The sequence below is a fragment of the Microvirga sp. GN3 genome (genome assembly GCF_055792825.1).
Map to the genome: position 1 here is coordinate 1 of NZ_JBVVAK010000006.1, position 57,206 is coordinate 57,206.

Annotated in this window: 50 protein-coding genes and 1 pseudogene (1 of these 51 running past the window's edge); 23 read left to right on the forward strand and 28 right to left on the reverse strand. The window is 63.3% G+C overall.

The features are described 5' to 3' along the window. Nucleotides 1-134 precede the first annotated feature (134 nt). On the forward strand, nucleotides 135-1,592 hold the full coding sequence (gene tnpC / locus ACS5Q1_RS04800) for an IS66 family transposase (RefSeq protein WP_473097225.1): 1,458 nt from the start codon (nucleotides 135-137) through the stop codon (nucleotides 1,590-1,592). Nucleotides 1,593-1,594: 2 nt separating this feature from the next. Here tnpC and ACS5Q1_RS04805 read toward each other — a convergent pair whose 3' ends face one another. Both ACS5Q1_RS04805 and ACS5Q1_RS04810 read right to left on the reverse strand, forming a co-directional pair. After that, a complete protein-coding gene (locus ACS5Q1_RS04805; protein WP_473097125.1) occupies nucleotides 1,595-1,825 on the reverse strand; it encodes a DUF6429 family protein in 231 nt (76 codons plus the stop codon). Nucleotides 1,826-1,921: 96 nt separating this feature from the next. Continuing rightward, complete coding sequence (locus tag ACS5Q1_RS04810) at nucleotides 1,922-3,121, reverse strand: phenylacetate--CoA ligase family protein (RefSeq protein WP_473097126.1); 1,200 nt, start codon at nucleotides 3,119-3,121, stop codon at nucleotides 1,922-1,924. A gap of 792 nt (nucleotides 3,122-3,913) precedes the next feature. Here ACS5Q1_RS04810 and rimO point away from each other — a divergent pair. Next, nucleotides 3,914-5,230, forward strand: coding sequence for a 30S ribosomal protein S12 methylthiotransferase RimO (gene rimO, locus ACS5Q1_RS04815; protein ID WP_473097127.1), 1,317 nt, complete (start codon nucleotides 3,914-3,916; stop codon nucleotides 5,228-5,230). Nucleotides 5,231-5,460: 230 nt separating this feature from the next. Here rimO and pncA read toward each other — a convergent pair whose 3' ends face one another. The 5 genes from pncA to ACS5Q1_RS04840 form a co-directional block, all read right to left on the reverse strand. Further along, a complete protein-coding gene (gene pncA / locus ACS5Q1_RS04820; protein ID WP_473097128.1) occupies nucleotides 5,461-6,111 on the reverse strand; it encodes a bifunctional nicotinamidase/pyrazinamidase in 651 nt (216 codons plus the stop codon). Between the two features lie 100 nt (nucleotides 6,112-6,211). After that, complete coding sequence (locus tag ACS5Q1_RS04825) at nucleotides 6,212-7,294, reverse strand: BMP family ABC transporter substrate-binding protein (RefSeq protein ID WP_473097129.1); 1,083 nt, start codon at nucleotides 7,292-7,294, stop codon at nucleotides 6,212-6,214. 103 nt (nucleotides 7,295-7,397) lie between these two features. Further along, nucleotides 7,398-8,315, reverse strand: a complete 918-nt coding sequence (locus ACS5Q1_RS04830) for an ABC transporter permease (RefSeq protein ID WP_473097130.1) — start codon at nucleotides 8,313-8,315, stop codon at nucleotides 7,398-7,400. Next, entirely contained in the window at nucleotides 8,312-9,388 is a 1,077-nt protein-coding gene (locus tag ACS5Q1_RS04835) for an ABC transporter permease (protein ID WP_473097131.1), read from the reverse strand. Before ACS5Q1_RS04835 ends, ACS5Q1_RS04830 begins: the two co-directional genes overlap by 4 nt. Then, entirely contained in the window at nucleotides 9,378-10,925 is a 1,548-nt protein-coding gene (locus tag ACS5Q1_RS04840) for an ABC transporter ATP-binding protein (RefSeq protein ID WP_473097132.1), read from the reverse strand. The genes ACS5Q1_RS04835 and ACS5Q1_RS04840 overlap by 11 nt, the downstream gene beginning before the upstream one ends. Before the next feature lie 203 nt (nucleotides 10,926-11,128). On the opposite strand from ACS5Q1_RS04840, the gene ACS5Q1_RS04845 reads away from it, so the two are divergent. Both ACS5Q1_RS04845 and ACS5Q1_RS04850 read left to right on the forward strand, forming a co-directional pair. Further along, a complete protein-coding gene (locus ACS5Q1_RS04845) occupies nucleotides 11,129-12,337 on the forward strand; it encodes a UbiH/UbiF family hydroxylase (RefSeq protein WP_473097133.1) in 1,209 nt (402 codons plus the stop codon). Between the two features lie 393 nt (nucleotides 12,338-12,730). Next, entirely contained in the window at nucleotides 12,731-15,130 is a 2,400-nt protein-coding gene (locus ACS5Q1_RS04850; protein ID WP_473097134.1) for a bifunctional diguanylate cyclase/phosphodiesterase, read from the forward strand. 153 nt (nucleotides 15,131-15,283) lie between these two features. Here the strand turns inward: ACS5Q1_RS04850 and der are convergent, their stop codons facing one another. From der to ACS5Q1_RS04865, 3 genes are all read right to left on the reverse strand, one after another. Then, nucleotides 15,284-16,630: a ribosome biogenesis GTPase Der gene (der, locus tag ACS5Q1_RS04855; protein ID WP_473097135.1), complete on the reverse strand. Its 1,347-nt coding sequence runs from the start codon at nucleotides 16,628-16,630 to the stop codon at nucleotides 15,284-15,286. A 13-nt stretch (nucleotides 16,631-16,643) separates the two neighbouring features. Continuing rightward, nucleotides 16,644-17,318 (reverse strand): tetratricopeptide repeat protein, encoded by a 675-nt coding sequence (locus tag ACS5Q1_RS04860; RefSeq protein ID WP_473097226.1) that lies wholly within the window; start codon nucleotides 17,316-17,318, stop codon nucleotides 16,644-16,646. A gap of 83 nt (nucleotides 17,319-17,401) precedes the next feature. Beyond that, nucleotides 17,402-17,992, reverse strand: coding sequence for an NnrU family protein (locus ACS5Q1_RS04865; protein ID WP_473097136.1), 591 nt, complete (start codon nucleotides 17,990-17,992; stop codon nucleotides 17,402-17,404). A 298-nt stretch (nucleotides 17,993-18,290) separates the two neighbouring features. On the opposite strand from ACS5Q1_RS04865, the gene ACS5Q1_RS04870 reads away from it, so the two are divergent. From ACS5Q1_RS04870 to ACS5Q1_RS04880, 3 genes are all read left to right on the forward strand, one after another. Next, the gene (locus ACS5Q1_RS04870) at nucleotides 18,291-18,914 is read left to right on the forward strand and encodes a TRAP transporter small permease subunit (RefSeq protein ID WP_473097137.1); all 624 of its coding nucleotides are present in this window, start codon (nucleotides 18,291-18,293) and stop codon (nucleotides 18,912-18,914) included. A gap of 40 nt (nucleotides 18,915-18,954) precedes the next feature. Beyond that, a complete protein-coding gene (locus ACS5Q1_RS04875; RefSeq protein WP_203439303.1) occupies nucleotides 18,955-20,847 on the forward strand; it encodes a TRAP transporter large permease in 1,893 nt (630 codons plus the stop codon). 187 nt (nucleotides 20,848-21,034) lie between these two features. Continuing rightward, nucleotides 21,035-22,441: a sodium:proton antiporter gene (locus tag ACS5Q1_RS04880; protein ID WP_473097138.1), complete on the forward strand. Its 1,407-nt coding sequence runs from the start codon at nucleotides 21,035-21,037 to the stop codon at nucleotides 22,439-22,441. A gap of 37 nt (nucleotides 22,442-22,478) precedes the next feature. On the opposite strand, the gene ACS5Q1_RS04885 is transcribed toward ACS5Q1_RS04880, so the two are convergent. From ACS5Q1_RS04885 to ACS5Q1_RS04895, 3 genes are read right to left on the reverse strand one after another with little or no spacing between them, the layout of a single operon-like run. After that, nucleotides 22,479-22,826, reverse strand: a complete 348-nt coding sequence (locus ACS5Q1_RS04885) for an ArsC family reductase (protein ID WP_473097139.1) — start codon at nucleotides 22,824-22,826, stop codon at nucleotides 22,479-22,481. A gap of 3 nt (nucleotides 22,827-22,829) precedes the next feature. Next, nucleotides 22,830-24,386, reverse strand: a complete 1,557-nt coding sequence (guaA, locus tag ACS5Q1_RS04890) for a glutamine-hydrolyzing GMP synthase (protein WP_473097140.1) — start codon at nucleotides 24,384-24,386, stop codon at nucleotides 22,830-22,832. A 53-nt stretch (nucleotides 24,387-24,439) separates the two neighbouring features. Further along, entirely contained in the window at nucleotides 24,440-25,738 is a 1,299-nt protein-coding gene (locus ACS5Q1_RS04895; protein WP_473097141.1) for an RsmB/NOP family class I SAM-dependent RNA methyltransferase, read from the reverse strand. 118 nt (nucleotides 25,739-25,856) lie between these two features. Here ACS5Q1_RS04895 and ACS5Q1_RS04900 point away from each other — a divergent pair, with 118 nt between their 5' ends. Next, nucleotides 25,857-26,006: a hypothetical protein gene (locus ACS5Q1_RS04900; RefSeq protein ID WP_473097142.1), complete on the forward strand. Its 150-nt coding sequence runs from the start codon at nucleotides 25,857-25,859 to the stop codon at nucleotides 26,004-26,006. A gap of 40 nt (nucleotides 26,007-26,046) precedes the next feature. Here ACS5Q1_RS04900 and ACS5Q1_RS04905 read toward each other — a convergent pair whose 3' ends face one another. Beyond that, the gene (locus tag ACS5Q1_RS04905) at nucleotides 26,047-26,478 is read right to left on the reverse strand and encodes an MAPEG family protein (protein WP_473097143.1); all 432 of its coding nucleotides are present in this window, start codon (nucleotides 26,476-26,478) and stop codon (nucleotides 26,047-26,049) included. Between the two features lie 21 nt (nucleotides 26,479-26,499). Beyond that, nucleotides 26,500-27,993: an IMP dehydrogenase gene (gene guaB, locus ACS5Q1_RS04910; protein WP_473097144.1), complete on the reverse strand. Its 1,494-nt coding sequence runs from the start codon at nucleotides 27,991-27,993 to the stop codon at nucleotides 26,500-26,502. 174 nt (nucleotides 27,994-28,167) lie between these two features. On the opposite strand from guaB, the gene ACS5Q1_RS04915 reads away from it, so the two are divergent. Together ACS5Q1_RS04915 and ACS5Q1_RS04920 are read left to right on the forward strand one after the other, a co-directional pair. Then, a complete protein-coding gene (locus tag ACS5Q1_RS04915) occupies nucleotides 28,168-29,604 on the forward strand; it encodes a DHA2 family efflux MFS transporter permease subunit (RefSeq protein WP_473097145.1) in 1,437 nt (478 codons plus the stop codon). Between the two features lie 37 nt (nucleotides 29,605-29,641). After that, entirely contained in the window at nucleotides 29,642-30,499 is an 858-nt protein-coding gene (locus ACS5Q1_RS04920; RefSeq protein ID WP_473097146.1) for a dienelactone hydrolase family protein, read from the forward strand. Between the two features lie 248 nt (nucleotides 30,500-30,747). Here the strand turns inward: ACS5Q1_RS04920 and ACS5Q1_RS04925 are convergent, their stop codons facing one another. The 5 genes from ACS5Q1_RS04925 to efp form a co-directional block, all read right to left on the reverse strand. Further along, a complete protein-coding gene (locus tag ACS5Q1_RS04925) occupies nucleotides 30,748-31,683 on the reverse strand; it encodes a Gfo/Idh/MocA family protein (RefSeq protein WP_473097147.1) in 936 nt (311 codons plus the stop codon). A 38-nt stretch (nucleotides 31,684-31,721) separates the two neighbouring features. Beyond that, nucleotides 31,722-32,420, reverse strand: a complete 699-nt coding sequence (locus ACS5Q1_RS04930; protein WP_473097148.1) for an RlmE family RNA methyltransferase — start codon at nucleotides 32,418-32,420, stop codon at nucleotides 31,722-31,724. Continuing rightward, entirely contained in the window at nucleotides 32,417-33,454 is a 1,038-nt protein-coding gene (locus ACS5Q1_RS04935; RefSeq protein ID WP_473097149.1) for a Ppx/GppA phosphatase family protein, read from the reverse strand. The genes ACS5Q1_RS04930 and ACS5Q1_RS04935 overlap by 4 nt, the downstream gene beginning before the upstream one ends. Before the next feature lie 196 nt (nucleotides 33,455-33,650). Continuing rightward, on the reverse strand, nucleotides 33,651-34,835 hold the full coding sequence (locus ACS5Q1_RS04940; RefSeq protein ID WP_473097150.1) for an aminotransferase: 1,185 nt from the start codon (nucleotides 34,833-34,835) through the stop codon (nucleotides 33,651-33,653). A 120-nt stretch (nucleotides 34,836-34,955) separates the two neighbouring features. Then, a complete protein-coding gene (gene efp, locus ACS5Q1_RS04945; RefSeq protein WP_473097151.1) occupies nucleotides 34,956-35,522 on the reverse strand; it encodes an elongation factor P in 567 nt (188 codons plus the stop codon). 154 nt (nucleotides 35,523-35,676) lie between these two features. Between efp and epmA the strand changes: the two genes are divergently transcribed. From epmA to ACS5Q1_RS04960, 3 genes are all read left to right on the forward strand, one after another. Beyond that, nucleotides 35,677-36,729, forward strand: a complete 1,053-nt coding sequence (gene epmA / locus ACS5Q1_RS04950) for an EF-P lysine aminoacylase EpmA (RefSeq protein ID WP_473097152.1) — start codon at nucleotides 35,677-35,679, stop codon at nucleotides 36,727-36,729. Further along, complete coding sequence (locus tag ACS5Q1_RS04955; protein WP_473097153.1) at nucleotides 36,726-37,775, forward strand: lysine-2,3-aminomutase-like protein; 1,050 nt, start codon at nucleotides 36,726-36,728, stop codon at nucleotides 37,773-37,775. The genes epmA and ACS5Q1_RS04955 overlap by 4 nt, the downstream gene beginning before the upstream one ends. An 81-nt stretch (nucleotides 37,776-37,856) precedes the next feature. Continuing rightward, on the forward strand, nucleotides 37,857-38,225 hold the full coding sequence (locus tag ACS5Q1_RS04960) for a hypothetical protein (RefSeq protein ID WP_203439286.1): 369 nt from the start codon (nucleotides 37,857-37,859) through the stop codon (nucleotides 38,223-38,225). A gap of 98 nt (nucleotides 38,226-38,323) precedes the next feature. On the opposite strand, the gene arfB is transcribed toward ACS5Q1_RS04960, so the two are convergent. Then, on the reverse strand, nucleotides 38,324-38,746 hold the full coding sequence (gene arfB / locus ACS5Q1_RS04965) for an alternative ribosome rescue aminoacyl-tRNA hydrolase ArfB (protein ID WP_203439285.1): 423 nt from the start codon (nucleotides 38,744-38,746) through the stop codon (nucleotides 38,324-38,326). 133 nt (nucleotides 38,747-38,879) lie between these two features. Here arfB and ACS5Q1_RS04970 point away from each other — a divergent pair, with 133 nt between their 5' ends. Continuing rightward, nucleotides 38,880-39,830 (forward strand): AEC family transporter, encoded by a 951-nt coding sequence (locus ACS5Q1_RS04970; protein ID WP_473097154.1) that lies wholly within the window; start codon nucleotides 38,880-38,882, stop codon nucleotides 39,828-39,830. A gap of 149 nt (nucleotides 39,831-39,979) precedes the next feature. After that, the gene (locus ACS5Q1_RS04975; protein WP_473097155.1) at nucleotides 39,980-40,171 is read left to right on the forward strand and encodes a hypothetical protein; all 192 of its coding nucleotides are present in this window, start codon (nucleotides 39,980-39,982) and stop codon (nucleotides 40,169-40,171) included. 3 nt (nucleotides 40,172-40,174) lie between these two features. Here ACS5Q1_RS04975 and dprA read toward each other — a convergent pair. The 5 genes and pseudogenes from dprA to ACS5Q1_RS05000 form a co-directional block, all read right to left on the reverse strand. After that, nucleotides 40,175-41,363 (reverse strand): annotated as a pseudogene (dprA, locus tag ACS5Q1_RS04980) (DNA-processing protein DprA). Nucleotides 41,364-41,366: 3 nt separating this feature from the next. After that, the gene (gene plsY / locus ACS5Q1_RS04985; protein WP_473097156.1) at nucleotides 41,367-41,978 is read right to left on the reverse strand and encodes a glycerol-3-phosphate 1-O-acyltransferase PlsY; all 612 of its coding nucleotides are present in this window, start codon (nucleotides 41,976-41,978) and stop codon (nucleotides 41,367-41,369) included. Nucleotides 41,979-41,988: 10 nt separating this feature from the next. Next, a complete protein-coding gene (locus ACS5Q1_RS04990; protein ID WP_473097157.1) occupies nucleotides 41,989-43,284 on the reverse strand; it encodes a dihydroorotase in 1,296 nt (431 codons plus the stop codon). After that, on the reverse strand, nucleotides 43,281-43,724 hold the full coding sequence (locus tag ACS5Q1_RS04995; protein ID WP_203443982.1) for an endonuclease domain-containing protein: 444 nt from the start codon (nucleotides 43,722-43,724) through the stop codon (nucleotides 43,281-43,283). Before ACS5Q1_RS04995 ends, ACS5Q1_RS04990 begins: the two co-directional genes overlap by 4 nt. 55 nt (nucleotides 43,725-43,779) lie before the next feature. Beyond that, entirely contained in the window at nucleotides 43,780-44,727 is a 948-nt protein-coding gene (locus ACS5Q1_RS05000; RefSeq protein ID WP_473097158.1) for an aspartate carbamoyltransferase catalytic subunit, read from the reverse strand. 105 nt (nucleotides 44,728-44,832) lie between these two features. Between ACS5Q1_RS05000 and ACS5Q1_RS05005 the strand changes: the two genes are divergently transcribed. From ACS5Q1_RS05005 to ACS5Q1_RS05015, 3 genes are all read left to right on the forward strand, one after another. Then, entirely contained in the window at nucleotides 44,833-46,473 is a 1,641-nt protein-coding gene (locus tag ACS5Q1_RS05005; protein WP_473097159.1) for an isovaleryl-CoA dehydrogenase, read from the forward strand. A gap of 137 nt (nucleotides 46,474-46,610) precedes the next feature. Next, nucleotides 46,611-49,304, forward strand: coding sequence for a type I DNA topoisomerase (gene topA, locus ACS5Q1_RS05010; RefSeq protein ID WP_473097160.1), 2,694 nt, complete (start codon nucleotides 46,611-46,613; stop codon nucleotides 49,302-49,304). A 5-nt stretch (nucleotides 49,305-49,309) separates the two neighbouring features. Continuing rightward, nucleotides 49,310-49,804 (forward strand): MgtC/SapB family protein, encoded by a 495-nt coding sequence (locus ACS5Q1_RS05015; protein WP_203443978.1) that lies wholly within the window; start codon nucleotides 49,310-49,312, stop codon nucleotides 49,802-49,804. Here the strand turns inward: ACS5Q1_RS05015 and ACS5Q1_RS05020 are convergent, their stop codons facing one another. Beyond that, on the reverse strand, nucleotides 49,805-49,993 hold the full coding sequence (locus ACS5Q1_RS05020; RefSeq protein ID WP_203443977.1) for a hypothetical protein: 189 nt from the start codon (nucleotides 49,991-49,993) through the stop codon (nucleotides 49,805-49,807). 244 nt (nucleotides 49,994-50,237) lie between these two features. Here ACS5Q1_RS05020 and parE point away from each other — a divergent pair, with 244 nt between their 5' ends. From parE to rpmG, 5 genes are all read left to right on the forward strand, one after another. After that, a complete protein-coding gene (parE, locus tag ACS5Q1_RS05025) occupies nucleotides 50,238-52,298 on the forward strand; it encodes a DNA topoisomerase IV subunit B (protein WP_473097161.1) in 2,061 nt (686 codons plus the stop codon). Between the two features lie 393 nt (nucleotides 52,299-52,691). After that, nucleotides 52,692-55,013, forward strand: coding sequence for a ribonuclease R (gene rnr / locus ACS5Q1_RS05030; RefSeq protein ID WP_473097162.1), 2,322 nt, complete (start codon nucleotides 52,692-52,694; stop codon nucleotides 55,011-55,013). Nucleotides 55,014-55,030: 17 nt separating this feature from the next. Continuing rightward, a complete protein-coding gene (locus ACS5Q1_RS05035) occupies nucleotides 55,031-55,516 on the forward strand; it encodes a DUF983 domain-containing protein (RefSeq protein ID WP_473097163.1) in 486 nt (161 codons plus the stop codon). Beyond that, a complete protein-coding gene (locus ACS5Q1_RS05040; RefSeq protein ID WP_473097227.1) occupies nucleotides 55,488-56,213 on the forward strand; it encodes an NUDIX hydrolase in 726 nt (241 codons plus the stop codon). The genes ACS5Q1_RS05035 and ACS5Q1_RS05040 overlap by 29 nt, the downstream gene beginning before the upstream one ends. A 166-nt stretch (nucleotides 56,214-56,379) precedes the next feature. Beyond that, a complete protein-coding gene (gene rpmG / locus ACS5Q1_RS05045) occupies nucleotides 56,380-56,547 on the forward strand; it encodes a 50S ribosomal protein L33 (RefSeq protein WP_009491004.1) in 168 nt (55 codons plus the stop codon). A 102-nt stretch (nucleotides 56,548-56,649) separates the two neighbouring features. Here the strand turns inward: rpmG and ACS5Q1_RS05050 are convergent, their stop codons facing one another. Next, nucleotides 56,650-57,206 carry the 3' portion of a hypothetical protein gene (locus ACS5Q1_RS05050; RefSeq protein ID WP_473097164.1) on the reverse strand. 22 nt of this gene lie beyond the right edge of the window, so the window shows 557 of its 579 coding nt (coding positions 23-579); the start codon falls outside the window, past its right edge; its stop codon occupies nucleotides 56,650-56,652.

Below are 57,206 nucleotides of genomic sequence, written 5' to 3' on the forward strand. Positions count from 1 at the left end.
GAGAAGCATCGAAGTCAGAGCGGAGTGGGATCGGCATGGCAACCCTCCTTGGCTCACCAAGTTGAATCACACCCACCGCAATCCTGGAAATCACGAACGAGTCAGACCTTCAGGGACCTGGTATCAAGCTGCAGATCGCCAAGTTGCGCCGTCAGCACTTTGGCACCTCATCGGAACGCAGTGCCCGTCTCGAGCAGCTGATGCTCGCTCTGGAAGACCTGGAGGAGAGCGCCGCTCACCTGGATGCCGAGGCCGAGGCGAAGGATGCCGGCGCGGCGCCGGAGGCGCCCCGGTGGACAGTCGAGGAGTTGAAGCGGGCCAAGCCCGCTCGCCGGCCCTTGCCCGGACACCTGCCGCGCCGGCGCGTCGTCCTTCCTGGCCCAACTTCGTGCGCCTGCTGTGGCGGAGGCCTGCGCAAACTCAGCGAGGTGGTGACCGAGACCCTGGAGCGCATCCCGGCGCGGTGGGTCGTGGTGGAGACGGTGCGCGAGAAGTTCAGCTGTGCGGCCTGCGAGACGATCACCGAGACGCCCGCACCCTTCCATGCCATTCCGCGCGGCCGCGCCGGTCCCCACCTGCTGGCCGAGATCACGGTCGGCAAGTTCGGACTGCATCTGCCGCTGACCCGCCAGAGCGCGGTGTTCGCCCAGGAAGGGGTCGATCTGGATGTCTCGACCCTGTGCGACTGGATCGGTGCGGTCGCGGTGGCGACCCAGCCTCTGAGCGCGCTGATCACCGAGCATGTCCTCAAAGCCGAGCGGCTGCACGCGGACGACACACCGGTGCCGGTGCTGGCCAAGGGCAAGACGAGGACTGGCCGGCTCTGGACCGTGGTGCGTGATGACCGTCCCTTTGGCGGCAGCGATCCGCCGGCTGCGGTATACTTCTACTCGGCCGATCGCAAGGGTGAGCACCCGCAGTCTTTCCTGAAGAGCTACAGCGGGATCCTGCAGGCGGATGCCTATTCCGGCTTCGGACAACTGTATGAACCGGGTCGTGCGACCGGCCCGGCGACTGAGGCAGCGTGCTGGGCGCATGCGCGCCGCCCATTCTTTGAACTGGCTGAGTTGAAGAAGGCTCCGATCGCGATCGAGGCAGTCAAGCGCATCGATGCGCTGTTTGCGATCGAGCGCGCGATCATCGGCCGGCCGCCTGACGAGCGACGCGCCAGCCGTGCCGTTCAGTCCAAGCCTCTGGTGGATGATCTGGAGACCTGGTTGCGGGCTCAGCGTGGGCGGTTGTCGCCCAAGAGTGAGACGGCCAAAGCCATCAATTACATGCTGCGGCGTTGGTCTTCGTTCGCGCTCTTCCTCGAGGACGGGCGGGTCTGCCTGTCGAACAATGCCGCCGAGCGGGCGATCCGCGGCATTGCAGTCGGGCGCCGGAACTGGACGTTTGCCGGCTCGGATGTGGGTGGCCATCGGGCAGCGGCGCTGTACACGCTGGTCGAGACCTGTAAGCTCAATGAGGTTGACCCGCGCGCTTGGCTGGCGGACGTTCTGACGCGACTGCCCGAGCACCCGGCCAAACGCCTTGCCGAGCTCCTGCCCTGGAACTGGAAGGCGCAGCGGGACGAGCAAGCCGCGGCCTGATCTCAGGGCTTTCGCGTAAACAGCACCTTGAAGAGTTCCTCGGCTTTCTGCAGCCCCTCATCGGTGAGCACGACGGACTTGGTCTTGTTGACCGGGTCGCAGATGAAGCCCTTCTCATAGAGCCTGTTCATCGTTGCCCAGTCAAAACCCTTCCAGGCCCGATCGCCATCATGCAGCGTCAGCCACAGCAGGGCGAGAACCGCCTCATCGATCTTGTCGTGGTCGATCTCCATACGGCCACTTTACCACGCCGCGGCCGAAATTCCGCGGTCCTCGGCGGATGCGTACCGCAAATATGATCGCGTTTGAGTGCATCAAACCTTTGATCATCACGTCATTTCGTGGATGACAAATGGGATCTTTCCTGAGCGCGTGCGGCGAAGCTCATCTGTGAAATTCACCTCGACCCGCATTGATGCAGGCAGTTTGAGGCGTGCTTTGTTCAAGACCAGGAGCTCGTCGGACGGTTGAACCGGCCCATCTTTCTGTACCAGTATCTGAACAAACGTCGCGTCTTTCTGCACGAATTGAAAGCGTCCGAGAGAAGCCAGCCCACGAGGGATATGATCGATTCCGACCAGGATCTCTCCCGATGGCCCGAAGAGCACATCATTGATCCGCCCAGAAATTCCTTTGAATGTTTCACGTCCATTGACGATGTCTAGCAAGGATTGCTGCGAATGCTTCAGCTCGATGAGATCGCCGGTACAGTACCGCGCGAGGATCTGCGCTGAGTTATGAAAAGGCGTTCCAACAATCTCAAATCCCTGATTGATATCCTGCGGAAGTAATTCCGTAAGCGCGTAGGAGGGAAGAAATCTATAATCGTCTGGATCAAGAGAGTAAGCAAAGGAGACCCGCTCAGCCTGACCATAGAAATCGATCACAGGTGCCGCGAAGAACTCTGAGATTCGCTTCCGACTCTCAATTGGCAGCGCCTCGGAGGATGCCAGCACAGCGGCGCATCTCAGCTGGAGTCTCGCGGCTTTAAGGAGGCGAACCAGATGTTCCGCGACCGACGGATAGACGAAGAGGATATCGGGCCTGAATGCAGTCAGAGCCTCATGGAAGGATTTTGCCGTCTTCGAGTTAAGGTGGTTGCTCGAGAAAACAAGGTATCGTCCACCTCGCTCCTGGCGCCAGTAAGGTGGAGCGGTATCGTCAAGCGGCTTGATGTCGGACCCGCGTAGCACCGCGACCCGAGACCGGGCCAAATCAAAGCCTGCCTGCCCCATGATCCAATCGATTGCAGCCTGCTCGAATACAACAGAACGAAGGGAGCGCCTTACAGCCAAGGCAGTACCGCTTGTGCCGCTGGTTTGCTTATTCGACGTCGGAAGAAGGCCACGGCGCAGAAACGCTTGAGGCTTCGACCGCACCTCATCCTTGGTAAGAACGGGAAAATTCTCAAAATCTGCGGGATAATTCTGTTCGGGGAGGTCGCGAGTCCACGTTATCACTTTTTTGATTTGCTGCGCTTGGAATCGTTTCAGTTCTTCCGGCCCCATCTGGGACACGTCATCGATCATGCGACGTGAGCCCGCGTAGATGGAGGGGCACCTTTGCAGAAAATCAGCAACGGAAAACATGGGCTTGCCATAGCGTCTTGCGGAATTGGAATAAGGTGAGCAACGTTTAATGGGAAGTATGCCTCCGTTACCTCCCTGTACAAACTAGTCCATCAGTGTAATCGCGCCCGCTCAATTGAGAGCCGCTTCTGTCTTGCGACTTCTCTCCAAGCCTATGCGGATTCACGGCTCAAAAAGTTCCCGGAAGAAGCTCCCGTCAAATTCCTGAATGCTCTGTGCAGTACGGCTCAACCTGCCCCCTATGCCCAGGAGAGGGAAAGTGACGCACGCGGAACAAGCAGTATAGCGTGCATGTGGGCTACTCCCCTTGAACGATTTTTCAAGCTTGGACGCTGACTCCGATCACCCCACTCGACGGCAACTATCCAAGACGGCAAGGCCGAGCTTCGGCTCCTCGCTGGCCAAGTCGGTTAGGAGGGCCAGTCCAGAAGCTGGACAAGGCCGACCGACGACAGCCGGTACCCGCGGCAACCCGGATGTTGTAAAGGCGGACCCGGTGTTGTAAAGGCACACGCGCGTCAAGTCGCGCGCTCGTGTCCTCCTGGGGCGCCTGCGCGAGGCGCTGGATCGATCCAGGTAACACATCCAGCAGGTCCGGGCGCGGTGCCACCGGGTGTGCCAAGTGTTCCTGCCCTCGATCGACGGGTTTCCCGGCCAGAATTCGCGTCGACGCGGCCTTAGGCGGGTACCTTCCGGATTGTCAGTTTCGATGGAAGATTGGATTTTTTGCGGATGAATGCTCCCGCGCCGAAAGTCTCGTTCGTATCCCTGGGCTGCCCCAAGGCCCTGGTCGATTCCGAGCGCATCATCACCCAGCTTCGCGCCCAAGGTTACCAGTTGACCAAGGAGCATGACGGGGCCGATGTAGTGATCGTCAACACCTGCGGCTTCCTCGACAGCGCCAAGGCCGAGTCGCTCGAGGCCATTGGCGAGGCCATGGCAGAAAACGGCAAGGTCATCGTCACCGGCTGCATGGGCGCCGAACCGGAGCAGATCCGCGACCAGTTCCCCAACGTCCTAGCGATCACCGGTCCCCAGGCTTATGAATCCGTCGTCTCGGCCGTCCATCAGGCCGTGCCACCGGCCCATGACCCGTTCGTGGACCTCGTCCCGCCCCAGGGCGTGAAGCTGACGCCGCGGCACTACGCCTATCTGAAGATTTCCGAGGGCTGCAACAACCGCTGCTCCTTCTGCATCATCCCCAAGCTGCGCGGCGATCTCGTCAGCCGTCCCATCGCCGATGTGCTGCGCGAGGCCGAGAAGCTCGCCAAGGCCGGGGTAAAGGAACTCCTGGTGATCTCGCAGGACACCAGCGCCTACGGCCTCGACATCAAGTACCAGCCGAGCCTGTGGAAGGACCGGGAGGTCTGCACCCGCTTCTTCGAACTCGCCAGGGAGCTGGGCGATCTCGGCATGTGGGTGCGCATGCATTACGTCTACCCCTACCCGCACGTGGACGAGGTCATCCCACTGATGGCCGAAGGCAAGATCCTTCCCTATCTCGACATCCCCTTCCAGCACGCCTCGCCGCGTGTCCTGAAGTCCATGCGCCGCCCTGGCAACCAGGAAAAGACCCTGGAGCGTATCCGCAAGTGGCGGGAGATCTGTCCGGATCTCGCCATCCGCTCGACTTTCATCGTCGGCTTCCCTGGTGAGACGGAAGAGGACGTGGATTTCCTCATGCAATGGCTGAAGGACGCCAAGATCGACCGGGCGGGCTGCTTCCAGTACGAGCCGGTGCAGGGCGCGCCCGCCAATGACATCGATGGTGCGGTTGCGCCGGAGGTCAAGGAAGAGCGCTGGCACCGCTTCATGCAGACCCAGCAGAAGGTCAGTGCCAAGATCCTCAAGGGCAAGGTCGGCAAGACGCTGCCCGTCATCATCGACGAGCAGGGCGCCACGGTCGCCACCGGCCGCACCAAATACGACGCCCCCGAGATCGACGGCTCCGTCTACGTGGCCTCGAAGACGCCGCTGAAGCCAGGCGAGATCCTCAACGTGAAGATCGAGAGCTCGGACGAGTACGACCTCCACGGGACGGCGGTTTAAGTAGTCTGCAAGCGGTTTGCAACTCCCGCCACGTCATCATCGGCCTTGTGCCAGTGATCCTGATGAGCTTGAGCGCCGCAGTGTCATTCCCGGCCGGAGCGAAGGGGATGGAAAGCCACTCGCACGCTTGGCGCTATGGATCCCCTTCCCGGCCCTTTGGGGCGCCGGGGATGACAGCCGAGCAATGCCTCAGATCAAGTCCGGAACAGTCTTAGTGTCAGCGCGAGTGTTCAAGCACCCGCAATCTGATCGCTCTTGATCGTCTGAACGCCGGCAGTCTTCAAATCCTGCCGCGCTTTCTCAAGCGAACCGTTCGTGTCGATGGCCCGGGAGGCATCCTCGATCAGGTAGGTCTCAAACCCAGCCCCCGCGGCATCGAGGGCCGTCCAGGCGACGCAGAAATCGAGCGCCAGCCCCGCGCAGAATACACGGCGGAACCCGCGCTCCTTCAGATAGCCCGCAAGTCCAGTCGAGGTCTGCCGGTCGGCCTCCTTGAATCCCGAATAGCTGTCGATCCCCGCATTGTAGCCTTTGCGGATGACGAGTTGCGCATGCGGGATATCGAGTTCCCGCGCGATCTCGGCGCCGGCAGTTCCCTGCACGCAATGATCCGGCCAGAGCACCTGCGGACCGTAATGCAGGTCGGTCATCTCGAAGGGCTGCCTGGCAGGATGGCTCGAGGCGAAGGAGGCATGCCCTGCCGGATGCCAGTCCTGCGTCAGCACCACATGGCGAAAGGTTTTCGCAAGCCGATTGATGGGCTCGATCACCGCATCGCCGTCAGGCACGGCGAGCGCTCCGCCCGGCAGGAAGTCGACCTGAACATCCACGACGATGAGAATGTCGTTCTCACCCGGTTTGATCGTCGCCCGTTCGACCATTCTTCATCCTCTGCATGTCTGATGATGAATATAGAGATCGCAATGAAAAGGGCAGCCGGTCGCCCGGCCGCCCTCGTTCCAATCCAAGCCTGCTTCCAGCTTATTGCGGGATCTTGTCGTCGATACCCTTTACGTAGAAGTTCATGCCGAGCACCTGCTCGTCGGACAGCGCGCCCTTGCCCTTGCACTCGATCTCCTTGCCGTCCTGGCCGATGACCGGGCACTTGAAGGGGTTGAGCGCTCCGGACTTGATCGCGGCTTCGGTTTCCTCGGCCATCTTCTTCACGTCGTCGGGCATGTTCTTGTAGGGCGACATCACGACCATGTGGGCATTCAGACCGCCCCAGGTATCTTCCGACTTCCAGGTGCCATCGAGAACGGCCTTGGTTCGCGCGACGTAGTAGTCGCTCCAGTTGTCCACGATGGCGGTCAGCTGCCCTTTCGGAGCAAAGCGCGCCATGTCGGAGGCCTGACCGAAGCCGACCTTGCCGCGAGCTTCGGCTGCCTGGAGCGGGGCCGGGCTGTCCGTGTGCTGCGCCATCACGTCGACGCCTTGGTCGAGCAGAGCCTTGGCGGCATCGCCTTCCTTCGCAGGGTCATACCAGGAGTTCGCCCACACGACCTTGATCTTGACGTTCGGGTTTACCGACTGCGCGCCGAGGAAGTAGGAGTTGATACCGGCGATCACTTCCGGGATCGGGAAGGCACCGACATAGCCGATAGTGTTGGTCTTGGTCATCTTGCCGGCAATAACGCCGGTAATGTAGCGGCCCTCGTGGAACTTTGCCGCATAGGTCGAGAGGTTCGGAGCGCGCTTGAAGCCTGTCGCGTGCTCGAACTTGATGTTCGGGTACTTCTTGGCGACACGCACAGTCGGCTCCATGAAGCCGAAGGAGGTCGTGAAGATCAGGTCATGGCCGGTGCGGGCGAGTTGCTCGATGGCACGCTCGGAATCGGCCTCCGGCACGCTCTCCACGAAGGTGGTCGTCACCTTGCCCGGAAAGGCCTTCTCGATCGCTTGGCGACCCTGATCGTGCTGGTAGCTCCAGCCATGGTCGCCCACCGGACCGACATAGATGAAGCCGACCTTGATCTTGTCCTTCGCCTGCGCGAATGCGCCGGTCGCGGACAGAGCCAGGACCGTCGCCCCCGCCACGGCCCCAAAGACTTTCCCTGAAAACATGCTCGTTCCCTCGAGGTTGGATTTCAAACACTCCGTCGCAGGTCTGAAGGCTTCTGGCAAGAATTCCTCTGCCTACACTTTGGTCAGATTAACATCACTTTGCTCACCGGTCAGGCACGAACGGTACACCCAGAGATCCGGGCGCTCCGATAGCTCTGCCGCGGCGTAGGGACAGGAGCAGCAGGGCGATGATTGTCGCCAGATACGGCACCGCTGAGAGCAGCTGAGAGGGCACTCCGAACTGAGCAGCCTGGGCGTGCAGCTGGAGCACCGTGGCGGCTCCGAAGATGTAGGCGCCGACCAGCACCCAACCCGGCCGCCAAGCAGCAAAGACCACGAGGGCAAGGGCAATCCAGCCGCGTCCCGCCGTCATGCCGGGCGACCAGAAACGGGTGTAGACAAGGGCGAGATAGGCCCCCGCCAAACCGGCACATGCGCCGCCGAACAAGATGGCTCGGAAGCGCACGCGCCAGACCGGCAGACCTAGCGCATTGGCCGAGGTATGGTTCTCGCCGATCGAGCGCAGGGTCAGGCCGGAGCGGGTCCGGGTGAGGTAGATGGCCACCAGAATCGTGAGCGCGATCGAGGCGTAGACGAAGAGGTCCTGCTCAAAAAACAGGCGCCCGATCACGGGGATATCGCTCAGGAGCGGAATGTCGATGTGCTGGATAGGATCGCGCCTCGCACCGACGAAGGGAGCGCCGATCAGGCCGGACAAACCGAGGCCGAAGATGGTCAGCGCAAGGCCCGATCCGACCTGGTTCGCGGCGAAGCCCAGCACCACGAGGGCGAACAGGGCGGCCATCAGGGTCCCGGCCAGCATTCCGGCGGCAACGCCGAGCAGCGTCGAGTCGAAGGTAACGGCGGCGGCGAAACTGCAGGCCGCCCCCATAGCCATCATACCCTCGACACCGAGGTTGAGGACGCCGGAGCGTTCCGTCACCAACTCGCCCAGGGCTGCGATCAGGAGAGGCGTGGAGGCCGTGACGATGGTAAGAAGGATGGCCTCGAAAGTGGTCACTTGCCCCCTCCCCGTGTGACGAAACGAATGCGGTAGCTCACCAGGGCATCGGCCGCCAGCACGCAGAGCAGCAGGATGCCCTGGAAGGCCTGCGTGAGATCGAGCGGCAGCTTCAAGAGGATCTGAGCGCTCTCGCCGCCGATAAAGGTCAGGGCGACGACGAGGGCCGCAATGAGGATGCCGATGGGGTTGAGCCTGCCCAGGAAGGCCACGGTGATGGCCGTGAAGCCGTAGCCGGGCGAGATCGAGGGCTGGAGCTGTCCGATCTGGCCTGAGACCTCGGAAATTCCGGCCAACCCGGCCAAGCCACCCGAGATGGCAAAAACCGCCATGGTCGTCGACTTGGAGCTGAAGCCGGCAAACCGCGCCGCGCGAGGCGCGTCACCTGTCAGTTTGAGCCGATAACCGAACAGGGTCCGCCCGAGGATCACGGCGGTCAGCAGAACGGCGATCAGGGCGAACACGGTTCCGAAGTGGACGCGCCCCCCTTCCAGCACGGGATGAAGCGTCGCCGACGGGTCGAAGGTGACCGATTGCGGGAAGTTGAAACCCTTTGGATCGCGCCACGGGCCGCGCACGAGATAATCGAGGATGAGCTGCGCCACATAGACCAGCATGAGGCTGGTCAGGATTTCGTTGACGCCGAACCGAGTCTTCAGGAAGGCCGGGATCAACCCGTAGAGCGCACCGCCGACAATGCCGAGCAGCAGCATGAGCGGCAGCACCCAGGCTCCGGCATCGGTGCCATGGGTCCTGAGCGCAAGCCAGCTGCCGAGTACGGCGCCGATCACATACTGGCCTTCCGCGCCGATGTTCCAGAGATTGGCGCGAAAGCAATAGGACAGGCCGATGGCGATCAGCGCCAATGGCGTCGCCTTGACGAGCAGCTCCTGCAAAGACCAGGGATCGCTCAGGGGCTGGAGCACATAGACGTCGAAGGCCGCGATGGGCGAGCGCCCCATCAGCCAGATGACGAAGCCGGCGATCAGGAAGGCGGTCACGAAGGCCGCGACTGGAGCAAGCGCCCGCATGACGGGAGATACGCTGGGACGGGGCGTCAGCTCAAAGCGCATGAGCATCCCCTTGGGCTTGTGCGACACCGAGCATTTCGAGGCCGATGGCTTCCTTGGTCCATTCACCGACCGGTTTCAGCGGGCTTAAATGGCCCTGGTGGATGACGGCCATCCGATCCGCCGTCTCGAACAGCTCGTCGAGATCCTGGCTCACGACGACAACAGCGCTGCCAGCACGGGCGAGATCGACGAGTGCCTGACGAATGAGACGCGCGGCTCCTGCGTCCACGCCCCATGTGGGCTGATCGACGATGATGAGCTTCGGCTTGCGGATGATCTCGCGGCCGATCACGAATTTCTGCAGGTTGCCACCGGAGAGCTTGCGCGCCTGTGGATCGCCCTCGGGCGTGCGCACGTCGAAGCTTTGGATGATCGAGCGGGCCAGTCGCTTGGCAGCGTTCACGAGAATAAAGCCCGAGCGACTCACTTCCGCGGCGGCATGCGAGATCAGGGTATTCTCGCTCAGGCGATGGGTCGGTGCTGCCGCATGGCCCAAGCGTTCCTCCGGCACGAATGCGGCCCCCAACCGGCGCCGAGCGTCGATGTTCAAGATGCCTGCAGGCTTCCCTGCGATGACGATGACATCGGGCCGGTCCGCCAGGCGCTCGCCTGACAGCGCCGCAAACAACTCGCTCTGCCCGTTGCCCGCGACGCCAGCAATGCCCACGACCTCACCGGCTCGGGCAACGAGATCGATGTCGCGCAAAGCCTGTCCGTGCAATCCGCCGGATTGCACGGACAGGTTCGAGACCTTGAGCACCTCGCCCTGGACATGATGCGGCGCGTCGGTGCGGACCTCGCCGACCTCGTTACCGACCATCAATGCAGCGATCTCGCGGGCGTTTTTCGCCCGTGGATCGATGGTGGCGACCACGCGCCCGGCCCGCAAGATCGTGGCGCGGCGGCACAGGCGGCGCACCTCCTCCAGCTTATGGGAGATGTAAAGAATGGAGCAGCCCTCGGCCGAGAGCCGGTCCAGGGTGGTAAAGAGATGCTTGGCTTCTTGAGGCGTGAGAACCGAGGTCGGCTCGTCGAGGATCAGCAGCCTCGGATTCTGAAGCAGGCAGCGGACGATCTCGATGCGCTGGCGTTCGCCCGCCGAGAGCGTCCAGACCGCCCGGTCGGCATCAAGCGCCAAGCCATAGGTCCGGCTGATTTCGCCCAGCTTGCTGCGGACCATCGACAGGCTCCACTCGCCCGACAGAGCCACCGCGATGTTCTCAGCCACCGTCAGTTCGTCGAACAGCGAGAAATGCTGGAACACCATGCCGAGGCCGAGATTCCGCGCCTCGACCGGAGAGCCAATGGAAACGGGCCTGCCTTCCCAACGGATCTCCCCGGCGCTCGGCTCGATGACGCCGTAGAGAATCTTGACCAGGGTCGACTTGCCGGCGCCGTTTTCCCCCAGAAGGGCATGGATCTCGCCCGGTTCGATGGCGAGGTTGATTCCGTCATTGGCGAGAAGGTCGCCATAGCGCTTGCTGATCCCTTGAAGTTCGACGAGGGGTGGCCCCGATGGTGATACGTCTGGCTTCACACAAGCGACTCTGACTTAAGGGTTGCGACGGGCTAGGAATTTGCACATGGATGACGGCCCGCGCGGCTCTTGGCAAGGGCCGTACGGGTGTGCGCTTCCGTTGTGGAACGATCATAGGGAAGCGGCGCGCCGGTCGGCAATGCCGAATCCGTGGTTTATTGTGAGTCCGCGAACCGTCCACAACCTGGTGGTGGGAGAGCCCCGTGACCGATAACACCTATGACATCGCCGTCGTCGGCGCCGGAGCTGTGGGATTGAGCGCTGCGCTCGCCTTCGCCCGTGACGGCTACAACACCGTTCTCATCGGCGGCCTCGACATGCGCCGGGATGGACGGACGGTCGCCCTGCTCAACGGGTCGGTGCGTTTTCTGGAAGCGCTTGGCGTCTGGCCTTCAGTCGCCTCCGTTGCGGCGCCGCTCGAAACCATGCGCATCATCGACGATACGGGCAGCCTGTTCCGGCCACCCCCGGCCTCCTTCCGGGCCGGCGAGATCGGCCTCGACGCCTTCGGCTGGAACATCGAGAACGTCGCTCTCGTCGAGACGCTCGCCGAGGCAGCCCGGTCCCGCGAACATCTGACCCTCATCCCGGAATTCGCGACCGGCTTCACAACCGACGAGGCGGGAGCAACCCTTGCCCTTGCCAATGGCACTTCGATCCGGACCGGCCTCGTGGTTGCGGCGGATGGAAGGAATTCCAAGCTGCGCCAAATCGCTGGGATCAGCACTCAAACTTGGTCCTATCCGCAATCGGCCGTGACGGCGATCCTGGCCCATGATCGGGACCACCGGGAAACCTCGACCGAATTCCACACCCGTCACGGACCCTTCACCCTGGTGCCCCTGCCCGGTCGCCGCTCGAGCCTTGTCTGGGTAACGAGCGAGGAGGAGTCGGAGCACCTCTCGAACCTCGACGATGCTGCCCTGGCCCTTGCCATCGAGCGGCAGGCGCAGTCGCATCTCGGCGCCATGCGCATCGATGGTCCGCGCGGGCTCGTGCCGATGAGCGGCCTGTCGGTCAATCGCTACTGGTCGCGAAACCTGGCCCTCGTTGGGGAGGCCGCGCATGTCTTCCCGCCCATTGGCGCCCAGGGCCTCAATCTCGGCTTCCGCGATGTCGCGTCGTTGAGGGATGCCGTCATCGATGGAGGGGATGAGGGTCACGCCCCCGGATCGGATCAGACCCTGACGCAGTATCAGCGCGGCCGGGATCTCGATGTCCGTTTGCGTACGGCAGCCGTGGACGGTCTCAACCGAACGCTGCTCACCGGCATGATCCCAACCGATTTCCTGCGCGGCGCTGGGCTTCTGGCCCTGAGCAATATCGGTCCCTTGCGCCGGATCGTCATGCGCGAAGGCGTTCTCCCGCGCGTCGGCGCGCCCCGCCTGATGCAGGGCGTATCACCGGTCTAATTGGTGCCCAGCCTCTCGCTGCCGCCCCGCCGGGGGCGTTGGGGACGTTTTGAAGATGTTATAACTTGATCTTCCGGACCGGGGTGCGCGAGCTTGCTCAAGTGAAGACAGCATCTGCAAATCATCCACCATTAACCCTATCTCCCGATAGGCGCGTCATCCTCTCCGCCCTTCGTTGACTCGCGGAGGCGTTGCCTCATCTTACGGGGCGGGTTAAATCCCCGTTATTCATGGCGGATTGGGGTTCACGCGCGTAATGCCGATCCAAAGGCATGATGCCGCCCCGCCATACCGGTGAAAGACCGGATTGTCTCATTCCTCATCTCTGTTTTTCGACAGGCCTCCCTCGCCCACGATGGCATCGCTGCGGCGTAAAGCCTGCAAAGGCCCATTATGCTCACCGTTTACGATTGCATCATTGCCACACACGATCTCCGGCTTGTCGCTCTGGCAGCCCTGGTCTGTGCCCTGGCATCGCTGACCGGTGTCAATCTGCTGCATCATGTGCGCCGCTCGGATCGCAACAGCCGCATCGCCTGGCTCGGCATCGCAGCCGCGTCGACGGGCTTTGGCATCTGGGCCACGCATTTCATTGCGATGCTGGCCTTCTCCCCATCTCTGCCGACCGCCTACAATGTCTCGCTGACAATCATCTCTCTGGTCGCCGCCGTCATGCTCACCGGCATCGGTCTCGGCATCGCGCTCCTGCGGGGCCTTGTGGCAGGGCCCTGGATCGGCGGCGCCATCGTTGGCAGCGGCATCGCCGTGATGCATTATACCGGTATGGCGGCCTTCGAGGTCGCCGGCACCATCGCGTGGAACTGGGCTCTGGTAACGACCTCGATCCTGCTTGGAGCGGTGATCGGCGCGGGCGCCTTGTTCGTGGCGCTAAGCAGCTTTTCGATCACATCCAAGGTCGTGGGTGCGCTGCTGCTCACGCTCGCGATCTGCAGCCACCATTTCACCGCCATGGGCGCGGTCGCGATCACGCCCGATCCCAGCGTCGCGCTGTCGCCCTCGTCCCTCCGCACGGAATGGCTCGCCATCGGCGTCGCGTTCATCAGCCTTGCCATTCTTCTGCTCGCCGTCGTTGCCCTGTGGCTCGACATCCGGGAGCGTCGGCGCGCCTATCTTGAGATGGAGCGCATGCGCGATCTCACCGATGCGGCCGTCGAGGGGCTCGTGCTCTGCGACGGCGACACCATCATGACGGTCAACCAGAGCTTCGCGCAGCTGACTGGCCTCAAATCCGAGCAGATCGTGGGCCAGACCCTGGCCGCATGGATTCCCGACAGCTCCAAGCGGGATAAGCTGTTCGCGTCCCTGGGACAGCCCATCGAAACCGACCTACGGAACGCGGACGGCACCCTGCTCCCCGTCGAGCTGATAGCCCGGCAGATCAATTACAACGGCGCTCCACACAACGTGGTCGCCTTCCGCGATCTTCGCGACCGCAGGAATGCAGAAGCCCAGATCCGCTATCTGGCCCATCACGATCCGCTCACCGGTCTGGACAACCGCGCAAGCTTCGATCATCGCCTGGACCGAGAAATTCGCCTGCACCGGCGAACAAAGCGGCAGATGGCGCTGCTGTGCCTCGATCTCGACGGCTTCAAGGAGGTCAACGATCTCTACGGGCATGCCACCGGCGACCGACTGCTGCAGGATATCGCAAAGCATCTCTCGGCGGCTCTCGGCGACGGGCAGATGCTGGCACGTCTCGGCGGTGACGAATTCGCCATCATCGCATCTCATGTGACGGATCCCGCCCAGGTGGGGATTCTGGCCGACACGATTCTGAAGAACCTCAAATGGGACGAGGAAGGGGTTCCGTCCGGTCTCGTCTCCGTCAGCGTCGGCATCGCGCTCTATCCGTCCGATGGAAAAGATCACACGGAACTCCTCTCCAGCGCCGATGCAGCCCTGTACCGTGCCAAGACCGAGGGAAAGGGTACCTATCGCTTCTTCGAGGCGGCCATGGGCGCCCAGATTCGTGAACGCCGCAGCATCGAGCACGATCTGCGCAGCGCGGTCGCCAACGACGAGCTGAGCGTCGTTTATCAGCCGCAGGCGCAGGTCGACACGGGAGAGGTCAACGGGTTCGAAGTTCTACTCCGTTGGACGCATCCGACGCGCGGCGGTGTCCCGCCCTCGATCTTCATCCAGATCGCGGAGGACAGCGGACTGATCCTGAAGATCGGCGAATGGGTGATGCGGGAAGCCTGCCGCGAGGCCGCGACTTGGATGCGGCCGTTGACCGTCGCAGTCAACGTGTCGGCGCTACAGCTGACCAGCGACGGCTTCGTGGACTTCGTCCAGCGCACGCTTAAGGAGACAGGACTGCCGCCGGAGCGGCTAGAGATCGAGATCACCGAGACGGCTCTGATCCGCGACCCGAACCGCGCGCTCCTGACGCTACAGAAGCTGAAAGGACTCGGCGTCAATATCGCCATGGACGATTTCGGGACCGGCTATTCCTCGCTCTCGAATCTGCGCGCCTTCCCGTTCGACAAGATCAAGATCGACCGCTCCTTCATCCAGGCGGTTCACACGAACCCGCAGGCAGCCGCGATCGTGCGCGCCGTGCTCGGACTCGGCCGCGGCCTGGGACTCCCCGTGATCGCCGAGGGCGTCGAGACCTCTGAGGAACTGCGATTCCTCGGGCTCGAGGGCTGCGCCGAGGCTCAGGGCTACCTGTTCGGCCGCCCCGCGCCGATCAAGGAATTCGTGCCGTTGATCTCAACCAATGTCGCCACGTTGCCGCGACCGCTCCGCCGAGCGACTGCGAATTGACCCTAGTTTGCTCACCGCGGCGGCAGGAAGATTGTCATTCCCGGCCGGAGCGTAGCGAAGGGGAAGGGAATCCATAGCAACAGCGCGTGCAAGTGAATCCCCTTCCCGGTCCTTCGGACCGCCGGGGATGACACGGTGGTTGGTGGAACGCCTCTATTTCCGTTCTCTATCGAACGGATTCTGGCCCATGCGCAGGGACACGCGGATCGGCGTGCCAGGGAGGTCGAAGGATTCACGCAGGCCGTTCACGAGATAGCGCGTGTAGCTCTTCGGCAGAGCGTCGAGCTGGTTGCCGAACACGGCGAAATGCGGCGGGCGTGATTTGACCTGCGTCATGTAGCGGATCTTGATCCGGCGGCCGGAAACGGCGGGCGGCGGGTTGGCTTCCAGCGCCTCGGTGAGCCATTGATTGAGCTTCGCGGTCGGGATGCGCGTGTTCCACGTCTCGTAAACCTGGAATACCGCCTTCATGAGCGGATCGATGCCGCTGCCGGCGAGACCTGAGAGCGGCACCACCGGCGCGCCGCGCACCTGCGGCAGCAGGCGGGCAGCCTTTTCCTTCAGGTCCGCAAGCAGGCCCTTCTGATCGGCGACGAGATCCCACTTGTTGAGGCCGATCACGAGAGCCCGGCCCTCCTGCTCCACCAGATCGACGATGGAGAGGTCCTGCTTCTCGAACGGGATCGTGGCGTCGAGCAGCACCACCACCACCTCGGCGAAGCGCACGGCGCGCAGCGCGTCGGCGACGGAGAGCTTTTCGAGCTTGTCCTCAACCCGGGCGCGCTTGCGTAGACCCGCCGTGTCGAAGAGTTTTATGGGACGTCCACGCCATTCCCAATCGAGCGAGATGGAATCGCGGGTGATGCCGGCCTCGGGCCCCGTGAGCAGGCGATCCTCGCCGACCATGCGGTTGATGAGCGTCGACTTGCCCGCATTCGGACGCCCGACGATGGCGACCTGCAGCGGCTTGTTCGGGTCGTCCTCCTCTTCCTCCATCTCGTTCGGATCGGGGAAGTGAGGCATCAGGGCCTCGAAGAGGTCGGCCATGCCCTCACCGTGCTCGGCGGAGAGCGGAATCGGCTCGCCGAGGCCGAGCGAAAAGGCTTCATAGGCGCCCGCCATGCCACCGGATCCCTCAGCCTTGTTGGCGATAAGGATCACCGGCTTGCCTGAGCGGCGCACCATCTCGGCGAAGGGCCGGTCGGCCGGCAGGATCCCGACGCGAGCATCGATAATGAAGAGGATGACATCGGCATCGCCGATGGCGGCTTCCGTCTGGGCGCGCATGCGGCCGAGAAGCGACTCCTCGGTAGCCTCTTCCAGGCCGGCCGTATCGATGATGCGAAATTCGAGATCGCCGAGTTTGGCCTCGCCCTCGCGCCGGTCGCGGGTCACGCCCGGCCGGTCGTCCACGAGCGCCAGCTTCTTGCCGACGAGGCGGTTGAAGAGAGTCGATTTGCCGACATTCGGCCGCCCGACAATGGCGACGGTCGCCGTCATGTCTTGTCCTATCTTACTGGGTCGCCTGCACCGGACCGCCCGCCACGAGGGCGGTGTAGATGGCAAGGCGCTGCCTCAAGGAGGAAGGCGTCTCGCGATCGGCGGCGATCTGGTCGAACCAACGACCGGCATAATCCATATCACCGGCCTTAAGGCCGGATAAGCCTAAGAGTTCCCTTGCAGAATGGCGCCAGGCGTTGGACGGCACCGCCAAGGGCTCTACGGCCTGACGCAGCTTGGCGGGCTCGGCCGTGTCGATGCGCAACCATGCTACGCGAAGGCGCGCCAAGTCCTTCCAGAGCGCAGGCACGGAGGCATCGTTGGCGAGCGCGTCGAAGGCCGAAGCGCCGTTCTCCGCATTCTGAGCGCCCAACTCGGCCGCGAGGCGGAAGCGGGCAAGCATCGCGTAGCCGGTGGCGCCATCTTCCTTCACGACATTCTCGAAGGCGGCTTGCGCTTCCTGTCCCTTGTCCTCCGAGGAGAGGCGCAAGGCCTCCTCGTAGCGCACAGCGGCTTCCTGAGCGCGGGTCTCCTGTGTGTGCTGCCAGAAGCGCCAGCCGCCCACGCCAACAACGACCAGCACCACCACGCCAATGATGATTCCATTGTAGCGCTTCCAGATCTGAGCCATCTGGTCGCGGCGGTATTCCTCATCGACTTCGCGAATGAACTCGTCGTTCGGGGCCATCGTCTCACTCATGCGGCCCAATGGCCGCCTCCTGCAATCGAAGGAGGTCGCCTAACACACACAACCGCGCAAGGCGAGAGGCTTCATGCCCGCATGGGCAGGACGGGAACTCCAATCAGCCACGGGTGGAGCCAGAACACGAAGGCCAGATAGACCGCCGTTCCGATGATCACTGCCAGTGCATCATTCCGCCATCCGGCGGGTGCCGTCGTACCCCCATGCTGGGCGGCTATGTCCCGGCGCTTGTCGCTGATGCGGGCCAGCACGGCCCAGACCAGGAAGGAACCGAAGAGCAGAATCGAGCCCAGATCGCCATTGGCGAGAAGATGCGCCAGCGCCCAGATCTTCACGCCTGCGAGCATCGGGTGCCTGAGCCGGGCCTTGATGCGCCCCGGCAGATAGGCCGCCGCAATACAGATGAAGGCGAGCCAGACCAGAAGAAGCGCGAGATGACGCGTCCAGACGGGAGGATCCCAGACCGGGATGTAACCGCCAGCGCGATACTGGCCATAGCCGATGGCAATCAGAACGATCCCGAGAAGAGAGACGAGGGAATAAAGCCCTTTGTACGGCCCCTCCCCGATCCTTGCGATCAGAGCCGCCCGGCTGCCCCGTGCCATGCTGAAGGAATGAATGCCGAGGAAAATCGCAAGTCCAAGGATCAACAGCGTCACGAAGGGCCCCCACGCTCTAGGAACTTATAGCCATTCCAAACAGAGAAAACCAAGTAGTATGAACAGGAAGGGCTCCGTGAGATGAAAAGCCCAACGGCCGACGGCGCAAGTTTCCAATTACCCTCAAAGCCTTGGACTGCCTAAACTTTTAACAATGGGGTATCTTGCAGCATAAAAATTTCTCCGCTACGGACCGCGGAAACCTTGCTTTAGACTAATTCGGCACTAGCGACGCCGCCCCAAGTCCGATAGCCAAGGCCGCAAGATTATCAACCAACAAGTTTTAAGGGGGAGACAGGTGACGGCACTTCTTGGGCTATCCCGTGTCATCGACTCGATCAACGAGCGCCTCGGCAAGGTCGCAGCGTGGGCCATCGTGGTGGCCATCCTGGTCTCCGCGATCAATGCCATCATCCGGCGCGTCTTCGGCGTCTCGTCCAATGCTTGGCTCGAGCTGCAATGGTATCTCTTCGGCGCCGTGTTCATGCTCTGCGCCGCCTGGACCCTCAAAGCCAACGAGCATATCCGCATCGACATCGTCTCCAGCAGGCTCTCGAAGCGCGGGCGGGACGGAATCGATGTGTTCGGTCACCTCTTCTTCCTGTTCCCCTTCGTGGCTCTGCTGCTCTGGCTGTCGGTGCCATATTTCCTCAATTCGTTCCGTTCGGGCGAGGTGTCGTCGAATGCCGGCGGCCTGCTGATCTGGCCAGCCAAAGGCCTCATCCTGCTCGGGTTCATCTCGATGTTCTTCCAGTGGCTGAGCGAGCTGATCAAGCGCGTCGCCATCATGCAGGGCAAGCTCGCCGATGAGGAAGCTGGCGGCCACAGTGTCGAGGCCGAGGCAGAGCGCCTCATCCATGACATCGGCACCGTCAACACGCCGGGCACAGGCGCGACGCCGCCTGGCGACGGCATCAGCTGATCGTTTCGGCGACTGATTTAAGTTTTCGGAGTTTCCATCAATGGCTGCATTGATTGCCCAGAACCTCGCGCCGATCATGTTCGCGGCGCTCGTGGTTTTCCTTCTTCTCGGTTATCCGGTCGCTTTCGCCCTGGCGGCGAATGGATTGCTGTTCTTCTTCATCGCGGTAGAGCTCGCTCCGCTAGCTCCTGATACCATCACCCTTTCCTGGCCGTTCCTCCAGGCCCTGCCCGACCGAATCTTCGGCACCATGTCGAACGAGGTGCTTCTGGCGGTCCCGTTCTTCACCTTCATGGGACTGGTGCTTGAGCGCTCAGGTATGGCGGAAGACCTCCTCGACACCATCGGCCAGCTCTTCGGTCCGGTTCGCGGCGGTCTCGCCTACGCGGTGATCTTCGTGGGTGCACTGCTGGCGGCCACCACCGGCGTGGTTGCTGCTTCCGTGATCTCCATGGGCCTCATCTCCCTGCCGATCATGCTGCGCTACGGCTATGACCGTCGTCTGGCTTCCGGCGTGATCGCGGCCTCGGGCACGCTTGCCCAGATCATCCCGCCCTCCCTCGTTCTCATCGTTATGGCCGACCAGCTCGGCCGCTCGGTGGGCGACATGTACGAGGGCGCGTTCCTGCCCGGCCTGATCCTGACTGGCCTCTACGCTGGCTACATCATGCTGATGTCGATCATCTATCCGAAATCAGCCCCAGGCCTTCCGCCGGAGGCGATCGGCTACCGCGAGCCCGATGGCGCGCGCGGCGTCTGGCAGCTCGGCATCCTGGTCGTCTTCTCCGGCCTCGTCGGCTACTACGTGCTCTCGCAGACCAACACCAAGGCCGGTGCGGATTTCGTCATCCTGACGATCTGCGTTGCCACCGTGGTAGCTCTCATCTGCGCCCTCATGAACAAGATGCTCGGCGCGAAGCGCATCGCCATCTCCGCCGTCCTGGTCGCCCTTCTTGTCGGCGCCTACGTGGTGCTGCACAACCAAGGCCATGAGGGTCTCGCACTGACTTTCGAAATGATCCTGGCAGGCGCGATCTATGCGCTGATCGTGGGCATCGTGGAACGGTTCACGGGCCTGCGCCTCATGTCCAATATGGCCCAGCAGGTTACCTTCGTGATGGTGCCCCCGCTCCTGCTGATCTTCCTCGTGCTCGGCACCATCTTCATTGGCCTTGCCACGCCGACCGAAGGCGGCGCCATGGGCGCGCTGGGCTCGGTGATCCTGGCGGCCGTCAAGCGCAAGCTCGACAACAACCCGGCCCGGTTCAACTGGACCCTGGTGCGTCAGGCCACGGAAGCGACCGCGAAGCTCTCCGCCTTCGTGCTCTTCATCCTGATCGGCGCCCGCGTGTTCTCGCTCACCTTCTATGGCGTGAACGGCCACATCTGGGTCGAGCACCTGCTCACCTCGCTTCCGGGCGGACAGGTCGGCTTCCTGGTCTTCGTGAACGTGCTGGTGTTTTTCCTGGCCTTCTTCCTCGACTACTTCGAGCTGGCCTTCATCATTATCCCGCTCCTCGGGCCCGCAGCTGACAAGCTCGGCATCGACCTGATCTGGTTCGGCGTGATCCTAGCCGTGAACATGCAGACCTCGTTCATGCATCCGCCCTTCGGCTTCGCTCTCTTCTTCCTGCGCTCGGTGGCCCCCAAGGTGCCGTATATCGACCGCCTCACGGGCAAGAAGATGGAACCGGTGACCACGGGTCAGATCTATTGGGGCGCCGTACCCTTCGTGATCATTCAGCTGATCATGGTGGGCATCGTGATCGCCTTCCCGCAGATCGTGATGCACTACAAGGCGGCGGGCCCCGCGGTCGATCCGGCAGCAGTGCAGCAGAAGCTCGACCAACTACTGGTTCCTGGCCTCGGCGCCCCTGGCGATCCGGGCGGCCTCCCCAGCCTGAACTTCGACGAACCGCCGAAGATTCAGTAACGGTGCCTCGCATACGAGACGAAAAGGCGGGCTTTGCGGCCCGCCTTTTGCTTGAAAGAACGAAGGTCGTGCGCGAGGGACCAAAGTGTCCAGCTCGTCATTGCAGGACCATCACCCTTCCCGTAAAACCGCTGCACAATCGATAAGACGGGCCAGCCGGACCGACACCGAGGGGGAACCGAAGATCATGCCTCGCATCATGAACCTCATATTGACTGCCGGCTTGCTCCTGCTGCCTGAGGCAGCGTTCGCGGCGGAGTTCGACGGGGCGAGTCTCGGCTTCGCCTGGGCGCTCCCCTTTGCGGGCATTCTCCTGTCGATCGCTCTCTTCCCGTTGCTGGCGCCGCATGTCTGGGAGCATCACCAAGGCAAGATTGCTGCACTTTGGGGATTGCTGGTGCTGATCCCGCTGGCCGTTGCCGCAGGCCCCGCAGCGGCGCTCCATGCCCTCGCCCACACGGCGCTGCTCGAATACATCCCGTTCATCCTGCTGCTGCTCGCGCTGTTCACGGTGGCCGGCGGCATTCTCGTGCGCGGCAACCTTCACGGCGCGCCAGGCATGAACACGATCCTTCTGGCCATCGGCACCGTGCTGGCCAGCGTCATCGGCACCACAGGCGCGTCCATGGTGATGATCCGGCCGGTCATGCGCGCCAATGACGATCGGCGGCACAACGTCCATGTGATCGTGTTCTTCATCTTCCTGGTGTCGAATATCGGCGGCGCGCTCACGCCCCTCGGCGATCCGCCGCTCTTCCTCGGCTTCCTGCGCGGCGTCGATTTCTTCTGGACCACCACGCACCTGTTCCCGGCAACCCTTGTCGCCAGCGTCCTCCTGCTCGCTCTCTTCTTCGCGATCGATCTTGCCGTCTACAAGAAGGAAGGCCGCGTCCGTCCCGATCCGACGCCAGACAATCCGGTCCGCATCACAGGCGGCATCAACTTCCTGCTGATCGCCGTCATCATCGGCGCCATTCTCATGAGCGCCACCGTCGATCTCGGCCGCATGACCATGTTCGGCACAGAGATCGAGTTCGCCAATGGCTTACGCGATCTCATCATGATTGCGGTCACCATCACTTCGCTGAAGACCACGCCAAAGGCGAACCGGATCGAGAACGGCTTCTCCTGGGACCCGATCAAGGAGGTGGCCAAGCTCTTTGCCGGCATCTTCATCGCCATCATTCCGGTGCTGGCCATGCTGCGCGCCGGCGCGGATGGTGCCTTCGCGCCGCTCGTTGCGCTCGTGACCAATCCGGACGGCAGCGCCAACAACGCCGCCTATTTCTGGCTCTCCGGCGGCTTGTCCTCGTTCCTCGACAATGCGCCGACCTATCTCGTGTTCTTCGAGCTCGCCGGCGGCGATCCGCAGCAGCTCATGACGACGGGCGCGCTGACGCTCACGGCGATCTCCGCCGGCGCCGTGTTCATGGGCGCCAACTCCTATATCGGCAACGCCCCCAATTTCATGGTCTACGCGATTGCCCGCGCAGGCGGCGTGAAGATGCCGAGCTTCTTCGGCTATCTGCTCTGGTCGGGCGCCATCCTGCTTCCGACCTTCCTGCTGCTCACGCTGCTCTTCTTCAGGGGATGAGCATCACTACAACGTGGGGGCGGACCGGTTTATAGATCTACCGAGCCGCCTCTTCATAAAACTCCGGCTTGAAGCCGACCACGAGGCGACCGCCGAGATCGAGAACGGGACGCTTGATTAGGGAGGGCTGGTCGAGCATCAGTGCGAGCGCTTTCCGTTCATCGATGCCCTCCTTCTCTGCATCCGGCAGCTTGCGGAACGTCGTCCCGGCGCGGTTGAGAAGCGTCTCCCAGCTGACGCTGCGCGCCCAGGTCTCCAGCCGCGCGCGGTCGATGCCTTCCACCTTGTAGTCGTGGAAGGCGTAAGGCACGCCCTTAGCGTCGAGCCAAGCGCGCGCCTTCTTCATCGTGTCGCAGTTCTTGATGCCATAGAGCGTGGCAGCCATCGCCTACTCCCACTCAATCGTCCCAGGCGGCTTCGAGGTGATGTCGTAGGTCACGCGGTTGATGCCCTTGACCTCGTTGATGATGCGGGTCGCGACCCGGCCGAGGAAGGCCATGTCGAACGGGTAGAAATCCGCCGTCATGCCGTCGATGGAGGTGACGGCGCGCAGAGCGCAGACATGGTCGTAGGTGCGCGCGTCGCCCATGACGCCGACGGTCTTCACGGGGAGCAGCACCGCGAAGGCCTGCCAGATCTCGTTGTAGAGGCCGGCATTGCGGATCTCTTCCAAGTAGATCGCATCGGCCTTGCGCAGGATGTCGAGTTTTTCGCGCGTGATCGTGCCGGGGACGCGGATGGCGAGGCCCGGGCCTGGGAACGGATGGCGGCCGACGAAGGCATCGGGCAGGCCGAGCTCGCGGCCGAGCACCCTCACCTCGTCCTTGAACAGCTCGCGTAGCGGCTCCACGAGCTTCATCTTCATGCGCTCGGGCAGACCGCCGACATTGTGGTGGCTCTTGATGGTGACGGAGGGACCACCGGTGAAGGAGACGCTCTCGATCACGTCCGGGTAGAGCGTACCCTGCGCCAGGAAATCGGCTCCGCCGATCTTCTTGGCCTCCTCGTCGAACACGTCGATGAAGAGCTTGCCGATGGTCTTGCGCTTGACCTCCGGGTCCGACACGCCTTCGAGCGCGCCGATGAACAGGTCCTGCGCCTGCACGTGGACGAGCGGGATGTTGTAGTGGTCGCGGAAGAGCGTCACCACCTGCTCGGCTTCCGCCGCGCGCAGCAGGCCGTGATCGACGAAGACGCAGGTGAGCTGGTCGCCGATGGCCTCATGGATCAGCACGGCCGCCACGGCGGAATCGACGCCGCCGGACAGGCCGCAGATCACGCGGCCGGTGCCGACCTGGGCGCGGATGCGCTCGATGGCCTCCTCGCGGAAGGCCTTCATGGTCCAGTCGCCCTTGCAGCCCGCGATGTCGCGCACGAAGTTGCGGATGAGCTGGGCTCCTTGAGGCGTGTGCACAACTTCCGGGTGGAACTGCACGCCGTAGAACTTGTGCTCCTCGTCGGCCACGACCGCGAAGGGGGCGTTCTCGGAAGCGGCCAGAACCTCAAAACCTTCGGGGAGCTTGGTGACGCGGTCGCCATGGCTCATCCAAACCGGGTATTTCTTGCCGACCTGCCACACGCCCTGGAAGAGCGGGCTCTCGGTGAAGACCTCGATCTCGGCGCGGCCGAACTCGGAATGATGCCCGCCCTCGACCTCGCCGCCGAGCTGCGCCGCTATGGTCTGCTGGCCGTAGCAGATACCGAAGATCGGCAGGCCGGTGTCGAACAGCTCCTGCGGTGCGCGGGGAGAAGTGTCAGTGGTGACCGATTCCGGTCCGCCGGAGAGGATCACGCCCTTCGGCTTCATGATCCGGATCGCCTCGGCGGCCTTCTGGAACGGCACCACCTCGGAATAGACGCCATCCTCGCGCACGCGCCGTGCGATGAGCTGGGTCACCTGGGAGCCGAAATCGACGATGAGGATTTTATCGTGGGTCTGGGTCATGGCAGGTTCTTACGGCCTTCCGGGTCGGGACAACAATCGAAATATGAGGCTTTTCATGGGTTTCGCACCAGGATCGCGGCATAAAAGCCGTCGGTCCCGGTCTTATGCGGCGTCAGCTGGAGCCCGTGTAGGGTCGGGCGAACGGAGCCCTTGAGCGCGCCGAGCCCCGCCTGCTCCAGAACCTTGTCGGCCGGCACGGGCGAAAACCCATCGTGGCGCTCCATGAAAGCGGAGAGCGCGTCGTCGTTCTCCTCCGGCAGGATCGAGCAGGTGATATAGACGATGCGCCCTTTGGGCTTCACCAGCCGGGCAGCACGCTCGAGAACCGTCGCCTGCTCGTTGCGCCGAACCTCCAGGCTGCCGGGCCGCAAGCGCCATTTCGCATCCGGGTTGCGCCGCCAGGTGCCGATTCCGGTGCAGGGCGCGTCCACGAGCACGCAGTCGATCTTTCCATCGAGATCCGTGACCGCATCGGCCTTGGCTCGCGGCGTGCGGACCTGGACATTGCGCACCCCTGCCCGAGTCAGCCGGTCATGGATGGGAGCAAGACGGCGGGCATCGTTGTCGGTGGCATAGATCTGGCCGTGGTTCTCCATCATAGCCGCCAGCGCCAGGGTCTTGCCGCCGCCGCCGGCGCAGAGATCGACCACCTGCTCGCCGGGCTTGGCGCCGGAAAGCAGCGCCACGAGCTGCGAGCCCTCATCCTGGATCTCGATCCAGCCCTTCAGGAACTCGGGCTCAGACTGCACAGCTGGACCACGCCCGTCCTCGCTCGGCACGATGCGCAGGCCCAAGGGCGAGAGCGGCGTCTCGATGGCGTTGAGATGCGGCAGGGCATCATGCGCCTCCTCGCGGGAAGAGACTTTCAGGGTGTTCACCCGCAGATCCAGCGGCGCACGGGTGGTGAGCGCCTGCATCTCGGGCACGAGATCCTCACCGAAGAGACGCTTCAACGACGGTTCGATCCAGTCCGGGAAGTCGCCCGCGATATGCGCCGGCGCGCTGCTCAGATCGGCTTTCTCCAGCCTCCCCCGCTCATCGGCGGTCAAGGGCTCCGGGGCGAAGCGCTCGCCCGAGCACAAAGCCGCGATGGCATCGAGATTGAGCCCGCGCTGCAGCTTCAGCATGCCGAGCGCGACGGCGCGGGGTGTACTCTCGCCCATGATCCAGGCAGCGGAGGATTTCCGGCGCAGGGCATCGTAGACGAGGCTCGCGATGGCGGCGCGATCCTTGGAGCCGGCGAAGCGATGGGACAGGCCCCAATCCTTGAGGGCGTCTGTCGCCGGGCGGCGTCGGGCCTCGATATCGGTCAGGACCTCGATGGCGGCGGAGATGCGGGCGGCGGGTGTCATCGAAAAAGCACACTCAAGCTTGGCCGTAGAAACGACATAATGTTTCCTATTTTCCGTCCTGTTCGAAAGTGGATCTAAGGAGTGTGCACATCGCACGATTCTCTTTGGAGCCACTTTCATGTTGACCCGACTGACCCGCGGCCTCGTTGCCGTCGGCCTGACCCTCGCCATCGCCGCCTGCGCAACCGCCCCGGCTGCCGACCTCACCCCACCTCCGATGAAGCAGACCGACGCCAAGACCCAGCTAGAGAGCGGCAAGCGCTTCTAAAGCGATGCGCGGGATGGGTGCAACGCCCATCCCGTCCCTTCTAAACGCCTGTCTCGGCAGCGAGCACCCGAATGCTGAAGATCACCCACATAGCCACTAGGATCAGCACCCCAACCACGAAGGCCTGAAAGCGCAGGGATACCTTGTTCGAGGTCGTGTGGATCGCCGCGTGAATGAGGCGGGTGGCCACGAACATCCAGGACATCACCACGAAGAGCATATCGGCCTTCCGGGTGATCAGCGCCAACACCACCAGCACATAGAACAGAACCGGCAGCTCGAACTGGTTGTGATACGCATTCTGCACCTGCAGGATCGGCGTGGGCCAGTTGCGCTCGCCCAACGCGATGTCCCTCACCTTCACCTTGCCCGTACGCAGGCTCGACAACCGTGAACTGCCCATCCAGAGCAGCAGGAGGACGGTCAGTGCGACCTGGACATAGACCGGGAGAAGGATGGCGGTAATGCTCATAAGCGGGAACTCGACTCAAGCTTAGCTGCGAGTCGGGTAGTTAGGGCTCTCCCGCGTGATCGTCACGTCGTGAACGTGGCTCTCGCGCAGGCCCGCGCTGGTGATGCGGATAAACTGGGCCTTCTCCTGGAATTCCGGCAGGGTCGCGGCGCCCACATAGCCCATGGAGGCACGAAGGCCACCGGTGAGCTGGTGCAGCACAGCGGAAACCGGCCCCTTATAGGCCACCTGACCCTCGATGCCTTCCGGCACGAGCTTCAACGTATCGCGCACCTCCGCCTGGAAGTAGCGGTCCGCCGAGCCGCGCGCCATGGCGCCGACCGAGCCCATACCGCGATAGGATTTATAGGAGCGGCCCTGATAGAGGAAAACCTCGCCGGGGGTCTCATCCGTGCCGGCGAGCAGCGAGCCCACCATGGCGCATGAGGCTCCCGCCGCAAGCGCCTTCGCGAGATCGCCCGAGAACTTGATGCCGCCGTCCGCGATCACCGGAACGTCTGCCTGCGAGGCCGCCTCGACCGCTTCCATGATGGCGGTGAGCTGGGGCACGCCGACACCCGCCACGATGCGGGTGGTGCAGATGGAGCCCGGGCCAATGCCGACCTTGATCGCATCGGCACCGGCATCGATGAGCGCCTGGGCGCCCTCGCGCGTCGCCACGTTGCCGGCGACGACCTGCACGGCGTTCGAGAGCTTCTTTACCCGCGTGACGCTCTCCAGCACCTTCACAGAATGACCGTGGGCGGTATCGACCACGACCACGTCGCAGCCGGCGTCGATGAGGCGCTCGGCGCGCTCGAAGCCCTGCTCGCCCGTCGTGGTGGCGGCGGCGACCAGAAGGCGGCCCTGCACGTCCTTGGCGGCGTTGGGATAGGCGACCTGCTTCTCGATGTCCTTCACCGTAATCAGGCCGATGCAGCGGTAATGGTCATCGACGACCAGGAGCTTCTCGATGCGGAACTGGTGCAGAAGGCGGCGGGCCTCATCCTGGCTCACACCCTCGCGGACCGTGATCAGGCGGTCCTTGGTCATCAGCTCGGAAACCTTCTGGCCGGGATTGTTGGCGAAGCGCACGTCGCGGTTGGTCAGGATGCCGACGAGCTTGCCCTTGGTGTTGTTCGGCCCCCGCTCGACGACCGGAATGCCGGAAATGCCGTGATGCTTCATCATCGAAAGCGCATCGGCCAGGGTCTCATCCGGATGAATGGTGATGGGGTTCATCACCATGCCGGACTCATAGCGCTTCACGAGGCGGACCTGCTCAGCCTGGGCTTCCGGTTCGAGATTGCGGTGAATGACGCCCAAGCCCCCGTTCTGGGCCATGGCGATGGCCATGCGGGCTTCCGTCACCGTATCCATGGCGGAGGCGATGATCGGCATGTTGAGGCGGATGGTCCGGGTCAGCCGGGTCGCCACTTCGACGTCGCTGGGCAGGACTTCGGAGCGGCCGGGGCGGAGGAGCACGTCATCGAAGGTCAGTCCTTCGATGATCTTATCGGCAATTACAGAGGCCATGACCAACTCCTTAATGGGTGCGCGAGTGAGAAAATAACGCTTTGGCGAGTTGGCACGGGTCCGTAGCACGGGCTTGTCGTTTCGCAAAGGGTTGAGGAACGCTTCTCCAGAAGACCTGCCTTGCGCCTTTTTGGTCTTTGCAAGAGGGTTGCAGGGCGTTAAGTCCTGCGAGTCATGCGCCAATCCCGCCTTCTCCCGCTGATCATCGCCACAGCCCTCTTCGTGGAGAACACGGATTCCACGGTGATCTCTACCTCCCTGCCGATGATCGCGCAGAGCCTGGGGACGGATCCCATCGCGCTCAAGCTGGCACTGACCTCTTACCTGGTCAGCCTCGCCATCTTCATCCCGATCTCCGGCTGGATGGCGGACAAGTACGGCGCTCGCACGATCTTCACCGCAGCCATCGGCGTGTTCATGGCGGGCTCGCTTGCCTGCGCGGGCGCCACTTCCCTGGAGTGGTTCGTGATCGCACGCTTCGTCCAGGGCGCCGGCGGGGCCATGATGGTGCCAGTGGGCCGCCTCGTGCTGCTGCGGAGCGTTCCCCGCAGCGAGGTGGTGCAGGCCCTCGCGACCCTGACCATTCCGGCTCTGATCGGCCCCATCGTGGGGCCGCCGCTTGGCGGCTTCATCACCGAGTTCTTTCACTGGCGCTGGATCTTCTTCATCAACATCCCCATCGGTATCCTCGGCATCGTGATGGCGACGATCTTCGTACCGAATATCAGGGAAGAGGATACGCCGCCGCTGGACTTTATCGGCTTCCTGCTCTCTGGCTTCGGCTTTGCGCTGCTCATGCTGGGCTTCGCTTCCGGCGGGCGTCATCTCATCCCGGCGGAGATTTCGACCGGCTGCGTGGTGATCGGCGTGATCTGCCTCGTTCTCTACGTCTTCCACGCGCGGCGCACGCCCTATCCGGTCTTGCATCTCGGCCTTTTGAAGATCCCGACCTTCCGCATCAGCGTGATCGGCGGATCGCTGTTCCGCATCGGCATCGGCGCGATCCCATTCCTGCTTCCGCTGATGCTGCAGGTCGGTTTCGGCTTGAGCCCGCTCGCCTCCGGCTCGCTCACATTCATCGCTGCCGTGGGCGCCTTGTTCATGAAGACCATGGCCAAGCGCATCCTCGAGCGGACTGGCTTCCGCAGGCTTTTGATCATCAATGCCTTCATCGGCGCAAGCTTCGTCGCTGCCAACGGGTTCTTCACGCCCGAGACGCCCCACTGGCTGATCATGATCATTCTGCTGGTCGGCGGCTGCTTCCGCTCGCTCCAGTTCACCAGCCTCAATGCCATCGGCTATGCGGAGATCTCCAACCGGGAGATGAGCTACGCCACGAGCCTGTCGAGCGCCCTGCAGCAGGTCTCACTCAGCACCGGCGTGGCCTTCGGCGCCTTCGTGCTGGAATATGCCGCGAATCTCCATGGCGACGGCACGATCACGGCGGCGAATTTCGGCCCCGCCTTCTGGGCAGTTGCGACGGTGTCCGCCCTGTCCGGTTTCCTCTTCCTGGGGCTGACACCGACGGCGGGCGCCGAGATGTCGGGACACAGGATTGTGAAGGAAAAACCTCCTTCCACGGGCTTAGGGGACGGTATCTCGGGCCGCTAGATGCGCTAATTTTCCCGCGTCAGACCGGGAGGCTTTCATGGATCAACGCATCATCGACCTCTACGACGACTTCACCCATGGCGGCATGAGCCGCCGTTCTTTCATCGACAAGCTCGCCGCCTTGGCCGGCAGCACGGCAGCCGCAACCGCTCTCCTGCCGATCCTGCAGAACAACTACGCCCAGGCGCAGACGATTCCGGAGAATGATCCGCGGATCACAGCCGAGACCGTGGACATTCCCGGTGCCCAAGGACTCAAGGGTTATCTCGTCAAGCCGAAGAATGCTTCCGGCCGACTGCCGACCGTGATCGTCATTCATGAGAACCGGGGCCTCAACCCACATATCAAGGACGTGACCCGGCGCATGGCGGCCGAGGGCTTCATCGCGCTTGGGCTCGATTATATCTCGCCCATGGGCGGCACGCCCGCCGACGAGGACAAGGGCCGCGAGATGATTGGCCAACTGAAGCAGCCAGACGTGATCGCCTACGGCAAGGCGGCGGTCGCCTATCTCAAGGGCCGCCCGGACAGCAACGGCAGGGTCGGCGCCATCGGCTTCTGCTGGGGCGGCGGCGCAGTGAACAACCTCGCGGTCAACGAGCCTAACCTCAATGCGGGGGTGGCCTATTACGGCGGGCAGCCCAAGGCCGAGGACGTGCCGAAGATCAATGCCGCCATGATGATGCATTATGGTGGCCTCGATGAGCGCATCAACGCCGGCATCCCGGCCTATGAAGCGGCGCTGAAGCAGGCCGGCAAGACCTATGAGATCTACGTCTACGAGGGCGCCAACCACGCCTTCAACAACGACACAAACGCAGCGCGCTACGACAAGGACGCGGCGGATGAGGCCTGGAGCCGGACGGTCGGGTTCTTGAAGAAGAACTTGGCTTGAAGGCTGCTGTTACCGCGTCATCCCGGACGAAGCACAGCGAAGATCCGGGATCGTTCTCAAAGTGAAGCGCTGGCAAGCCCTCTCCCGCTTGTAGGAGAGAGTTGGAGAGGGGGTGCTGGCGCAGGACTGGTTTGAGGTTGGCGCTCACACCCCCTGCCTAGCCCTCCCCACAAGGAGGGAGGGGAGAGGCGCGCCACTCTCGTCACGCGATCCCGGATCGGCTTCGCCATCCGGGATGACTGCTTGCTCTAATCCTCGAACGCCTCGACCTGCACGCGCTTGCCGATCATGAAGGCGTCGGCCACGAGGCGGAAGGGGGCAATGTCAACTTCCGACTGGCGAGTATTCAGCAACTCGTCGAAACGGCGATAGATACCCTGATATTCCGCAGGCTCTTCCTGCACGACCTGCCTCCCGCCGATCTCCAGGCAGCTGCCGCCATGGGTGAGTTTGAGGTTCAGGCCCGCTTCGGTTTCCACCTCGATGTCCCAGGTCTGCGGGCCGGTCTGGCGCCAGTCGAACACCGCCTGGAGATCACCTTGGCCGTGGCTCATCGAGAAAGTGAGGTTTGCAGCAATCGGTGCGTCGCGGTTGGCGGGGAATTCCAGACTGGAGGTCTTGATGAAGACCGGCTCGGGCATGATGCGGGTGACAATGGAGAGCGCGTTGATTCCCGGATCGAAGACGCCGAAGCCGCCGGCCTGCCAAATCCACTGCTGGCCCGGATGCCAGTGCCGCACATCCTCCTTCCAGGTCACAAGAAGCCGCTTGATGACCCAACCGGCGAGCGCCTTCTTCGCCTCGTCGACCGCCTTGTTGTACTGGGCGTGCCAGGTGGTGAAGACGACCTTGCTCACCTTCGCGGCGAGTTCCTTGAGGTCCTCTAACTCGCTCAAGGTGGCAGCAGGCGGCTTTTCGAGAAGAACGCTCTTTCCGGCGAGTAGCGCGTCGCGGGCGATCTGGTGGCGGACCTGCGGCGGGGTGCAGATCGACACCGCTTCGATCTCAGGGATCTTCAGCAGTTCCCGGTAATCCTGGAAGCTGTACTTGGCCTCATCCGGCTGCAAACCGCGCTGGCTCGCTACCGCCAGAAGCTCGAAATTCGGATTGGCCTTGATGACGGGCAGATGCTGATCCTGCGCGATCTTGCCGAGGCCGATGATTCCGATCTGGTGCGCTGCCATGGTCGTATCCCTTGCAATATGGCCTCGGGCAAAAGCCGTCAGGCGGAGGGCGTCTCCTCCGTCCGTCCCCGGAAACCGGTCGCGAGCACATAGAGTTCCGCCGAATCGGCACGGCTTGCTGCGGGCTTCACGTGCCGCACCACGGCGAAGTCGCGCTTGAGGTCGGCCAGGAGCTGACTCTCGGTGCCACCCTGGAACACCTTGGCGACGAAGGCGCCGCCGGGCGCGAGGATCTCGCGGGCGAAGTAGATCGCCGCTTCCGCAAGGCCGATGATGCGCAGGTGGTCGGTTTTCTTGTGGCCGGTGGTGTTGGCCGCCATGTCGGACATGACCACATCGGCCGGGCCGCCGAGCATCTCGATCAGCTTGCCGGGCGCACTCTCGTCCAAAAAGTCGAGCTGGATGAACTCGACGCCCGCCATCGGATCGATGGGCAGAAGGTCGATGCCGACGACCTTGCCTTTCGCCCCCACCTTCGTGGCGGCGATCTGGGACCAGCCGCCGGGCGCGGCGCCGAGATCGACGATCTTCTGGCCGGGCTTGAGGATCTTATACTTCTCGTCGATCTCGATCAGCTTGAAGGCCGCGCGCGAGCGGTAGCCTTCGCGCTTGGCGCGGGCGACGTAAGGATCGTTGAGCTGACGTTCGAGCCATTTCTGCGAAGAAAGGGACCGCTTGTGGGCGGTTTTCACGCGCTGCTTGAGATTGCGGGCCCCGGAACCTGTCTTGGCACTCACCGTGGGCTGCCTCCCCGCCAAACGGAATCCTCTCGCATCATCTTCATCAAAATTCCTTCGCGCAGTCCGCGATCCGCGATGCGCAGGCGCTCCGAGGGGAAAGCCCGCCGGATCGCTTCCAAAATGGCGCAGCCCGCGAGAACCAGATCGGCACGATCCTTGCCAATGCAGGGGTTCTCGGCCCGCTGCGAAAAATCCGAATGCAGCAGACGCTGCATCACTGTCGAGATCTCGCCGTTGCGCATCCACATCCCATCGACCCGGCGTCGGTCGTAGCGCGCGAGGCCCAGATGAATACCGCCGACGGTGGTGACGGTTCCCGAGGTTCCGAGCAGATGGAAGTTGTGGGCGCGCCCTGCCGGCGCCGCCACGAGGGCGAAATCGAGCAGTAGCTCGGACACCTCCTCGACCATGCCTTCGAAGGTCTTGGGCGTGACGTCAATGCCGCCATAGCGCTCGGCCAGCGTCACCACGCCGACGGGCAGCGAATCCCAGGCGCGGATGCGCTTGCACGGATCGGCGAAGGCATGCGGCGCCTGGCCGTCGAGCCAGGCAATCTCCGTCGAGCCGCCGCCGATATCGAACACGATGACGGAATGCGCCTTGGGATCGACCAGGGACGCGCAGCCAGTGACCGCAAGATACGCTTCCGTCTTGCGGTCGACGATCTCGAGCTCCAGATCGAGCTCGTCGCGCACGCGATCGATGAAGGACGGGCCGTTCTCGGCCAATCGGCAGGCCTCCGTCGCCACGAGGCGCGCCCGCGTCACATCCTTTGCGACCATCTTTTCACGGCAGACGCGCAGCGCTTCGAGCGTGCGTCCGATGGCATCCTCGCCCAAGCGATTGCCGAGCCCAAGCCCCTCTCCCAGTCGCACAATGCGAGAAAACGCATCGACGACACGAAAGCCGAAATGCGCAGGTTCTGCAATGAGAAGGCGGCAATTGTTCGTACCGAGATCGAGCGCTGCATAGCTTCTGGAAGAGCGTCGTCGGTAATCTGTCCGTGCCGGCGAAGGACGCTCTGCAACCAAGGTCGCCCCGTTTGCGGACCCATTTAACGGATCCGCATGCCGGTCTCCTGGTTCTGCTGTCACGTCCACTTTGACGGTCAAAACGAATCCCCAAGCATCCCCACCGAATGCCTTGCTTGACGAAGAGAGTAACCATCGCCCTGCCGTCCTGCCAAGGGCAGGATCGGCAGATTGTCGCTCATCCTCCCGGGAAGGGTCAGAGCCGAAAGTCCTTGAAGCGCTCGGTCAGCCCGCTCAAAACATTGGCTCCCACATTGGCAATAGCGACGCGCAGATGACCTTCCTGGCCGGGACCGAAATAGCTTCCCGGCAGGCACAGTACGCCCCGCTCCGTCGCCAGCTTCTCCGCCACCTGCTGTGCTTTGGCCTCAGGGAACGGGTGACGCAGATAGGCGAAATAGGCGCCGACCGACTCGATCTTCCATTCCGGCAGAGGCGCGAGAGCGTCCTGAAAAACCTGTGCACGCCGGTTGATTTCCGCCCGGTTGTCCTCGCGCCAATCGCGCAGGGCGTCGATGGCCCATGGCAACGCTCCCTGGGCCGTACGCGGAGCGCAGATCTGGATGCAGTCGAGAATCTTGGCCACCTGGTCGATGAGCCCGACATCGGCCGTGATGGCTCCGGTGCGATGTCCGGGGATCGCGTATGATTTCGAGAAGGAATAGAGCTGGATCACCGTGTCGCGCCATGCTTCGCCAATGAACAGCCCGTGGGCGCGGTTCATCCCCTGCGGCAGGAAGTCCCGGTAAGTCTCGTCAATCACGAGATAAATGCCACGTTTGCGACAGAGCTGTGCAAAGCTCTCGATCATATGAGCCGGGTAAACGGCGCCGGTCGGGTTGTTGGGCGTAACCAGGACGACGGCCCGCACCTTGTCGTCGATCAGCGCCTCCGCATCCTCCACCCGCGGCACGAATCCGTTCTCCGGCCGGCAGGGTAATGGACGCGGCTCGATGCCGAGCATGTCGAGGGTCATTTGGTGGTTGAAGTACCAGGGCGTCGGCAGCAGCACCGCTTCGCCGCGATGGGCGAGCAGCATCATGGCGGCGAAGAAGGCCATGTTGCAGCCAGCGGTGATCGCGGTGTCCTCCGGCGCGATCCGGCCCTCATAGAGGCAGGAGAGATCGACAGCGTAGGCCTGCCGGAGATCGGCATCGCCGTTGATCGGGCCGTATTGCGAGCCGGACGCGACGCCCGCAACACTCGCCATCCGCTCCAGCAGTTCGGCATGAGGCGCATTGCCGGGAACGGCCTGGGAGAGGTTGATCAGCGGCCCGAAGGAGCCGTCATAGCGCCTCGTCCAGCTTTGCGCCTCGGGGATCGGAGGGCTGCCGACATCCGCGACGAGTGGATTGATGGGATTCGCAAGACCGCGCGCCATGAAACCGTTGGACTCCAAAAAATTTAAGGGCAGGACGTCCGGTGAGCCTCCACCGAAACCTCCTGCCCTTCAAGATCTGATTGGCTCCGCCTGCCGTTATAACAAGCGAGAGAAGAACCCTTAGTCCTTCGCCCGTTCCACGTAAGAGCCGTCTTCCGTCATGATCACGACACGGGTGCCGGCCTGGATGTGGGGCGGCACCAGGGTGCGCACGCCGTTCGACAGCATGGCGGGCTTGTAGGACGAGGAGGCCGTCTGGCCCTTCACGACCGGCTCGGTCTCGGTGATCTCGAGCGTCACACGGGCCGGCAGCTCGATGGCGATCGGAACGCCGTTATGGGTCGAGAGCATCACGGCCATGCTTTCCTGGAGATAGGCTTTCTGGTCGCCGATGATGTCCTCCGGAACCACGACCTGATCGTAGGTTTCCGGGTTCATGAAGTGGAAACCCTCGCCGTCCTCGTAGAGGAAGGTGTGCTCGCGGTCTTCCACGAAGGCGCGCTCGACCTGCTCGGTGGTGCGGTAGCGCTCGGAGACCTTCACGCCGTCGGAGATGCGGCGCATGTCAAGCTGGGTAACCGGGGTGCCCTTGCCGGGGTGGATGTTCTGGGCGGTGAGAACCACATAGAGCCTGCCGTCGATATCGACGACATTGCCTTTGCGGAGCGTAGAGGCGATGACCTTCACGGGACGCTTTCCTTGTGACAGATAGGGGCGCGTCGTGAGGGTCGGGGCGTCCGCCCCCAGTGGCGCCGAAAACGGTTTCGGAGCCGCAAGTAGCCTATCTTCGCGCAAATCGCCAGTCCGACCTTAACGAGCGACCCTTGGAATGGAACAACCTGTGCCCGCACCCTCTCCCTGGTGGACACCCCATGTCCATGCGGATCGCCGCCCCTTTCTGATGGGCCGCAACCGCATCCAGGCTGCCCTGCGAAGCTTCTTTGCAGGCCGGGACTTCGTGGAGGTGGATACGGCCACGCTCCAGACCTCGCCGGGCAACGAGGCGCATCTCCATGCCTTCGCGACGGAAGCCATCGGACATGACGGATCGCGGGTGCCTCTCTATCTCCACACCTCGCCCGAATTCGCCTGTAAGAAGCTGTTGGCCGCCGGCGAAACCCGGATCGCCTGCTTCGCCCATGTCTACCGCAACCGGGAGCGCGGGCCGCTGCACCACCCGGAATTCACCATGCTCGAATGGTACCGGGCTGGCGAAGGCTACGAAGTGCTCATGCGGGATTGCGGCGAGATCCTTGGCCTCGCAGCCGAGACGGCAGGCACCCGCACCCTCGCCTTCCGCGGCCGTGAGACAGATCCTTTCCGGGAGCCCGAGCGCCTGAGCGTGGCCGAGGCCTTCGCACGTTTCGCCGGTATCGACCTTCTCGCCTCCATCGACCGAAACGGCGCGACGGACCGGGATCATCTTGCCGCCAGTCTGAAGGCAGCGGGCCTGCGGGTGGCCGAGGACGATACCTGGGCGGACCTGTTCAGCCGCGTCATCGTGGAGCGGGTAGAACCCAATCTCGGCCTCGGGCGCGCCACGATCCTGGACGAGTACCCGGTCGCGGAAGCGGCCCTCGCCCGCCCGACTGCCCGCGATCCGCGCGTGGCGGAACGGTTCGAGCTTTATGCCTGCGGCGTGGAACTCGCCAATGCCTTCGGCGAGTTGACCGATGCGGCCGAGCAGCACCGCCGCTTCGAGGCCGAGATGGCGGAGAAGATGCGAGTTTATGGAGACAGCTATCCGGTGGACGAGGACTTTTTGGCAGCTCTGGCGCAAATGCCCGAGGCGAGCGGCATCGCGCTCGGCTTCGACCGGCTCGTGATGCTCGCCACCGGCGCCTCGCGAATCGATCAGGTGATCTGGGCGCCCGTTCCGGAGACGAGCCGGTGAACGCGATCCGCCCCATCCGTACGCCTGTGGAACTGGCCGAGGCCGGTCTCGTGGCACCCGAAGAACTTACCGGGATCGAGGCGGTGGCCGAGCGCTACGCCATCGCGATCAGCCCTGCCATGGCAGCCCTCATCGACCGGAACGATCCGAACGACCCCATCGCGCGCCAGTTCGTGCCAGATGCGGCCGAGCTGACGACAAAACCTGAGGAGCGCGCCGATCCCATCGGCGATCTTGCGCACAGTCCGGTCGACGGCATCGTCCACCGCTATCCCGACCGGGTCCTGCTCAAGGCCGTGCATGTCTGCCCGGTCTATTGTCGCTTCTGCTTCCGCCGCGAGATGGTGGGGCCGCAGGGGCTCGGCACGCTTTCTCCCGAAGCCATGGACAAGGCCTTTGCCTATATCGCCGATCACCCGGAAATCTGGGAGGTCATTCTCACCGGCGGCGACCCGCTGGTGCTCTCAGCCCGCCGGCTCACCGAGATCCTGCAGCGGTTAGCCGCCATCGATCACGTCAAGATCGTCCGCTTTCACACCCGTGTGCCCGTGGTCGAGCCGGAACGGATTGACGAGGCCTTGATCGCGGCGCTCAAGGCGAGCGGCAAGACGGCCTATGTGGCACTCCATGCCAACCACCCGCGTGAGCTGACGCCGGATGCGCGAGCCGCCTGCGCGCGGCTCGTCGATTCAGGCATCGTCATGATCAGCCAATCCGTGCTGCTTAAAGGGGTCAACGACGATCCCGATACGCTCGCGGGCCTCATGCGCGCCTTCGTGGAGACAAGGGTGAAGCCCTACTACCTCCACCATCCGGACCTTGCGCCTGGCACGAGCCATTTCCGCCTCTCCATCGAGGAAGGCCGTGCCTTGGTCGCCGGCCTGCGCGGGCGGATCTCAGGACTCTGTCAACCGACCTATATCCTCGACATTCCCGGTGGGCACGGGAAAGCCGTCATCGGTCCTGACGCCCTTCGCGAGGCGGGCGGCTGCTACACGGTCTCCGACTTCAGGGGCGGCGAGCACGCCTATCCTCCCTCGGAGTGAGGAGCCTGCGCCAGTTTCGCCACTTGGTTGGCCTCGAATTGCGATAGGATCGCTTTCCGATGCTCTAGTTGGAGCCTGACAATGGCGAAGGATGCTGCTGAACCTGTCGAACGCGGCGAGTTGCAACACGTCGACTCCACCTTCCGCAACGGCTCCATCATCGCCATCGGCGTCGTCGTCGGCTTCTCCCTCGGATTCCTGAGCCGCTGGTCGGCACTCCCGGGAGAATGGATGAACTCGGATCTCGTCTCCGTGGCCGTGATCACCCTGGGTGTTGTCCTGCAGTTGAAGGCATTGGCGGATCTTCTGCTGGTCTCCTCTCTCCAGCTCAAACGGTACAATCGCTCGATCCACTTCTTCCTCACTGGCCTGGTCCTCGTTGGCCTCGGTGTGGTGTTTGCCGTCTTCGCCGATCTTTTCGGCTTCGGCGGCATCGTCCTTAAGGGATGAGGCGCTTAGAGCTGTTTCCACTTGCGTGGAATCATCTCTCTTTTTGGTTTGACGTATTTTTTTGACGGCGAACCGGGTCCACTTCGCCAAAAAATGCTTTAGTCGAACCCCGGCTTGCCGCTGCGTCCCTTCTTGATCTCGGACCGGCGGCCCTTGGCCTCGAGCCTGCGCTTCTTCGAGGCGAGCGTCGGTCGCGTGGGCCGGCGCGTTTTCGGACGCTCGGTCGCCTGCCGGATCAGTTCGACGAGGCGCGCCACCGCGTCCTCGCGATTGCGTTCCTGGGTGCGGAAGCGCTGGGCCGTGATGATCAGAACGCCTTCGTTGGTCATGCGCTTGCCGGCGAGCCTTTCGAGCTTTTCCTTCACGTAATCCGGCAACGACGGCGAATTGCGCACGTCGAAGCGCAGCTGCACGGCCGTCTCGACCTTGTTGACGTTCTGGCCGCCCGGACCGGAGGCGCGGATGAAGCTTTCCTGAAGCTCGGACTCGTCGAGCGCGATGGAATTCGTCACCTGGATCATCAAGGCCTCGGACCGGACGCGGAGAAAGACAAGTGGTGCATAAGGACCGAATTCCAATGCAAGCTTATCCGGCGCTTGTCGATGGCTGCAATACGCCTTAAGCGCCTCATGCACCCCGCTTTTTCTGGATCTCATGGTCCGCCCGCCCCGATTCTCCATGTCCGCCATCCTCGCCAGCCTGATCCCAACCTTCCTGATCATAGCCACCGGCTGGCTGTGCCGGGCGACGAATTTCGTGAGCGAGCAGCAATGGGCGGGGCTTGAACGCATCACCTACGTGATCTTTTTCCCGGCGCTCATCATCGACACCTTGTCGCGCGCCGACCTTTCCTCCGTGCCGGTCCTCGGCGTCGGCGGCGCGTTGATCGGCGCGATTCTCACAATGGCGGTCGTCGTGCTGGCGCTGAGGCCCGTGCTGGAGCGCCGCTTCGGCATCGACGGCCCGAGCTTCACGTCAATCTTTCAAGGAGCGACGCGCTGGAACACCTTCGTCGGGTTAGCGGTCGCGGGAGGCTTGTTCGGACAGCGCGGGATCGCCCTGATTGCGGTCGCCATCGCGGCCATGGTGCCGCTCCTCAACCTGCTCGCCTTCTATGTCTTCATCCGCTTCGCTGGCCAGCCCCGGCGCAGCCCCTGGGACATCCTGCGCTCGTTCCTGACCAATCCGTTCATCTGGTCCTGCGCCGTGGGTCTCACGCTCAATCTCTTGGCCCCTCCGCTGCCCAAGCCGCTCGCTGGATACATCGAGGTGATGGGCCGGGCGGCGCTCGCGGCAGGCCTACTGATCGTCGGCGCGGGACTCGATATCCGTCGGCTCGCCAGCCCCGGCCTGCCACATGTCCTGGCCGCAAGCTTCAAGCTCATTCTGATGCCGGTCATCGCCGTGACCTATGCCCGCTTCATCGGTGTCAGCGGCGACGGCATGACAGTGACGATCATCGCAGCCTCCGTGCCTTCGGCCAGTGCCGCTTACGTGCTCGCCCGCCAGATGGGCGGCAATGCGGGTCTCATGGCCGAGATCCTGACCCTGCAGACATTACTTGCTCTGGTCTCGATGCCACTATTGATCTCCCTATTGAGATGATTTTGCAACTATAAGTAAAGCATAAATCAACTTGCGTTATCATTGGTTGTGTTGCTATCTAGGCGAATTGAAACAAAGAGACAGCGGCAGCCTCGATGTCCAAAGCCCCGCGCCATTTCCTAAAAGCCCCATCATCTCAAGAGCAGCAGATGACGGAACGAAAGGCTGCCCCGCACGAGGCCGGAATGTCGGCGAAGGAAACGGCCCAATACATCTCTGAATTTTCGGCGGAACTGTCCTACCTCGCCCGTGAGGTAAAGCTCGATCTTTTGGCCTATCTTCTCGACATGGCCCGGCTGGAGGCCATCAGGACTCTGCAAATGGCCAATAAGGACCGGTAAAGGTTAACCCCCGACGATCAGCGACACTACATTCCCGCCATGGCGCTCGAGACGTCCGGCGATCTCAAGTTCGAGCAGCGCCATCTGAACGTTGCGGATCGAAAGCCCGGTCTGCCGCACCAGATCGTCGACGGCAACCGGCGAGGGGCCGAGAAACGCGATCAGATCGACCTCGCCCTCACCCCTTTCATCGTCGAGGCCCGCATCCGGCATAACCGGCCGCACGGGCGCGCGGACGATATCCGGCAGATCAAGCTCGTCCCAGAGTTCTTCCGAGCCCAGCGCGTGCTGCGGCTCCTCGGCGCCCCGGTCGAGACGAGGGCCTGAAGCGATCAGCGGCTCCAGCGCACTCGTCACATGCTCCACACCGGCGCAGAGCGTGGCTCCGTCGCGAATGAGATCGTTCGTACCCTCGGCCCGCGGATCGAGCGGCGAGCCCGGAACGGCAAACACCTCCCGCCCTTGTTCCAGGGCAAAGCGCGCGGTGATGAGTGAGCCCGAGCGGCGCGCAGCTTCCACCACTACGACGCCATAGGAGAGACCTGAAACAATCCTGTTCCGGCGCGGGAAGTCGCGGCCGCGCGGCTCCCATCCCATCGGCATTTCGGAGACCACCGCCCCACCCTGCTCGGCGATGGCAAGCAGCAGTGGCTCGTTCTGGGCCGGATAGACCCGATCATGGCCACCAGCCAGCACGGCGACGGTGCCGGTCTCGAGCGTTGCCTTGTGCGCCTTCGTATCGATGCCGCGCGCGAGCCCCGACACCACCACGTAATCCGCCTCGCCGAGCTGGCGCGCCAGACGTTCGGCGAAGGTCAGGCCGGATGCGGAGGCATTACGAGATCCGACGATTGCGATGGAGGGTTTCGCCAAAATGGCAGCGGAGCCGCGAACGGCGATCAGGGGGCGGCGCGGTATCGATGGCCTGGAGGGTCTTCGGGTAATCCGGCTCGCCCATGGCAATGAAACGGACGCCGAGGCGCGCGGCCGCCGCCATTTCTTTTTCGGCTTCCGCCCGACTGCAGACTTTCAGCATCAGGCGCCCGCCGCGACGAGCGAGATCCGGCAGCGCCTCCAGCGCGGCGGCGGCACTGCCATATTGGTTGATCAGGGCCCGGAAGGTCCGGGGACCGACATTCTCCGAGCGGATGAGGCGAAGCCAATCGAGACGCTGCTCATCCGTCAGGATCATGAATTATCCCTTCTGTCCGATCTTGCCTTCGGTCCCGGCGAGAAGGCGGCTGATGTTCTGGCTGTGCTTCCACCACAGAAGCGCTACGAGGATGATCGTCATCGCGGCCATGCCGGGTTCGCCGAGGAGCCACAGGACGACCGGCGTTGCGGCGCTGGCGATCAGAGCGGAGAGCGAAGAATACTTGGAGGCGAAAGCCACACCGAGCCAGATGAGGCAGAAGATCAGAGCGGCCAGAGGCTTGAGGCCGATCAGCACGCCGATGAAGGTGGCGACGCCCTTGCCGCCCTTGAACTTGAGCCAAACTGGGAAGAGGTGGCCCAGGAACGCGCCGAGGGCCGCGAGGGTCGCAAATTGCGGTCCCCATTGGGCGGCGATCAGCACCGGGACCGTGCCCTTAAGAGCATCGGCGAGCAGGGTCGCCGCTGCGAGCCCCTTGCGTCCCGTGCGCAGCACGTTGGTGGCGCCGATATTGCCGGAGCCGATCTTCCGCACGTCCCCTAGGCCCGCCATGCGGGTGAAGATCAGGCCGAAGGGGATCGAGCCCAGCAGGTAACCGAAGAGCAGAGCGCCCAGGAGGTGCAGGAGGTGCAGGAGGTTGGCTTCGTCAGACATTCACTTCTCGTTACATCGTATCGCGTTGAAACACCACCCTGCCCGCCACCATCGTGACCGTGACCTGCCCCTCCAGGCGAGCTTCGTCGAAGGGCGAGTTCTTGGACAGGGATTTGAGCTCGCGCTTGTCGAGCACGTAAGGCGAATCGGGATCGAAGACGATGAGATCGGCCGGTGCGCCGACGGCGAGGCGTCCGCTGGGAAGCCCAAGGATTTCCGCGGGTTTCGTGGACAGAGCCCGCAGGAGTTTCGGGAGCGAGATGCGGCCCGCATGAACGAGGCGCAGAGCAGCCGAAAGCAGCGTCTCAAGCCCGACCGCCCCATTGGCCGCTTCCGCGAAGGGCAGCCGCTTGTTCTCCACATCCTGTGGATTGTGGTCGGAGACGATCACGTCGATGGTGCCGTCGGCGAGCGCCTCGATCATCGCCTGCCGGTCGTCCTCGTGGCGCAGCGGCGGCGAGAGCTTCAGGAAGGTGCGGTAATCGCCGATGTCGTTCTCGTTGAGCGCGAGATGATTGATGGAGACGCCGCAGGTGACGGGCAGACCTCGCTCCTTCGCGCTCCGCATGATCTCCGCCGAATCGGTGCAGGAGATCATCGCCGCGTGGTAGCGCCCGCCCGTGAGCCGCACGAGGCGGATGTCGCGCTCCAGCATCACCGTTTCGGCCTCGCGCGGGATGCCCGGCAGCCCGAGCCGCGAGGCATACTCGCCCTCGTTCATCACGCCCTGACCAACGAGATCCGGATCCTCCAGGTGATGGACGATCAGCGCATCGAAATCGCGGGCGTAGGTGAGCGCACGGCGCATAACCTGTGCATTGGTGACAGAGCGTGCACCGTCGGTGAAGGCGATGGCGCCGGCTTCCTTGAGACGACCGATCTCGGCCATCTCCTGCCCTTCCAGCCCCTTGGTCAGGGCCGCGGCCGGGCAGATGTTGACGATGGAGGTATCGCGGGCCCGGCGGACGATGAAATCGATGACGGCCGGATCGTCGAGAACCGGGCTCGTGTCGGGCATGGACACGATGGTCGTGACACCGCCTGCCGCTGCCGCTTCGCCGGCGCTCTTGAGCGTTTCGCGATAAGGACCGCCCGGCTCGCCAATGAAGGCGCGCATGTCGATGAGGCCAGGCGCTAGGACCTGACCTCCGCAATCGATCACCTGTGCGTTGGAAGCTTCCCGGACTTGCGGCCCGACAGCCTGGATCACGCCGTCGCGCACCAGCACACCGCCGCGCTCCTCGCGATCGCTGGCGGGATCAATGAGGCGGGCGTTCTTGAAGAGGATGGCATGATCGGACGTCATAAAGCACCTTGTTTCCCTCTCCCCTCTGCGGGAGAGGGTGGCCTGCGAAGCAGGTCGGGAGAGGGGCCGAGTTCGGCTTCAATCGCTTGGCGCACGGAGTCAAGAACGAGATTGCCGTTACCGAGCATCAGGTCGTTGGAAAAGCGAAGAACGCGAAAGCCCTGGCTCCGCAGGAAGGCATCGCGCCTTTCGTCGTGCGCCCGCTGCTCCGGCTGTTCGTGGGGAACGCCATCCAGTTCCACAATCACCCTCGCCCCTGCGCAGAGAAAATCGACGATATAAGGCGCAATCGGCACCTGCCGCTTGAACTTGTAGCCGTGGAATCGGCCCCCGCGGACCTGCTGCCAGAACAGGTCTTCGGCCCTGGTCGGAATCGACCGTTGCTCCTTGGCGAAGGAGCGGAGTTTTGGGGTGACTTGGTTCTTTCGTGTCCTGTCCATGGCCCCTCTCCCGGCCCTTCGGGCCACCCTCTCCCGCAGAGGGGAGAGGGATTTTTCACCTGTTCGGCAGATGGCTCGCCAGAGCCTCCAGCACCGCCATACGCACGGCGACGCCCATTTCGACCTGTTCGCGGATGAGCGACTGCGCACCGTCCGCCACGTCGGAGGAAATCTCGACGCCCCGGTTCATCGGTCCCGGATGCATCACGAGCGCATCGGGCTTGGCGAAGGCGAGCTTTTCCTGATCGAGGCCGTAGAAGCGGAAATACTCCTTCACGGACGGCACGAAGGAGCCGTTCATGCGCTCGCGCTGCAGGCGCAGCATCATGACGATGTCAGCATCCTTCAAGCCTTCCTTCATGTTGGTGAAGGTCTCGAAGCCAAGACGCGAGATGCCGGGCGGCAACAGGGTCGAGGGCGCAACAAGACGCACCCGCGCGCCCATGGCAGCGAGCAGGATCATGTTGGAACGCGCCACGCGCGAATGCAGGACGTCGCCGCAGATCGCGACGGTAAGGCCTTCGATGCGGCCCTTGTTGCGGCGGATGGTGAGCGCATCGAGCAGCGCTTGAGTCGGATGCTCATGCGCGCCGTCGCCCGCATTGACCACCGAGCAATCGACCTTCTGCGCCAAGAGATGCACCGCGCCCGCCGCGTGATGGCGTACGACGATGATGTCGGGCCGCATGGCGTTGAGCGTCACGGCTGTGTCGATCAGCGTCTCGCCCTTCTTCACCGAGGACGAGCCGATCTGCATGTTCATCACGTCGGCACCGAGGCGCTTGCCGGCGATCTCGAAGGAGGATTGCGTGCGGGTGGAGGCTTCGAAGAAGAGATTGATCTGGGTCCGGCCGCGGAGGCTCGACTTGCTCTTCTCAATCTGCCGGCTCACCTCGACCTGCTGATCGGCCAGATCGAGAAGTGCTTGAATGTCCAAGGGAGACAGCCCCTCGATGCCGAGGAGATGCCGGTGGGGAAAAACGGATCGGGGGGCGTCACTCATCTTAAAGCGATGGCTATAGGCGGTCTGGGAAATCGCGGCAAGCGGGCTCTCTACGCACGGCGCCGTTCAAACCTAGAATAAACAAGGAATTGTGTTGCGGGATCGATGACCATGCATTCGTTCGAGACCCATGACGTTCTCAACCAGACGCCGCCCTTCGGCGATGTGAACCTGATCGCCGCCGACCAGCCCCTGCTCGATGCGCTGAAGGCGAACGGTGTCGATGCGGAGGCGGAGGGGCTCATGGCTTTCGGCGCGGCCTGGGGCTCGGCGGAGCGGCTCGATATCGGCCGACTCGCCAATGAGAACCCTCCGAAGCTGCGCACGCACGATGCGCGGGGCTATCGCATCGACGCGGTCGAGTTTCATCCGGCCTATCATGTGCTCATGCGGGCGAGCATGGAGGATGGGCTCCATGCCTCGACCTGGGACGAGCCGGGGAGCGACCACGCCCATGTGGCGCGCGCCGCCCGGATCTACACGGCGGCGGGCGTGGAGAGCGGACATATCTGCCCCATCACCATGACCCATGCCTCGGCGGCGGCGCTCGCCTCCTCACCCAACCGGCTTACCGAATGGCTGCCGAAGATCCGCTCGCGGAATTACGATTCCCGCTTCATTCCCTTCTGGGAGAAAACAGCCGTCACCCTCGGCATGGGCATGACGGAGAAGCAGGGCGGCACGGATGTCCGCGCCAACACCACCCAGGCCGTGTCGAAGGCGGGAGACGAGTATGCCCTTACGGGGCACAAATGGTTCATGTCCGCGCCCATGTGCGATGCCTTCCTGGTGTTAGCGCAGGCGCCGGGTGGGCTGAGCTGTTTTCTCCTCCCACGCTTCCGGCCCGACGGCTCGCTCAACGCCCTTCGCCTGCAGCGGCTGAAGGACAAGCTCGGCAACCGCTCGAACGCCTCCTCCGAGGTCGAGTTCGAGGACGCCTTTGCCTGGAGAATCGGCGAGGAAGGGCGTGGGGTGCGCACTATCATCGAGATGGTGCAGCTGACCCGCCTCGACTGCGCCGTCGCCTCGGCCGGCCTCGTGCGGATGGGGCTGGCACTTGCCATGCACCATGCCCGGCACCGCAGCGTCTTCCAGAAGAAGCTCATCGATCAGCCGGCCATGCGGATGGTGCTTGCGGATCTCGCTCTGGAGAGTGAAGCCATGACGGCGCTGGCCCTGCGGGCAGCGCACAGCTTCGATCTAGCACCCACCGACAGCCATGAGGCCGCCTATGCCCGGCTCGTGACGCCGGCCGCCAAGTTCGGCATCTGCAAGGCCGCGCCACGCCTTCTCTACGAGGCCATGGAGTGTCTCGGCGGCAACGGCTATGTGGAGGAGAGTGCCCTGCCCCGGCTCTACCGGGAGGCTCCGGTCAACGCCATCTGGGAGGGCTCTGGCAACGTGATCGCCCTCGATATCCTGCGCGCGGAGACCCGAGAGCCGGAGGTCGCGGCTTCCATGCTGGAGCGCCTGATGGAGGATGTCCGGGACCTGCCCGGCGCCTCGGACGCGGCACGAGACATCGTGCTGGCGCTTCACTCGCCCGAGGCCGAGGGGCGCGCCCGCTTCATCGCGGAGAGGCTTTTCGTCCTGGCCGCCACGGCGGCCCTCGCCCGCTCTGCTCCGCCCAAGATTGCCGAGGCCTACGCCCTCACCCGCCTCGCCACCCCCTCCCGGATGATCGGCGCCAACGACCTTGGGGAGGCGGTGAATCCCTTGCTGGAACGGGCCTTCGTGGCCATATAGGCAACATACGTACAAGTCCGATTTGACTTGTTTGCGATCATCAACCACTTATCCCGCCCTGCGGCGGTCAGGGGCTGGCCGCTGCGTTTGCCCTGGCAACGGGGCGTCCGCCTGCTCCCGCTTTTAGGAAGTCGTTCATGAAAGTCCTCGTCGTCGAGTCGCCTGCCAAGGCCAAGACGATCAACAAATATCTCGGCAAGGATTACGAAGTCCTGGCCTCCTTCGGGCATATCCGCGATCTGCCCGCCAAGGATGGTTCGGTCGACCCGGATGCCGATTTTCGCATGATCTGGACGCTCGAGGACCGGGGCTCGAAGCGGGTCTCCGATATTGCCAAGGCGATCAAGGGTGCCGAAAAGCTCATTCTCGCCACCGACCCGGATCGAGAAGGTGAAGCGATCTCCTGGCACGTTCTGGAAGCTTTGCGCGAGAAGCGCGCACTCAAGGATCTTCCGGTCGAGCGCGTGACCTTCAACGCCATCACCAAGGATTCGGTCCAGGCTGCCCTCCGGCAGCCGCGCCAGATCGATCAGGCGCTGGTCGACGCCTATCTCGCCCGCCGCGCCCTCGACTATCTTGTCGGCTTCACCCTGTCCCCAGTGCTGTGGCGCAAGCTGCCCGGCGCCCGTTCGGCCGGCCGCGTCCAGTCGGTGGCCCTTCGCCTCGTCTGCGACCGCGAGCTCGAAATCGAGACCTTCAAGCCGCGCGAGTACTGGTCCATCATCGCGACGCTCGCCACCAAAGATGGCGGCGTGTTCGATGCGCGCCTCGTCGGTGCCGACGGCAAGAAGATCCAGCGCCTCGACATCGGCAACGGTAAGGACGCCGAGGCCTTCAAGAAGGACCTGGAGCTCGCGACCTTCTCGGTGGCGAATATCGAGGCCAAGCCCGCCAAGCGTCACCCCTACCCGCCTTTCACCACCTCGACCCTGCAGCAGGAGGCCTCGCGCAAGCTCGGCCTCGCCCCGGCGCAGACCATGCGCATCGCGCAGCGTCTCTATGAAGGCGTCGATATCGGCGGCGAGACAGTCGGCCTCATCACCTATATGCGAACCGACGGCGTCGACATGGCGCCGGAAGCCGTGCAGGCCGCTCGCCGGGTGATCGGCAAGGAATACGGCGACCGTTACGTGCCGGGCGCGCCGCGCAAGTATTCGACCAAGGCCAAGAATGCCCAGGAGGCCCACGAGGCCATCCGTCCGACCGATATGAGCCGCCTGCCGAAACATGTGGCGAAATACCTGGAGCCCGAGCAGGCCAAGCTTTACGACCTGATCTGGACCCGCACCATCGCGAGCCAGATGGAATCGGCCGAGCTCGAGCGCACCACCGCTGACATCGCCGCCCAGGTCGGCCCGCGCAAGCTCGACCTGCGCGCCACCGGCCAGGTGATTAAGTTCGACGGGTTCCTCACGCTCTACAACGAGAGCAAGGACGACGAGGCGGACGAGGACGAGGGCCGCCTGCCCCCGATGAGGGCGGGCGATCCGCTGGAGCGTCGCCGCATCGCTGCGACCCAGCACTTCACCGAACCGCCGCCGCGCTATTCCGAAGCCTCGCTCGTCAAGCGCATGGAAGAACTCGGTATCGGCCGGCCCTCGACCTATGCCGCCGTGCTGCAGACCCTGCGTGACCGCGAATACGTGAAGATCGAGAAGAAGCGGCTGGTGCCGGAGGACAAGGGCCGTATCGTGACGGCCTTCCTGGAGAGCTTCTTCCGCCGCTATGTGGAGTACGACTTCACCGCAGACCTGGAGGAACAGCTCGACCGGATCTCCAATTCCGAGATCGACTGGAAGCAGGTGCTGCGCGACTTCTGGCGCGACTTCTCCACCGCCATTGGGGAGACGAAGGAGCTGCGTACGGCTGAGGTGCTCGAAGCGCTCAACGAGTTGCTCGGACCGCACATCTTCCCGGACAAGGGCGACGGCTCCAACCCGCGCACCTGCCCGACCTGCGGTACGGGTCAGCTTTCGCTGAAACTCGGCAAATTCGGTGCCTTCATCGGCTGCTCGAACTATCCCGAATGCAAATACACCCGCCAACTCGCCGCCAACGGCGTCGAGGGCGAGGGTGACGGCTCGTCCGAGAACGGCGGCCAGCCTGGCGTGAAGGTGCTGGGCACGGATCCGGAGAGTGGTCTCGAAGTCACCCTGCGCGATGGCCGCTTCGGCCCCTTCATCCAGCTCGGCGAAGGCGAGAAGCCAAAGCGCTCATCCCTGCCCAAAGGCATGACGCCAGCGCAAGTCGATCTGGAGAAGGCTCTGAAGCTCCTGGCGCTGCCACGTCAGGTCGCGACCCATCCGGAATCGGGCGACCCGATTCTGGTGAGCATCGGCCGCTACGGACCTTATGTTCAGCACGGCAAGACCTACGCCAATCTCGGCCCCGGCGACGATGTGCTGGAGATCGGCGCCAACCGCGCCATCGACCTGATCGTCACCAAGGAAAGCGGCGGAGGCGGTGCCCGACGGGCCGCCGATCCGGGCCGCCCCCTGGGGGAGGATCCGGAATCCGGCAAGCCGATCGTGGTGAAGGCAGGACGCTTCGGGCCCTATGTGACCGACGGCGAAACCAACGCCACCCTGCCGCGCACCATGGCTGCGGAAGCGGTGACGCTGGATGAGGCTGTCGAGTTGCTGAAAGCCCGTCGCGCGGCAAGCCCCTCGAAGAAGTCTGCCCGCGGCCGCAAGGCTCCGGCCAGGAAAGCCGCTGCCAAGGCACCTGCCGCGAAGAAGACGGCAGCCAAGAAGACCGCTCCTAAGAAACCGGCTGCAAAAAAGACGACTGCCAAGAAGGCTCCGGCCAAGAAGGCTGCCAAGGTGGGCTGAGTGCGATGACGGAGTGGCTGTCCTCGCTCTCAGTGGATTACGCCGTCCAGATCGAGATGTCGCTGCGCCTCGGCGCGGCGACAATCGCCGGAATGACGGTGGGCATCAACCGGGACATCCACGACAAGCCAATCGGGATGCGGACGCTTGGTCTCGTGTCCCTCGGCTCTGCCATCGTCATCTTGGCGGGCTCAGTTTATGAGGGGGTCCATTTCGGACAGGACGCGGTGAGCCGCGTCATTCAGGGTATCATGACCGGTCTTGGATTCCTCGGCGCGGGAGCGGTGCTGCGGGCCCGGGACAAGATGGAAGTACACGGACTGACCACCGCGGCGACGGTCTGGATCGCGGCGGGTCTGGGCGTAGCGGCGGGCCTGGGAGCCTGGTTCATCACCATCGCGGGCACGATCGTCACGCTACTACTTCTGACTCTTGGAAAGCCCCTCGAGGACATGCTCACCCGGCTCTTCACGTCCGAGGGGAAACCCAGCGATGAGTGATCAGAAGGTTAGACCGAGGCCGATCACGGCGACGGCGGCAATCGCCAGCCACAGGATGCTTGACCCGTAGGAACGTTGGCTGGCGGGCGTCGCATCCGGCTCGTCGAAAGCAAAGGCCTCGCCGGCATTGCGAGCGGCGCGGTCCAAATGAAGCTTCTGTGCCGGTGCCAAAGTCGTCCGCGTCGTCACGCCCGAATCTCCTGTTAAGCTCATGCTTAACCACTCAACGTGAATGGATTTTAAACAGTTCCGTATGACAGCCAAAAGACATCCTTTAGAGGGACATATTGGTAACCTTTACGTCCTAGCCTCATTTCAATTTTGTCCATTGTGACGACAAACTGCTCTTTTCGTTTCCGTTTTGTTCTCGTATAAAAACGGAATGAGAAATAGTGTAAAGAAACGCGAATCATCATCTCGGACCAAGGTCCCAATGACAGACAACGACGATCTCTTCGGAGGCGCTGCCGCCAAGCGCGCCGCGCCCGCCTCGGCCCGCAATGCCGCCGTGAAGGTGTCCCGTCAGGCGCCCCAGCAGGGCACGCCGGGCGAGGCCGGCTACGACGCCTCCGCCATCGAGGTGCTGGAGGGGCTCGAGCCCGTCCGTCGCCGCCCGGGCATGTATATCGGCGGCACGGATGAGAAGGCCCTTCACCATCTCTTCGCCGAGGTGATCGACAACTCCATGGACGAGGCGGTCGCGGGGCATGCCTCCTTCATCGAGGTGGAGCTGGAGGAAGGCGGCTGGCTTTCCGTGACCGATAACGGCCGCGGCATCCCGGTCGATCCGCACCCGAAATTCCCGAAGAAGTCGGCGCTCGAAGTCATCATGACCACGCTGCATGCGGGCGGTAAGTTCGATTCGAAGGTCTACGAGACCTCCGGCGGCCTGCACGGCGTCGGCGTCTCGGTGGTGAACGCCCTGTCCGAGATCCTCGAGGTCGAGGTCGCCCGCGGCCAGACCCTTTACCGGCAGGTCTTCGCTCGCGGTCTGCCGCAGGGCAAGCTCGAGACCGTGGGCCGCGTGCTCAACCGGCGCGGCACCAAGGTGCGCTTCAAGCCCGACTGGCAGATCTTCGGCAAAGACGCCCATTTCCAGCCCCGCCGCCTGTTCAAGATGGCCCGTTCCAAGGCCTATCTCTTCGGCGGCGTCGAGATCCGCTGGAAATGCGCGCCGTCCCTGATCGAGGGCGTCGAGAACGTTCCGGCCGAGGCGACCTTCAAGTTCCCGAACGGCCTGAAGGATTACCTGCTGCACGATATCGAGGGCAAGGATCTGGTCACGGACCAGATCTTCTCCGGCAAGATCACCAAGCCCGGCAGCCACGGCTCGCTGGAATGGGCGGTCGCCTGGATGACGAACGAGGACGGGTTCTCGACCTCGTACTGCAACACGGTGCCCACCCCTGAGGGCGGCACGCACGAGAACGGCCTGCGCATCGCGCTGCTGCGGGCGCTTCGCGAGCATGCCGAGCGCGTCAATCAGCAGAAGCGCATGGCGGCGGTGACCACCGACGACGTGATGGCGACCTGCGCCTCCATGCTCTCGGTCTTCATCCGCGAGCCCGAATTCCAGGGCCAGACCAAGGACAAGCTGGCGACCGTCGAGGCCGGCCGCATCGTCGAGAACGCGATCCGCGACACCTTCGACCACTGGCTCGCAGCAGCGCCGCAGCAGGCCAACAAGCTCCTCGACTGGGTGATCGACCGCGCCGAAGAGCGCCTGCGCCGCCGCCAAGAGAAGGAGGTCGCCCGCAAGACCGCGACCCGCAAGCTGCGCCTGCCCGGCAAGTTGGCGGATTGCTCCAATGCCGGCGCCAAGGGCTCGGAGCTGTTCATCGTCGAGGGCGACTCGGCCGGCGGCTCCGCCAAGCAGGCGCGCGACCGGGCTACCCAGGCGGTCCTTCCGCTGCGTGGCAAGATCCTGAACGTGGCTTCGGCCGGCAAGGAGAAGCTGCACCAGAACCAGCAGCTCTCCGATCTCGTCCAGGCGCTCGGCTGCGGCACGGGCTCTACTTACAAGGATTCCGACCTGCGCTACGAGAAGGTCGTGATCATGACCGATGCGGACGTGGACGGTGCCCATATCGCCTCGCTGCTCATCACCTTCTTCTACCGGCAGATGCCGCGCCTCATCGACGGCGGACATCTCTACCTCGCGGTCCCGCCTCTCTACCGGCTGACCCAAGGCTCGAAATCGGCCTATGCCCGCGACGATGCCGACCGGGAAAGGCTGATGAAGACGGTGTTCAAGGGGAGCGGCAAGGTCGAAATCGGCCGCTTCAAAGGCCTCGGCGAGATGCTGCCCGGCCAGCTGAAGGAAACCACCATGGACCCGAAGAAGCGTTTGCTTCTCAAGGTCGTCGTAGCGGCCGACGATAAGCCTGAGGCAAGCGATGCCGTGGAGCGCCTGATGGGCAACAAACCCGAAGCCCGCTTCGCCTTCATCCAGGAGCGCGCAGCCTTCGCCGACGAGGCAGCTCTGGATATCTGATCAGACAAGCGCGGGGCTGTTCCCGCGCTGCTGCCCTTGCTGCGATGAGATCCCCGGTGTCATTCCCGGCCGGAGCGCGGTGGAGGGGAAGGGAGTCCATTGCGCCCTGCGAGTGCAGGGGGTTCAAAGCCGCCAAAACTTTTTCAAAATATTTTCGGAACCGTTGGAACCATCCTCGAACCGACGCGTTTTATGAACTCACCGGCTCATTCTGCCCCCACGGGCCGGTCCCTCAAAGGCTCCGACATCGGGGCCTTATTTTTTGGCCAAATGGCTTCCCTCTCGCATGGATCTCTTGCCCTGTCCGGGCGTCTTCACGATGCCAGCCTGCCCGGACTAGCCGCGGCCACGCTCGCATGCGACAAGACCCTGTGAACACAATGAGCTTCTCCCTTGGCCAAACCTCCGAAAGCTGACCAATCTGCTGCCCTTCCCAGCCGGGAAGAAGTCATATCCTTCATCACCCATGCCCAGGGCAAGGTCGGCAAGCGGGAGATCGCGCAGCGCTTCGGAATCAAGGGCAGCGACCGGATCTGGCTGAAGCAGATCTTAAAGGATCTTGAGATCGAGGGTGTCGTAGATCGCCGGGGCAAGACGGTGCACAAGGCCGGCCAGCTGCCGCCGGTCGTTCTGGCGGATATCACCAAGCGGGACCGGGATGGGGAGTTGATCGCGGTTCCGACCGAATGGGACGAGGAGCACGGCTCCATCCCTACGATCATTATCGTCTCGCCGCGCAAGCCGCGCCCCGGCATGCCCGTGGCGGGCGTCGGCGACCGGGCGCTGCTGCGGGTCGATCCGATGAAACCCGGCGACATCCATCGCTATTCCGGCCGCGTGACCAAGATCATCGCCAAGAAGCAGGCGCAGGTGCTCGGCATCTTTCGGGCCATGCCCGAAGGCGGCGGTCGGCTTGTGCCTGTCGACAAGAAGGCCCGCGAGCAGGAACTGCTGATCAAGCCAGGCGACGAAGGCGAAGCGAAGGACGGCGACCTCATATCGGTTTCGGTGGTCAAACACGGCCGCTTCGGCCTGCCCACCGCCAAGGTGAAGGAACGTCTGGGATCAATCAAATCCGAGAAGGCCGTGAGCCTGATCGCGATTTATGCCCACAACATTCCCAACGAGTTTCCGAAGGCGGTTCTGGACGAGGCCGAGAAGGCGAAGCCCGCCTCCCTGGACGGTCGTGAGGATTGGCGGCAGCTACCGCTTGTGACCATCGATCCGCCCGACGCTAAGGACCATGACGATGCGGTCCATGCCGCACCGGACGACGATCCGAACAATGCGGGCGGCTATATCCTCACCGTGGCGATTGCCGATGTGGCGGCCTATGTGCGGCCCGGCTCGGCCATGAACCGAGAGGCGCAGGAGCGGGGCAACTCGGTCTATTTTCCGGATCGGGTTGTGCCGATGCTACCCGAGCGGATTTCCAACGATCTGTGCTCCTTGAGGGCGCGGGAGGATCGCCCTGCCCTCGCCGTTCGAATGGTGATCGGCCCCGACGGGCGGAAGATCCGCCACAGCTTCCATCGGGTCATGATGCGCTCGGCGCAGAAGCTCTCCTATGGCCAGGCGCAGGCCGCTATCGACGGCAGGCCCGACGACGTGACAAGGCTGATCCTCGACACGATCCTGAGGCCTCTCTGGGCCGGCTACGAATTGGTGAAAAAGGCCCGCGACATCCGTGAGCCGCTGTTTCTCGATCTGCCCGAGCGCAAGATCGTCCTGAACCCGGATGGCACCGTGGACCGCGTCTTCGTGCCCGAGCGGCTCGAGGCGCACAAGCTCATCGAAGAGTTCATGATCCTCGCCAATGTGGCGGCGGCCGAAAGCCTGGAGAAGGCCGAATCCGACCTGATCTACCGCGTCCACGACGAGCCCTCGCTCGAAAAGATGGGGGCGCTGAGCGAGGTGCTGGCCTCAATCGGCCTCAAACTCCCGACTCAAGGGGCGCTGAAGCCGGAATTGTTCAATCGCATCCTGCGCAGCGTCGAGGACACGGAGCACCAGCTCTTCATCAATGAGGTGGTGCTGCGCTCGCAGTCCCAGGCCGAATACGCGGCCGAGAATTACGGCCATTTCGGCCTCAATCTCCGGCACTATGCGCATTTCACGTCACCCATCCGCCGCTATGCCGATCTCATCGTCCACCGCGCCCTGATCACAGCCCTCAAGCTCGGCAAGGACGGCCTGTCGCCGGACACCACCCGCGCGGAGCTGATCGAGATCAGCGCCAAGATCTCGGCCGCGGAACGCCGGGCCATGGCGGCGGAGCGTGAGACAATCGACCGCCTGATTGCGCACTTCCTTGCCGACCGGATCGGGGCCACATTCGATGGACAGATATCGGGGGTGTCGAAGGCGGGGCTCTTCATTAAGCTGAACGAGACGGGTGCCGACGGTTTCGTTCCGGCGGCCACCATCGGCGACGATTACTACCGTTACGACGAGCGAACCCATTCCATGCGCGGCGACGATACGGGTGAAACCTATCGTCTCGGCGACAAGGTGGAGGTCAAGCTGGTCGAAGCGGCGCCCATCGCTGGAGCCCTTCGCTTTGAGATTCTCACCAAGGGGCGTTTCACCGGCAGAACCGGCGGTGCCAGGAAAGGCGGGCGACATCCGCCACATGGTTTCAAAGCGGGCAAGGCGGCTCCTCCCAGGGGCCGTTCTCCAACCCGGGTGAAGGTCAAGCGGCGCGGGCGCGCCTGATGCTTTAAGGATTATGGATGTCTTTGACGATTAAGACCGATTCACCCGCCATCGCAGAGGAGGTGAAGGCCGTTCCCGCGATGAAGCGCGGCTTTCTGGGCCGCTGCCCGGCCTGCGGCAAAGGCCGTCTCTTCGGCCGCTTCCTCAAGGTCGCGGATCATTGCGAGGCCTGCGGGACGGAGTTCCATCATCACCGGGCCGACGACCTGCCGCCCTATATCGTCATCACCATCGTCGGCCACCTGGTCGGCTATGGCATTCTCATGACCGAGACCAAGCTCGAGATACCCATGTGGGTGCACCTCGCCACTTGGCCCGCCCTCACGCTGATCCTATGTCTCGCCCTGCTCCAGCCGGTGAAAGGCGCTGTCGTGGGGCTGCAATACGCGCTAGGTATGCATGGCTTCGGCGCCGCCCGAAACAAGAACGCCGACGAGGACAACGCACGTGACGGACACCGAGACCTTGGCGAGGATGGATCGCCTCGTTTCAGCCGAATCTAATCCCAAGAACCCGACCCTCCGCCCCGTCGACGCCGCGACCCTCATCATCATCGACCGCAAGGGCCGAAACCCGAAGGTGCTCATGGGCAAGCGGCATGAGGGCCTGAAATTCATGCCCGGCAAGTTCGTCTTTCCCGGCGGGCGCATCGAAGCCGGCGACCGATCCATGATCGTGACGGGCGCCCTTCATCCCCGCGCCGAGCAGGCGCTGATGGCCCGGGTCACCCGGCCCTCGACCCAGCGCAGCCGGGCATTAGCGCTCGCTGCCATCCGCGAGACCTTCGAGGAGACGGGCCTTCTGCTCGGAACCAAGGATTATGGAGGTCCCGACAGCCCCCCCGCAGCCACCGCCTGGACTGCCTTTCAGGAACGGGGCGTGTTTCCCGATCTAGAGGGGCTGCATTTCATCGGCCGGGCCATCACGCCACCCAAGCGCGTGAGGCGCTTCGACACCCGATTCTTCGCCGTCGACCGCACCGCCATTGCCGACGAGGTCGATGGCGTGGTTGGGCCGGAGGCCGAGCTTGTGGAGCTGGACTGGTTCACTATTGCCCAGGCCAAGACCCTGGATCTGCCCCCGATCACGAATGTCATTCTGGATGAGTTGGAAGCCCGGATTGCAGCCGGTTTCAGCCACCAGCTACCGGTCCCCTTCTACCATCAGCAGCGTGGCCGTTTCGTACGGGAACTGCTGTAAACTTGGCAGGCAGGAATTCCGCCTCTTCCTGCCCTTCACCCTTGACTGTCTCCCGATAATCAGGCATGGGAACCAAACGATTTTCCGGCCGGGTTCGCCCGGCCTTTGCGTTTCGGCCATGCCTTGAGGCGAACCGAACCGCCGAACCGAACAAGAGGTCCCGATCATGGCCAAAGCCGCAACGATCAAAGTGAAGCTCGTCTCCACCGCCGACACGGGCTATTTCTACGTGACGAAGAAGAACTCGCGCACGATGACCGAGAAGCTCAATCTCAAGAAGTACGACCCGGTCGCGAAGAAGCACGTCGAGTTCAAGGAAGCCAAGATTAAGTAAGGCTTTCCGGCAGAATTGCTCAAAATGAAAACCGCCCGCGATGGGCGGTTTTTTGTTGGTTACGAAAGGAAGGCAGTCCCAGCAGGTCTGCCTTTTGCTGTTTTAGCGATAAACGCCCTGGATCCTGCGAATCCGCTGGACGTCGCGCCGGCCGATCGATCCGGTGGTCACGACATCGCGCCGGACGGTCCTGACTACCCGACCACGGTCCCGATAGACGACACGGCTCGCAACACGCGGCTGCCGATAGACAATCCTGGTCCGGTAGACCGGATCACGGTAAACCACGCGCGTCCTGTAGACCGGGGCTGGTCCGTAGACGACCCGCGTGGCTGGGGCTGAATAATAACCGTAGGCGGGATAGCTATAGGCCGGGTAGTTGTAAGCGACGGGACCACCGTATCCGTAGCCGTAGGCCGGGTAGCCATAGCCCGGATAACCATAGCCATAGCCCGGATAGGCATAGGCCGGGGTCGCCGCTGCGGTGATGAGGCCGCCGAGCACCGCTCCGCCAATGAGACCTGCAGCAACCGCGCCGCCATTGCCCCAGCCGCCGCTACGGTAGTAACGAGGATAATAGCCGCCACGCCATCCATCACCACGCCAACGTTGAGCCTCGGCCGAACCGATAGCTGAGAAGGTGATCAAGGCAACGCCAG

Excerpts from the sequence above, each read along its gene's own strand:
- ACS5Q1_RS04805 (WP_473097125.1), bottom strand. The coding sequence starts at position 1,825 with ATGGAGATCGACCACGACAAGATCGATGAGGCGGTTCTCGCCCTGCTG.
- ACS5Q1_RS04810 (WP_473097126.1), bottom strand. The coding sequence starts at position 3,121 with ATGATCGATGACGTGTCCCAGATGGGGCCGGAAGAACTGAAACGATTC.
- rimO (WP_473097127.1), top strand. The coding sequence starts at position 3,914 with ATGAATGCTCCCGCGCCGAAAGTCTCGTTCGTATCCCTGGGCTGCCCC.
- pncA (WP_473097128.1), bottom strand. The coding sequence starts at position 6,111 with ATGGTCGAACGGGCGACGATCAAACCGGGTGAGAACGACATTCTCATC.
- ACS5Q1_RS04825 (WP_473097129.1), bottom strand. The coding sequence starts at position 7,294 with ATGTTTTCAGGGAAAGTCTTTGGGGCCGTGGCGGGGGCGACGGTCCTG.
- ACS5Q1_RS04835 (WP_473097131.1), bottom strand. The coding sequence starts at position 9,388 with ATGCGCTTTGAGCTGACGCCCCGTCCCAGCGTATCTCCCGTCATGCGG.
- ACS5Q1_RS04850 (WP_473097134.1), top strand. The coding sequence starts at position 12,731 with ATGCTCACCGTTTACGATTGCATCATTGCCACACACGATCTCCGGCTT.
- der (WP_473097135.1), bottom strand. The coding sequence starts at position 16,630 with ATGACGGCGACCGTCGCCATTGTCGGGCGGCCGAATGTCGGCAAATCG.
- ACS5Q1_RS04860 (WP_473097226.1), bottom strand. The coding sequence starts at position 17,318 with ATGGCCCCGAACGACGAGTTCATTCGCGAAGTCGATGAGGAATACCGC.
- ACS5Q1_RS04875 (WP_203439303.1), top strand. The coding sequence starts at position 18,955 with ATGGCTGCATTGATTGCCCAGAACCTCGCGCCGATCATGTTCGCGGCG.
- ACS5Q1_RS04880 (WP_473097138.1), top strand. The coding sequence starts at position 21,035 with ATGCCTCGCATCATGAACCTCATATTGACTGCCGGCTTGCTCCTGCTG.
- ACS5Q1_RS04885 (WP_473097139.1), bottom strand. The coding sequence starts at position 22,826 with ATGGCTGCCACGCTCTATGGCATCAAGAACTGCGACACGATGAAGAAG.
- guaA (WP_473097140.1), bottom strand. The coding sequence starts at position 24,386 with ATGACCCAGACCCACGATAAAATCCTCATCGTCGATTTCGGCTCCCAG.
- ACS5Q1_RS04895 (WP_473097141.1), bottom strand. The coding sequence starts at position 25,738 with ATGACACCCGCCGCCCGCATCTCCGCCGCCATCGAGGTCCTGACCGAT.
- ACS5Q1_RS04900 (WP_473097142.1), top strand. The coding sequence starts at position 25,857 with ATGTTGACCCGACTGACCCGCGGCCTCGTTGCCGTCGGCCTGACCCTC.
- ACS5Q1_RS04905 (WP_473097143.1), bottom strand. The coding sequence starts at position 26,478 with ATGAGCATTACCGCCATCCTTCTCCCGGTCTATGTCCAGGTCGCACTG.
- guaB (WP_473097144.1), bottom strand. The coding sequence starts at position 27,993 with ATGGCCTCTGTAATTGCCGATAAGATCATCGAAGGACTGACCTTCGAT.
- ACS5Q1_RS04915 (WP_473097145.1), top strand. The coding sequence starts at position 28,168 with ATGCGCCAATCCCGCCTTCTCCCGCTGATCATCGCCACAGCCCTCTTC.
- ACS5Q1_RS04920 (WP_473097146.1), top strand. The coding sequence starts at position 29,642 with ATGGATCAACGCATCATCGACCTCTACGACGACTTCACCCATGGCGGC.
- ACS5Q1_RS04925 (WP_473097147.1), bottom strand. The coding sequence starts at position 31,683 with ATGGCAGCGCACCAGATCGGAATCATCGGCCTCGGCAAGATCGCGCAG.
- ACS5Q1_RS04940 (WP_473097150.1), bottom strand. The coding sequence starts at position 34,835 with ATGGCGCGCGGTCTTGCGAATCCCATCAATCCACTCGTCGCGGATGTC.
- ACS5Q1_RS04960 (WP_203439286.1), top strand. The coding sequence starts at position 37,857 with ATGGCGAAGGATGCTGCTGAACCTGTCGAACGCGGCGAGTTGCAACAC.
- arfB (WP_203439285.1), bottom strand. The coding sequence starts at position 38,746 with ATGATCCAGGTGACGAATTCCATCGCGCTCGACGAGTCCGAGCTTCAG.
- ACS5Q1_RS04970 (WP_473097154.1), top strand. The coding sequence starts at position 38,880 with ATGGTCCGCCCGCCCCGATTCTCCATGTCCGCCATCCTCGCCAGCCTG.
- ACS5Q1_RS04975 (WP_473097155.1), top strand. The coding sequence starts at position 39,980 with ATGACGGAACGAAAGGCTGCCCCGCACGAGGCCGGAATGTCGGCGAAG.
- plsY (WP_473097156.1), bottom strand. The coding sequence starts at position 41,978 with ATGTCTGACGAAGCCAACCTCCTGCACCTCCTGCACCTCCTGGGCGCT.
- ACS5Q1_RS04990 (WP_473097157.1), bottom strand. The coding sequence starts at position 43,284 with ATGACGTCCGATCATGCCATCCTCTTCAAGAACGCCCGCCTCATTGAT.
- ACS5Q1_RS04995 (WP_203443982.1), bottom strand. The coding sequence starts at position 43,724 with ATGGACAGGACACGAAAGAACCAAGTCACCCCAAAACTCCGCTCCTTC.
- ACS5Q1_RS05000 (WP_473097158.1), bottom strand. The coding sequence starts at position 44,727 with ATGAGTGACGCCCCCCGATCCGTTTTTCCCCACCGGCATCTCCTCGGC.
- ACS5Q1_RS05005 (WP_473097159.1), top strand. The coding sequence starts at position 44,833 with ATGACCATGCATTCGTTCGAGACCCATGACGTTCTCAACCAGACGCCG.
- topA (WP_473097160.1), top strand. The coding sequence starts at position 46,611 with ATGAAAGTCCTCGTCGTCGAGTCGCCTGCCAAGGCCAAGACGATCAAC.
- ACS5Q1_RS05015 (WP_203443978.1), top strand. The coding sequence starts at position 49,310 with ATGACGGAGTGGCTGTCCTCGCTCTCAGTGGATTACGCCGTCCAGATC.
- parE (WP_473097161.1), top strand. The coding sequence starts at position 50,238 with ATGACAGACAACGACGATCTCTTCGGAGGCGCTGCCGCCAAGCGCGCC.
- ACS5Q1_RS05035 (WP_473097163.1), top strand. The coding sequence starts at position 55,031 with ATGTCTTTGACGATTAAGACCGATTCACCCGCCATCGCAGAGGAGGTG.
- ACS5Q1_RS05040 (WP_473097227.1), top strand. The coding sequence starts at position 55,488 with ATGGATCGCCTCGTTTCAGCCGAATCTAATCCCAAGAACCCGACCCTC.
- rpmG (WP_009491004.1), top strand. The coding sequence starts at position 56,380 with ATGGCCAAAGCCGCAACGATCAAAGTGAAGCTCGTCTCCACCGCCGAC.